Here is a 57,671-nt window from a genome sequence, read left to right on the forward strand (position 1 = left end):
AACTCTATGGGTGATTTATGCTCTATGGTCTCATTTTTGTTTGGATTTTTAGCACTAATGTCAAACTCTTTTATGTCATTGACATGTAGAATCCAAGAGTTACATGTAAGCGTTCTGTCTTGCCATACATCTAAGAACTCTTTGAAGTGTTCGTACTGGATTGGTTTGTTTTTTGTGAGCTTGTAGGGCGGATTTACTTCGTAGTAAAAGATGTCCGAGGTGCTTCCCTTTCTCTCAAAAAAGATGACATTTGTTTTTACGCCGCTGTATGGCAAAAATATGCCTGCGGGAAGACTAAGCACGGTATGAACATTGAAACGCTCCAAAAGCTCTTGTTTAACCGACTTAAAAGCGTTGTTTGTTTGAAACAAAACACCCTCGGGGATAACCACACCGCATTTGCCGCCAAGTTTGAGATGGTTCATCATGTGCTGTAAAAAGAGCAGTTCGGTAGCGTTTGACTTGATGGGGAAGTTCTGCTGGATGCTGTCGTTCTCTTTTCCGCCAAAAGGAGGGTTTGCCAAGATGCAGTCAAATCTGTCCTTTTCTTCCAAGCCTCGTATGTCTTTTGTGAGAGTATTTGCTTTTGCGATGTTTGGCGATTCTACTCCGTGAAGTATCATATTCATAACACCCATTACATAGCTAAGCGGAGTTTTTTCATTGCCGAAAAATGTCTCTTCGTTCAAAAACTTCAACTGCTCTGTTGAGAGTTCTCGCTGTTTGTTCGCTTTGATATCGGTGTAGCGTATGTGGTTGTACGCTTCGATGAGAAATCCACAGCTTCCCACGGCAGGGTCGTAAATACTCTGCCCAACTTTTGGGTCTAGCACATCGACAATGACTTTGATAAGTGGGCGAGGAGTGTAAAACTCCCCACTGTTACCGCCGTCACTCCCCATGTCTTTGAGAAGTTTTTCATAGATAAGCGAGAGTTGAAACAGATCAGCTTGATTGTGAAAGTCCATAGCATCTATGATGTCTAACACCTCTCTAAGCGTATGACCATTAGCGATACGGTTGTCTAAGTATTCAAATATAGCACCGATTTTATACTTAATAGATTTAGGATCCCCAGTGATAGACTTGAACCCTTTGAGATAAGGAAACAGTTCTTTATTTGTAAACTCCAAAAGGTCTTCACCACTCTTAGCATTGATAAGGTCACTCTTCCCATCTTTTTTAGGAACTGCCCAAGAACTCCACTTAAATTTATCATCTAAAATGTAAGTATATTCCTGCCCATTTAAAAGTGCTTCATCAGCTTTAGAGTCTTCTAAATCACTAAGAAATTTTAAGAAAAGTATCCACGATATTTGCTCAGTGTACATCATAGCACCACTGATACCGTCATCTCTTCTTAGGATGTCTGTTATTCTGTTTATTTTACTTTCCAAGTTTTGCCTTTTTTATATGTATAGATTTTACTGTTTTTTAACATAGGTCGGAAACTATGTTAAATATTTTTACTTTTTTTAACATAGCGTACATGTTAGATTTGCTAAAGCACGGTTTGCTGATATGGCTTTTTTTAGAGTAGCTTCAGTTTTTATTTGTTTGGTTAGTGGTAGCTTATCCATATTATCTATAAATCTCCCTCTGTAACTCAAAATACTCATCTCTCATCTGCGGTATTCCGCCAAAGTTCCCTGCCACTTCTCTAACGGTTCCAAGTCCACTTAGGTCAACCAACTTACCCAGCTTGTCTTCATCTAGCTCTTTAACACCGTCTTTTTCATATCGTTTTAAAATAAACTCTATAAATTCTTTAGCTTTTTCGTTATGAAACTTCTCTACAAACTCAGAGTTCTCTACATGTAAGACTCTTTCGCTTCTGGTTTTTATGTCTAGGTTAAATGATATATGAGTGAGCACATCATATATATCACTATTCTCTGCTTCAAATATTACTTTTAGATCATTGAGTTGAGATTCATCTATATTCATCTCACGAAGTTTATTGAGTAGGTCTTTTCTATTTTTTGGGTTGCTCCATATCTCTCTTAACCCATCTTCATCATTATAAAATTTTCCCAATACACCGATGAGTAATTCCAGATAATCTTCAGTTTTGAGCGGGATACCGTCTTCACCGACATAGGTTGTTTCTATGTTGATTACTTTAAGCTTTTTACCTTTGATGTCAATCGTTACTTTTTCATTTTTAGGCTTGTCATCACCTGTTTCTATATCATCACGATCTGTTGTATCAGTCTTTTCTTTTGGCTCTTTTTGTTGTTTTTCTCCGCTTCCATTTAGGGGCAAATCTTCTCCGTCCCAAGCAGGGTCATAGAACAAGTTTGTAGCCCCTACAAAGTCCATAATAGTAAAGAAATCTTTACCCTCAAACACACGAGTTCCACGACCAATAATCTGTTTAAACTCTGTCATTGATCTAATAGGTGCAGTAAGCACGACATTTCTAACATTTTTGGCATCTACACCAGTTGTAAGCATTTTTGAACTTGTAAGTATCGTAGGTATATCTCTATCGTTGTTTTGAAACATCTCCAAGAAACCTCTACCTATTTCGCCCTCATCAGATGTAACCCTTACACAGTAGTTACTGTCTTTGATAGTTTTAAACTTATCAATAGCTGCTTTCATATCCATCGCATGTTTTTGATTTACACAAAACACTATGGTTTTATCCATAGTATTCATATTTTCTAAGATTGTTTTTGCCAATAGTTCTGTTCTTTTGGGGATGACAACTTCTCGCTCAAATCTATCAAGTTCCACTATCTGTTTTTCTAACTCGCCAGTGATAATATCATTTGGGTCAAATCTGTACTCATCTATATTTGTTTGAATTCTTTTGACTTTATAAGGAGTTAAGAAACCATCGTTGATGCCGTCTTTTAGAGAGTATTCATAGATAGGGTCACCAAAATATTTGTAGGTGTCTCCATTATCATCTCTTTTCGGTGTTGCTGTAAGTCCTAAGTGAACAGCACTTCCGAAATGATTTAAAATAGCTCTCCAAGAACTCTCATCATTTGCACTACCACGATGGCACTCATCAATGATAATTAAGTCAAAGAAATTTGATGGATACTGTTTATAGTATGCGGTTACATCATCTTCTTGTTCTTCTTCTGAAGTCTCTAGAACTCTGTTTTTATTTTCAGCTATTGATTGGTAGATGGCAAAAAATATGTTTCCAGCTGTTGGAACTTTACCGCCTCGTTTTTTGATGACTTTTCCATTTATCTCAACACAATCTTTTTCAAGTGGATTGAATGTATTCATGGATTGGTCTTTAAGTACATTTCTATCTGCTAAGAAGAGTATCTTAGGTCTTCTATCACTATTATCTCTATTCCATTTGGATTGAAACAGTCTATATGCGATTTGAAAAGCGATGTAGGTTTTTCCCGTTCCAGTTGCCAGTGTAAGCAACACCCTGTCTTTATTATCCGCAATAGCTTCTATGGTTTTTTGAACTGCTACTTGTTGATAGAAACGAGGCTTCATCGTTCCTTCTATGTGAAAAGGGTAAGTAATTACATCTTTTGCTTTAGGAGTTGATTTAGCGTACTTTCTCTCAAATAGTTCATCAGGAGTTGGATAGTTGTCAATATAACTTCCTTTTCCCTCTTTGAGTGAGTGTTCATAGATTTTATGTCCGTTTGTGCTGTAGACATAATCAATACGGAGTCGTTGGGCATAGTTGATAGATTGTTGTAAACCATCCAGTGGGTCTTTTGATTCAGCTTTGGCTTCAATGATGGCAAGGTTGGTATTTTTATATGTAAGTAAGTAATCAACGAAGTATCTTTTACCTCTTTTACCGCCTATAAGCTTTCGCCCATCAGTAAAATAGTACTCTCTAACAATGTTTGATTCAAGCCAATCACTATCCTTTATTGCAGGATCAATTAGCTTAGAACGAGTATCTGATTCTGAATATGCCATATAACACCAAAGATAACAAAATATATTTTGGTTTATTATAGCTAAATCTTTAAAATTGGGGTCATTCCATACATTTGCCAATCAAGCTTGGGAAGATTATCTCTATTGGCAACAAAATGATAAAAAGATTCTAAAAAAGATCAATGCGCCTATCAAAGAGATAACAAGAGAACCCTTTAAGGGAAGCGGTGAACCTGAACCGCTAAAGTATAACTGGTCGGGCTATTGGTCAAGAAGAATAACCATAGAGCATAGGCTAGTATATAAAGTAACTGAAAATGCTGTATTGATAGCTCAATGCAGATATCATTATTAAAAATAAAAAAGGATACTGTTATGACGGAATTAGATATTACTGCTGCTATTGAGAGTCAAAAAATAAATCAAGAATACAAATGTGTAAAAAAACTGAAACATGTTGCGGTAAATATTGCGGTTTTAGATTTTAACAAGTCTAAAAACCTCATAAAATAGGCACTCTATAGCGTAGCATATTTACCTCGACAAGGTAAAAGTCACTGGTTCGAGTCCAGTTGTGAGCACCATTATTTAACTATCCTCCAGTGCCCTTGCACACATTACCGCGCTGCTAAATGCCCATTGAAAATTGTATCCACCTAACTCTCCAGTGACATCCACTACTTCACCTATAAAATACATATCTTTTACCTTTAACGACTCTAAAGTTGCAAAGTTCAACTCACTACTCAGAACTCCACCTCTACTTACTTCTGCTTTGCTGAAGCCAAAATTTCCAGCTGGAGCAAACTCATAGTTATGGATTTTTTCTAGATTTACTCTTGCCTCTTTTGTTATTTTTTTGCACTCAATATCTTCTACACCCAAAGCATCCAGTATGGCTTTAGAGAGTCTTTTTGGCAAAGGAATCACTGAGCTTAATAATTTTTTGCTATTGGCAATCAACTCAAAAATATTGTTATCTGGTAAAAAATCTATTGAAATATTTCCCTTTTGCCAATAAAGCGAGGCAGACAAAATGGCTGGTCCGCTTATGCCACGATGAGCAAAAAGCATCTCCTCTTTTAGGATTTTACCTCCAACCTTTATAGCGACAAAACAGCTAAGACCGCTTAACTCCTTCATCCAAAACTGCTCTTTTTGTAATGTCAATCCAACAAGTGCTGGGGTAAACTCTTTTACCTCAACGCCAAAACTCTTGGCGATATCAAGCCCTATCTCACTAGCTCCAAGCTCTTTAAAGCTTTTACCCCCAGTTGCAACAATTAGCTTTTTTGTACAAAATGAGCCTTTTGTAGTTTTAACCTCAAAGACATCATCTTTTTTTGTAGCACTCAGAATCTCTCTATCGAAAAACAGCTCCGCGTGTCTGCTCTGCTTCTTTAAAATATCTATAATTTCATCAGATGAGTTTTGGCAAAAATAGTAACGGTTCTTTTTTAAAATAGGCTCCACACCATTTTTATCAAGATAATTTAGCAAATCATCTTTTGAGAAGCAGCTTAAAGAGCAGGATACAAAATCACTGTTGCCATCATAGTTATCTTCGCTAACATACAAATTGGTAATATTGCATTTTCCACCGCCAGAGATTTTTAGTTTCTTTGCGACCTTACTATTTGCATCTATGATGGCAACACTTTTTTTTCTACTCAAATGCGAGGCACACATCAGCCCGCTGGCTCCTGCACCTAAAATCAAAACATCATATATTTTCATAATGGCATTATACGATATAATGCCGCTTATATATTCTGCCTTAAAAAGGCAAACCTTGTAGCATATCAATAAAAAGCAGTAAAAATGGGCAATAAACTTCACATAGTATCTCTAGGATGTACAAAAAATTTAGTTGACACAGAAGTTATGATGGGTAAACTAAAAAATTTTGAATTGACACAAAATCAAGAAGAGGCGGATGTAATCATTGTAAATACTTGTGGTTTTATAGATGCAGCAAAGCAAGAGTCTATAAACACAGTTTTAAACCTTCATGATGCAAGAAAAGAGGACTCTGTTTTAGTAATGGCTGGATGTTTGAGCGAAAGATACAAAGAGGAGTTAGCCAAAGATATGCCAGAGGTTGATATTTTCACAGGAGTTGGCGATTACGACAAAATTGATGAGCTTTTGATTGAGAAAAAGAGCCGTTTTTCTAGTGAAGTTTTTTTGATTGATGGAGCCGAGAGAGTTGTGACGGGCTCAACTTATCATGCTTATATAAAACTCTCAGAGGGGTGCAATCAAGCCTGTAGCTTCTGTGCGATTCCATCCTTTAAAGGCAAACTAAACTCAAGAAGCTTGGACTCAATAGCCAAAGAAGTTGAAGGCTTAGTCAAAAAAGGGTACTATGATTTCTCTTTCGTTTCACAAGACAGCTCATCTTTTCTTCGCGATCAAAACATAAAAGATGGACTAAGTCTGCTGATGCAGAGAATCGAGCTAATTGATGGCGTAAAAAGTGCTAGAATCCTCTACCTTTATCCATCCACAACAACCATAAACCTGCTAAAAAACATTGCAAAAAGTGAGATTTTTCACAACTATTTTGATATGCCTATTCAGCATATAAACGACGATATGCTTCGCATTATGAAGCGAGGATTTGGCAAAAAAGAGACTCTTGAGCTTTTAGAGTTTATGAGAGAGCTTCCTAACTCATTTATACGAACCAGTTTCATTGTCGGGCATCCAAATGAGACGCAAGAGATGTTTGATGAGATGTGTGAATTTGCTGCATCTTTTGGTTTTGACCGTATCAATGTATTTGCCTATTCTGATGAAGAGACAACACCAGCTCACGAGATGAGCGATAAAATTCCAGCAAAAACGATTGAAAAAAGAGCAAAAATTCTTGGAAAAATTGCCTCAGAGTGTACGCAAAAATCTCTAAAAAATGAGATTGGTAAAGAGGTAAAGATTATTATAGATGGCGAGAGCGACGAACATGAGTATATATTAAGTGCGAAAGAGCTTATCTGGGCACCTGAGATAGATGGCGAGCTTTACATAAACGACAGAACTAGTGATAACGAGCTAATCTTTGGCAAGATATATAGTGCCACAATAACTGATATTGCAGGGGATATTTTAACCGCAACAGTTGATAATGCTTAAAGAAAAAACACTTTCACATCTAAAAGACAGAAAAAATCTCTTAGCGTTTTCTGGCGGAGCAGACTCTACGGCTCTATTTTTTCTTCTGATAAAACACAACATCATCTTTGACATTGCAATCGTAAATTATGGTGTGCGAGAGCAGAGCAAACAAGAAGTTGCTTACGCTAAAGAGCTTTGCACTTTACACAATCTCACTTGCCATATACACAATGCCGCAGAAATTAAAACAAATTTTGAGGCAAAAGCCAGAGAAATTAGATATGATTTTTTTGAAGAGCTGATTTTAAAACATGGATATGAAAATCTTCTAAGCGCACATCATCTAGGAGATCGCTTTGAGTGGATGCTTATGCAGTTTTGCAAAGGCTCTGGTTGTGCAGAACTCGCTGGCATGAGGACTTTGGAGCAGAGAAAAAACTACAAACTTATCCGCCCACTTCTGCATTTAGATAAATGCGAGCTTCTCATTTATCTAAAACATAGCTCAATTAAATATTTTGAAGATGAGAGCAATTTTTATGAAAACATAAAAAGAAATAGTTTTAGGCATAACCACTCAAATCCGCTTTTAGCCGAACATCTAAGTGGCATAAAAAAAAGCTTTGAGTATTTAGACGAGGATAGAGACAGTTTAATCAAAGAGATAGATGTTTATTCTGAAGATGAGTTTGTTTATTTTAAAAATTTTGGCGATATAAGAAGCAGCATCTATGCGATAGATAAATATCTAAAATCGAAGCTTTATATGCTTAGCGCAAAAGAGAGAGAGCTTTTAAAGGGTGAAAAAACAGTAGTTGTTGGACGGAAATTTGTAATTAGCCAAAATAGTGATTTTATATTTATGTCACCATTTGTAAGAGAAGTTGTTATGCCAAAGAAGTTTAAAGAGGAGTGTAGGGTTTTAAAAATAGAACCTAAACTTCGCCCATATCTTTTTAAAAATGATATAGTTTTCCAAGAGATAAAAAAAATATTAATTGGAAGTTAAATCTTTTTTTTGAATTTAGTCTGCTTTTTATCGTGTTTACTTTTTTATATCATCTTCTTTAGTTTTACTGCTGTTTAAATCTTTTTTATTACCATAAACTTTCATTTTAAACGATGAGTTAATTATTTCACCATCTCTTTTGAAATCTATTGGAAGGTTTATAGATATTATCCAATCGCTCTTGTTTACGGTATCCAAGAAGTTGTAAAAGCTCTTTGGCGAGCTGATTTTTGAGCTTGTATTTACTTCATAGACACTAAAGTCATCTTCGCTCTCAACTTCAATTTTTTTTGATAACATCAATGAATTAAAAAAACTTTTATGCTGTTTTTCAAATTTTTCAGGAGAGAAGCCACTACTAAATGCACCTATTATATGTGAATTATCCGCTTTTAGTTTTTTATATACAGTTGCTGTTTCATCGTGAAACTCTACTGTACGAGCAAGTTCAACACTCTCTTTTTTTAACTTAGATCGCTTAGACCTATACTCTTTTCCCTCTGGAATCAAAACAGCAAAAGAGAAAACAAAAACAAATATCAACAGCACAGTAGAGAGCGCCAACAAATATATGCTTTGTCTAGTTATGCTACTCTTCACTTACTGTCTCCTCTTCTAGATAGTTCGTAGATACAAATCGAAGCCAACCATTTTCAGCAGGATAAAAACTACTATAAGTTTGATGAAAGATTGATCGAAGAGGCGCTAAAAGCATAAAGTTATAGACATCCTGATTTGGCGTGATACCATATAAAATCAAGCCATTTTCCATTATTTTTGCTTCTGATAAAACTATCCTTCCAGGCACCAAATCAAATAAGTTGCTTATGCTATCTTTAAGAAGGCTATTTTTCGTAAACACTTCCTCAGATAAATCAACTTGTTTTTCTATGTATGCTATCTCATTTTTCATCTTCTCTGTACTTTTTACAAAATCATCTTTTTGCTTGAGTGTCTCTGCCATATCTTGTTCAAAATTATGATTTTTTAGTAACAAAAGGTTGTGCGTAGCAAAAAGCATAAAAATGGTGACACTAAAAAAGGCAAACAGAAGCTGAAACTCTTTTGTAAAAATTGTTTTGCCGGATGCCTTTGTATAGCTATATTTCATTTTATCTCTATCTTTGCAAGGTTACAAATCTCTTTGGCTAACTCTATCTTTCGCGAGTAGACACTCAAAAACATCTCATCCTCTAGATATCCTTTTAGTTCATGATTCAACCCAATAGCATCAGCAATATAAACAACCTCAACAAATCTGCTGTCGTATTTCTCATCTTTATAAAAACTATTTAATGACTCCTGTATGGATACAAACCTTTGATAGTCTTCACCAAAACCATTTAAAGTCAATTTCTCTTCAGGGACACTTAGAGGTTTTTTTATCTCACTCTCTTCTGAAAATTCATTTATATCATCACTATCATCCAGATTTTCTATGCTTGCGTACTCCTCTGCAAAACCCACATCATCTAAATCTATCTCCCCCATATCTAGAGATAACTCTTCACTATCATCATCCAATAGCTGACTATCATAGGGGTTCTCTTCCTCGTCAAGCAAATGATCTGCATTTATAAACTTTGCAAACAATAATTTAGAGTTCTCAAAAATAGCCAGAGACAGATAGCTCTCCTCTACTAAAATAAACATTGCCATCGTTAATTCTATTTTATCTTTAAAAAACTCTCTCATAATCAAAAAAGGAGAGAAAATAAAATCAACTCCAACTTCCTTATATTCCCGTTTTATAGAATTTATACTGCTTTCTAGTGTATAAAATGCCAAATCTTTCGCATAGCATACGAGCTTTATTTTACTATCTCTATTGAGATTATCTATCTCGTTAATTTTGCATGTTGAAACCGCACACTGAGTTGACGAGTGATCAATAATTGAAATATAGTGAAACGGCGACTCTTTTTTATAAGATTTTATAAAATTATACATTCTAGTTTTATCTTGAGAAACATCAAACTTCTTTTCAATGCTCTCCATTAGAGTGCCTTTTGATGAGTAGATCTCTACATAAACAATGGTCGTTAAGTTTTCAACAACTATATTTATAAAGATTTTTGTATAGATAAAACCTAAAAAGTTAAATGCCATTACTTGTCTGCTCCGCAAAGTGGGTGTGCTTTATCATAATTTTTCTGCTTCAATGCACTACCCAGCTTTGTGTATATTTGTGTTGTTGCCATAGATGAGTGTCCTAAAAGCTCACTCACATCTGCGATTGGCGCATTGTTGTTCAAGAGCTCTGTCGCGTACGAATGACGAAGCTGATGTGGTGAAACTTTTATGTTTACTCTTTTAAATACTTTTATTACGATATATCTTAGACTGTTTTCGCTTAATTTTTCGCCATTTTTTTCAAAAATGAATTTTTTCTGTTTTGATAAGCTAAGATAATCATTTAGCATCTCCTCAAGCATAGGCAAAAGAGGCATATCTCGCTGTTTGCTTCCCTTACCAAAAACTCTAATCCAACCTTGCGATAAGTCTTTGGTTTCAAGGGATGCTAACTCAGATATTCTAACTCCAAGAGCATAAAACATGGTTACGATTAGCCTCTCAAATGGTTCGGCCAACAACAATGCTTCAGTAATGATTTTATGTGAAATTGGTTTCGGAAGAGTTTTTGCAACTTTAATACTATCATCGGCTCTCACAACAACTCTCTCTCCTTTGTCGTTTAAATATTTTGCAAATGAGCGGATTGCACTGAGCTTTTTGCTTATGGTTTTTGAATTAAGTGAGGCGATTTTTATGCGATAGGGCATAAGATTAAAAATTCTGTTTTTATCTTCTTGAAATATCTCTATATTTTTAGCAGCTTCACTCTCTTTATGGTTTAAAAATGCCTCTTTTAGTGTTTCATCATAACTCTTTATGGTCAAGTCAGAATATCCTCTTATCTCTTCAAGGTATTTTAGAAACTCTTTTATCTGATTATTTATCTGTTTTTTCATAGTTGTTGAGTCTGTTTTCAATCATATCTCGTGCTTCTTCAAGCCCTAAGTCTTCCATGGCTATTGGTTGCGTCATATAGTAACTTATGGTTCCAAAAGGCTTAGGAATCATAAACCTATCCCAACTATTAAGCTGCCAATATTTAGAAGCAATTATTCTAACTAGTACTATTTTTTTTGATGTTTTTTGAGCCATGACAATCATGCCGTCTGCGACTTTGTGCCTTGGACCTTTTGGGCCATCAGGAGTGATGCCTATGTCATAGCCATCTTTTAGAGCTTTTATGGCTTGGATTAGAACTTTTGCAGCATTTCTGTTTGTTGAACCAGCTATCGTTCCCAATCCAAAATAAGTGATAGTTTTTGAGATTAAAAGACCATCAAAATGGCTTGAGATTAAAACTTTTGCATGAGGAGTTTTTCTGTACTTCTGATATGCATACGGCAACATAAGAAGCTCTCCATGCCAACAAGCAAATATAGTTGATTCATCTGGGATTGTCTCTGGAGAGTAGAACTTTTTTTTATTTGTGGCGTAGATGATTCTTATAAAAATTGAAGCAAGAAAAGGAACAGCTAATAGCGCAAAAGCGCGTAAAAACTTTTTAATCAATAATCTTTCCAGTTAAAATTGTTCGTCCAATTGCAGTAATCTCAACATCTCTAAACTGACCTAAAAGCTCATCTGAGCCTTTAGCTTTGATTAGCATATTGCCATCACTCCGTCCGCTTACAAAATAGTCACTATTTAGATCTTCAAAGTAAACTCTATATATTTTTCCAAGTTGTACGCTATTTTTCTCATCTAATATTTTGGTGTTCAAATCTTGGATGGTCGTCAATCTAAGAGATGCAACATCTTCATCAACCACATTCGTGAAGTGTTCAGCTTCTGTCTCAGGACGAGGAGAGTATTTAAAAGAGAATATTTGATCAAACTTTACTCTGTTCATTACATCTAGCGTATCTAGAAAATCTTCATTACTCTCCCCCGGAAAGGCAACGATTATATCGGTGGATATGCTTACCTCAGGACAAAGAGCCCTAAGTTTTTCAACCCTTTCTAGAAACCACTCTTTTGTATAACCTCGTTTCATATCTTTTAAAACTTTAGTGGAACCACTTTGAAGTGGCATATGCATTGACTTGCAGATTTTAGGATTTTTTGCAAACTCATCTATAAACTCATCATCCATATGAAATGGGTGTGGAGAGGTAAAACGAATGCGCTCTAAGCCATCAATCGCACTTAAGCGACGAAGAAGCTCTGTAAAGTTCACTTTTTCATGTTCGCCTGAAAAACGGCGACCATAGTTATTTACATTTTGTCCCAAAAGAAAAATCTCTTTTGCTCCATTCTCAACCGATCTTTTTGCTTCTCGCAATATAAGCTCATCAGGAATAGATATCTCTTCACCGCGAGTTTTTGGAACAATACAATATGTACAGGATTTATCACAACCAATGGATATATTTATAAAAGCCTTATATGGAGATGTTCTAAAATCATCAAAGGCGAACTCACTCTCATCATAATTTATATCAACCTCAACAGCTCTTTCTCTATGTATAACATCTGTAATTTTAGATACATTTCTAGCACCTAAAACAAAATTAACATAAGGAGCTCTCTTGATTATCTCTGCACCCAGATGTGAAGCAGTACAACCACAAACACCTATTTTTGCGCCATCTTTTTTCTTTTTATTAAAAATTCCAAGTTCTGAAAAAAGTTTAGCTACTGGCTTTTCTCTAACTGAACATGTATTTATTAAAATCAAGTCAGCTTCTGAAATATCAGTTGTCGTTTTATAATTCTCTTTTTCACTAAGCTCCGCAATAATATGCTCACTATCGCGAGAGTTCATGGCACAACCTAGAGTTTCAATATATAATTTTTTGCTCATTAATAGTGCTATGTTTAAATTAGTTTATAATATGAACTTGATACACATACTCTTCATCAGAGAGTCCGTATTTAACTTCGCTCATATAAAAACTTTTACCTTTTGACTCAAAGTGGTCTTGAAGTTCTAGCAGGTCTTTGTGAGAATTGTCTCTATCAAAATAAAAAATAACACTACTCTCTTTCTCAACGCTATCTTCCAGTTTAGATAATTCAACTTTTTTAGGCTTCATCCCTATATCAGTTCTTGCAAATTTTAAATCCATGGTTTTTTCCTATTTGTAAATATAGGGGATTATAGTAAAACTCTACTAAAAAGTTAATTAAAGCTGTTTTTATACATTTTGGATATAATTTCATACTTCATAAAGAATCCCCAATTTTTTAACACTGTTTTTTATGAGATTACCCTATAGAAGGATTTTCAATGGAAAAAATATTAGACATAATCAACGCAATTGCGCATGAGAAAAATCTTAACCCAGAGAGCGTTACTGAGGCACTTAAAACTGCATTTATTCAAACTGCAAAAAGAGTAATAGACTCAAAATTTAATTTTGAAGCAGTAATAAACAAAGAGACAAAATCAATAGATGTTATACAAATAATTACTGTCGTAGCAGATAATGATGAGAGACTGCAAGATGAGCATATTGCGCCAGCATATATCTCAATAACAGATGCCAGAGAGTATGATGACCAAGTTGAACTTGACGACCAACTTCAAATCCCTCATGACCTAGAAGAGCATGGACGAACTGCCGCAGCTTCTCTTCACCGTGAAATAGAGTATCACATCCAAAAACTTGTAGAGAGTGAGGTTTTTAACAAGTACAAATCAAAAATTGGCACGCTAGCTTCTGGACGAGTTACAAGAGTTGACCCAAACAACACAACTTATGTTGAAATAGATGAAATCAAAGCAACACTTCCGATGAAAAGCCGTATAAAAGGTGAAGTTTTTAAAGTTGGTGACCACATAAAAGCTGTTGTCCGCTTAGTAAATATGGATAGAGAAAATGGCATCGCGATAGAACTCTCAAGAACTTCTCCAAAGTTTTTAGAAGAACTTTTAGCGCTAGAGGTTCCTGAGATTTCTGATGGAACCGTAATTATTGAGAGATGTGCGCGAATCCCTGGCGAGAGAGCAAAAGTAGCACTCTTTAGTACTCATCCGCAAGTTGATGCAGTTGGAGCAACTGTTGGTGTAAAAGGCGTTCGTATCAATGCTGTTAGTCAAGAGTTGATTGGGGAAAATATAGATTGTATCGAGTACACTTCTGTCCCTGAGCTTTTTATCTCAAGAATAATGAGCCCTGCTATCATCTCAAATGTTGTAATAATAAAAAATGAAAATGGTGAAGCAGAAAAAGCTATTGTCTCACTGGCATCTGATCAAAAATCAAAAGCGATAGGAAAAAGTGGTATTAATATTCGCCTTGCCTCTATGCTTAGTGGTTTAAACATTGAACTTGTTGAAAATGATAATAGCAGTAGTGCACAAAGCGGTAATCATCCAGCCAAAGACGGAGTTGATGCGCTAGAGGCATTGTTTAACTAAAACATCTATAGCTTACCTTTTAAAAGAGGTAGGCGACCAAAAGAAGATTTACCCTCTTTGTATATATGGATTTAACCTCAATAGTGCAAGATCTGCCACTATATTTCCCAGAAGCGTTAAAAATGCCGTCATCATCAGTGTTCCCATAATTATTGGATAATCACGACTAATTGCACTCATATAAAAAAGTTGTCCCATCCCATCAATACCAAAAATAGATTCTAAAATAACGCTACCACCTATTAAGCCAGGCAGAGACAATCCTAACAGTGTAATTATTGGGGGCAGAAGGTTTGGATATATGTAGTGATTTAACAACTGTTTTTCACTAAGTCCACGAGAGAGTGCATAGTAGTAGTAATCACTCTTTAATATCTCTAGCGTTAGGGAGCGAATATAGATTATCATACTTCCAAGACCTACAAATATCATGACGCTTATCGGCAAAGTTAGATGCCAAGCCATATCAAAATAATTCATAACTCCCTCTTTTGGCTCAATTGAGTGAAGTCCTGAGATTGGAAAAATAGGTACTGCTAGAGCAAAAAATATTATAAAAATTAAAGAGAGATAAAATGATGGCATAGCAAAAGATACAAGAGAGATTTGGCGGATAATATAATCGGGCTTTTTTTCGTAACTGAGCGCTGATTTTATTCCGAGCTTCAGAGATAAAATAAACACTACGACCAGTGAGACACTATTCATAACAAGAGTAACTGGTATCCGCTTAAGTATTTCAGAGCTAACATCCTCTCCGCTTACAAACGAGATGCCAAAATTCAGATGAACTATATTGATAACCCAATCAAAATATTGCTCTAGCAGTGGCTTATCGAGCCCATAAACGGCCTTTAGTGTGGCTATTGCTTCTTTTGTCATATTTGGGTTAAGCTCCCCTGCTCCAAAGAAACTATTGGGTGCAGCGTGGATAGCTAAAAATGAGATAATAGAGATAATTAGCAACATAAAAGAGATATAAGTGATTTTATTTATGAGTGTAAACATAGTGGAAATTATAGCTAAAATATAAGATGTCTGATTCTCCAAAAAAGAAAGAGAATCAGATTTTTTATTAGTTAAAAATTATATTTTAGGTAAAGCTGGATATCTGTTGACTTAACATCACTTGCATTATTTACATAATTTTTATCTGCAAATATAAGAGCTGCTGAAGTCTCAAGAGGTCCGAAAGCTTTAGATGCAACAATTGTCGCTTCTGTAACTTTTCTATCAGTAGTAGTAGGGGCATTGTTATCTATATCAGAGTAGTAAATCCCTCCAAGAAGTTGTATTTTTGGTCCAACTTCCCCCTCAGCCGTTAAGCTGTATGAAGTAGCACCTTGAGCGGATACATTTCCATAGTTCCACCACATTTCAGTATAGAGCTTAGATTGGCCGCCTTTAGTCCAAGATGTTCCAGTTGCCGTATTTGCAACACCCAAAGCACCGCCACTATCAACCGATGAGAATGCAGCTTTAATAGTTGCCACATCTTTTATAACATACCCAGCCATCAAAGAGTAAGCAGTTGTGTCTGCACTTGGAGCAGCTTCTGCTTTTGTGTTTGCAAACTGAACACCCAAAAGAACATTATCAATCAGGGAACATTTAACATCTGCTTGTAGCCAGTAAGCTTTTGCTAGGAAAACCATATCATAGTACCAAGCTTGAACTGTAACTGGTTTAAAAGAGTTATTGATTGCACCAATAGCGTAAACACCATTTGTTCCAAATGTGTTAAATCTTCCATTGCCAGCAACATAACTTCCAACTCCGTAAGTACCTATATAGGTTGGGGTAGGAGAAGCATTTCCTAGCGTACCCGCTTCCTCATCAGCGGAACCATTTGACTTACCGATGAATGTAGCTACTAAGGTAGTATCTTTAATGCTCTGGTTAACCAAAACAACTGCTTCAAATGTATTTTTATCTAAACCCCATGTTTCAGTAAAAGCTAATGGAGTATCTAATGTTTGACGACCAACTTTTAAAGTTGTATCAAACGCACTTCCTGCCAACCAAACTTCATCCATCCACATTGCACTATCAACTTGTTTTCCACCAGCAAAGTGTGAACCAGCAGAATCGCTCACGCCATGTGCACCAGACCAAACATTGCTAACCAGGTTGTTCTCAACGCCAAGTGTTGTTACAACCTGCATTCCAACACCAGCTGAGATACCTTTTGTTAAATCTGTTGTTAGCCCTAAATGTAATGAAATATCAGTATACGAAGCGTCTTTGCTAAAAAAACCACCATTTCCTGCTGCATTTGAATCTGTTGTGCCATAATATAATCTTGCGTCTCCAGAAACCTTAGTATTCTCGATTGCAAAAACAGTCGATGTTGTAAGTAGTGCTACTGCTACTAAACTTAATTTTGTTAATTTCATCTTTTTCTCCTACCTTAAATATTGTCACTATTGTGTCATATACATCTTTAATATAAGTTTAATTTAAATTTACAATCTTAAAAAGTTTATGTATAATCTCAAATGAAAAAAATATTACTCTTAGCAACAGCGCTTATTTTTAGTGGTTGTTCAAAAATAAATAATCAAAATCCGTCTCAAAATAGTGCTCTCAGCAAAATTGCTGGAAAGACACAAGAGAATGATAGTGGATTTTTACAAAAATCACTTGATGGCTGGATAGAGAAAGAGTGGACTCCTGCGGTTGAAAAAAATGATAAGATTAAAGACATAAATACTAATGAAAATAGAAGTTTCACTATACAAGAGTATATAAACAAGATAAGAATTTATAACAGGGATAAAAATCAAACTCTAGAGGATTCCAATATAAAAAAAATCGACTCGATGCCCGTTATAGGCAAGAGTAGATAATTATTTTTATTTTCTAACATCCCAGCAAAAAACAGTTTTTCCATCCTCTGTTTGCTCAGCTGCAGCCATTCCCATAATACTATAACCACTATCAACATAGTGAATTTCTCCAGTTACGCCAGAAGATAGATCACTCAAGAGGTACATGGCTGAATTTCCAACTTGCTCTGTTGTAACATTTTTCTTTAGTGGTGCGTTTACTTCATTCCAGTTAAGAATCTGTTTAAAATCACCTATTCCAGCGGCAGCTAGAGTTCTTATTGGGCCAGCAGAGATTGCATTTACTCTTTGACCTTTTCTACCTAGTTCAACAGCCATATATCTTACAGTTGACTCAAGTGCGGCTTTTGCAACACCCATAACATTATAATTTACTATATATTTTGGTCCACCTAAATATGAGAGAGTTAGTATCGAGGCATCATCTGAGAGAACACTCTCAAGACGGTTCGTTAGGTCTATTAATGAATAAACCGAAACATCCATGGCAATTGCAAATGCACTTTTTGTAGTTTTCATAAAAGGCTCACTAAGTGCTTCTTTTGGAGCAAAGGCGACCGAATGAACTAGAAAATCAATCTTTCCAAAATCTTTCTCAATCAGAGCAGCAATTCCTTGCATATGCTCCTCGTTGGACACATCAAGCTCATAAACTTTATCACTTCCAAATGATTCAGCAAGTGGCTCAACTCTTTTTTTTAGAGCATCATTTAGATATGTAAAAGCGAGTTCTGCGCCCTGCTCATGACACGCTTTTGCGATTCCGTATGCTATTGATTTATCGTTTGCCAATCCTACAATTAGACCTTTTTTGCCCTTCATTACCATCTTTAACTCTCCTTTTTATTGTTTATTTTTTTTCTAAAAGTTGTGCACTCTCGCACATAGAACAAAAATGTTCTGCATAAAGCGCTGCACTTCCAACTAAAACACCATCAACACCATCAAGAGATAAAACCTCTTGAACATTAGTAACTTTTACACTACCACCATAGAGAAGAGGCGCAGTTGACTTAGTTTTTAGTTCTTTATGTATCGTTACTATATCTTCAGGTGTTGGAGTGAGTCCACTACCTATTGCCCAAACTGGTTCATATGCGATAATCAAGTTTTTATACATGACATCTATGCCCTCATATTGTCTAGATATATACTCCATCATCTTATCATGTCCAGACTCTCGCACACTTAAAGGCTCGCCAACACAATAGACTATTCTAAACCCAAGTTCTTTATAAAAATTGAATTTTTTTACCAGCTCTTCTTGAGTCTCGCCCATCACATGTCTTCGTTCGCTATGGCCAATCAAAATAGTTTTTATCTCAAACTCTTCTAGTTGCTCATATCCTATCTCACCAGTAAAAGCGCCATTTATAGCTGGATAAGCATTTTGCGCACCAACTTTAATACCTGCTTGATGTTTCACTAAGCTACTTGTTGCAGGAAAAACTAAAACTTCTTGAGTGATGCTGTTTTTCTCTATAAATCTCTCTACTTCATTTAAGTAGCTTATAGTTTTTGCCCGTGTTAAATTTGTTTTTAGATTTGCTGCAATTATCATAAGCTAAATCTTTTTTATAATTAACGGAGCGACACCTGGCAAGATTTTACCCTCTAGTAGTTCCAAAGAAGCACCACCACCAGTAGAGATAAAAGTCATCTGCTCGTCTAAATCTATTCTTTGAACCAAGTCGGCCGTATCTCCACCACCAACAACAGTTGTAGCATAGCTATTTGCCAGATAGTGTGCTATTTTATTTGAGCCTCCAGCAAATTTATCCATCTCATAAACGCCCATCGGTCCATTCCATAAAACTGTTTGAACATCACTTAAAACCTCTTCATAAAGCTTTACTGTTGCTGGCCCAATATCGAGTCCCATCCAACCTTTTGGTATCTCTTGAACTGTTGTTATTTTACTAATTGAGTCTTCTGAAAACTTTTCTGCTGCTATCACATCTATTGGCAAGTAAAATTTAACTCCGAGTTTTTTTGCTTCTTGCATAATATGCTCAGCCTCTTCAAGTAGATCACTTTCAACAAGTGAAGCGCCGACATCATACCCCATCTGCTTAAGAAATGTGAATGCCATTCCTCCGCCAATAATGACCTTGTCTACTCTAGGGAGAAGATTTATAAGGGCCTCAAGTTTTCCAGAAACTTTGCTTCCTCCAACAATAGCCGCAAATGGACGAACAGGTTTTTCAACAAGTTTTCCTAAAAACTGAATCTCTTTTTGAAGTAAAAATCCGGCAGCTTTATGTTTGTTATCAAAAAACTTAGTGATTCCCTCAACAGAAGAGTGTGCACGATGACTAACACCGAACGCATCATTAACATAAAAATCAACCATAGAGGCTAGCTTCTTAGAGAGTTCAATACTATTGTCGGTCTCTCCTTTTTCATAACGAAGATTCTCCAAAAGCAAAACTTCACCAGACTTCAAAGTAGAAGCCTTTGCAAGGGCATCTTCTCCGACCACATCCTTGGCAAGAATAACTTCTCTTTTTAGAAGATGCTGTATTCTTTTAGCAACTGGAGCAAGTGAGTATTTTGACACAACTTCACCATCTGGACGACCCAAATGTGAACCCAAAACAACCGCGCAATCTTGATCTAGGCAATAGTTTATAGTAGAGAGCGCCGAACGAATACGACGATCATCGGAAATATTACCAAACTCGTCCATAGGGACATTAAAGTCGCATCTTATAAAAACTTTTTTACCAACGAAATCTAGATTTTTAATATTTAATAGTTCCATTTTTTTCCTATTTGCTAATGTGAAGTGCCATATCTATAAGTCTTGAAGAGTATCCCCACTCATTATCGTACCAAGCCATTATTTTAACCATATCACCATCTATAACTTGTGTTAAATCTTCCGCAACAATAGCGCTATATGTAGATCCAACAAAATCTTGAGATACTCTCATCTCTTTGTCCATCAACAAAATCCCGCCAAGAGTTGTATCTGCCATTTTGTTAAATACAGCCGTTACTTCCTCTTTTGATGTCTCTCTTCTCACAACAACATTTAAGTCAACCATTGAGACATCAGGAGTTGGAACACGAACACTTTGACCATGAAGCTTACCGACGAGCTGGGGAAGAACTAACCCAATAGCTTTTGCTGCACCCGTAGTTGTTGGAATCATATTAATCGCCCCTGCTCTTGCACGGCGTTTGTCTGATGAGTGTTTAACATCTAAAATATTTTGATCATTTGTATATGAGTGAATAGTTGTCATTAAGCCTTTTTTTATACCAAAAGCATCATCTAAAGTTTTTGCAACAGGCCCAAGGCAGTTTGTTGTACAAGAGGCATTTGAAACAATTTTTTGCCCATCATAAAGATGTTCATTTACACCTATAACAAAAGTAGCTGTCTCTTTGTCTTTTGAAGGAGCCGAAAAAAGAACCTTTTTTATACCGTTATTGATATGAATCTGTGCAGACTCTTGAGTTAGAAAAACACCAGTACACTCCAAAACCATATCAGCACCAAAATCAGCAAATTTAAGATTTTTTGGATCACGGTCATTAAAAATTTTAATATTTCTACCATCTATGCTGATAGTATGCTCATCAATCTTATGTACTTCACTTTTAAAAATTCCGTGAACAGAATCATTTTTTAGCAGATAAAGCATCATATCCATACTAGCCATATCATTTATGGCTACAATTTCTATATCACTCCTAGCTGCAGCAATTCTAGCCACACAGCGACCAATTCTACCAAATCCGTTAATTGCTATTTTTAGCGCCATCATATTTCCTAAGTCAAAATAAAAGTTCAGCGATTTTATCTAAAATAAGCTATAATTCGCTTTAAATATGGATACAATCGCACTTTTTGGTGGCTCTTTTGACCCGCCGCATATCGGTCACGAGGCTATTGTTAAGGCTTTGATACAACTCAAAGAGATAGACAAAATTATCATTATGCCAACATTTTTAAACCCGTTTAAATCTACTTTTTTTGCTCCCTCATCTCAAAGAGTGAAGTGGTTAAGAGATATTTTTAGCGAATATAAAAATGTTGAAGTCTCAACTTATGAATCCAAGCAAAGCGCTGCAGTTCCTACGATTAAAACCGTAAAACACCTTCTAAAGAGTTATAAAAAAATATTTCTCGTTATAGGTGCAGATAACTTTAAAACCCTTGATTCATGGGATAATTATGATGAACTTAAAGAGTTGGTTACCATAGTAGTAGCCAAAAGAGATGGTGTTGAGATTCCATCAGCAATCACAACCATTGATATTAATGAGAATATTTCATCAACATCAATAAGAGAAAAAATGGAAATTTCAAAATTACCAAAAAAATGCGCCAAAGAGATATATAACTTTTACAAGGATAAAAAATGGAAGACAGAATAGAAAAAATAGTACAAACACTAGATAATAACAAGGCAGATGAGATTGAGGTTTTTGATCTTCGTGAAAAAAACTACTTTGTAGATTATGCAATAATAGCTTCATCGCTCGGCTCAAAACATACATTTGCTCTACTTGATCATTTAAGAGATGATCTTAAGCCGCAAGAAAAATTTATCAATGTTGAAGAGAGCGGAGATTGGATTGTCGTTGATTTAGGCGATATACTTATCCATATTATGACTCCAGAATATAGAACAAAGTATGATATGGAAACATTCTTAAGTAGTCTTGCAAACGGCAGAGAAGGCGATACTATCTAATTCTCTTCTAGCTCCTAAGGCTACAAAATAAGTATTTTGCATAACAAAAGAAAGATAAACTAAAGTTTATTTCTTTTTATCTTTCTTATCCGCATTTAGAGCTTCCTCGTTCTTCTCTAAAATATCTTTATAATCGTATATTTGATCAACATACTTAACTGGCTCACTTCCTCTTGCATATCCATGCTTAAGATCTTTATGATACTTTTCTTGTGAGAGAAGAGGTAGAGCTTTCTTTAAATCACTCCATACATTTTGGTTTAATCCCATTTTTTTGGCAAGCAGTTGCGCATCCAAGATATGTGACATCCCAATATTATAAGCAGCTAGTGCGAACTTAAGTCTATCCTCTCCTTCAACTTCGACTGGAACATCTTTTATCATCTGCTTAAGGTGTCTTGCTCCACCATATATACTCTCTTTTGGACTAGACCTATCCTTTACCCCAAGCAATGTTGCTGTGTCTTGGGTTAGCATCATCAACCCTCTAACGCCAGTATAACTTCGTGCATCTATGTTCCAATGTGACTCTTGATATGACAAAGCGGCCAAAACGGAGTATGGTATATCATAGCGTTTGCTAGAATCTTTAAAGTATTTTTGATACTTGGGTAGTTCACTTTCTATTCGTTTATAAAACATACTCGTATTGTAATAATCAAAAAACATTACATAACTATAATAGTGATCTTTCAGCTGCGACAGCTCTCCACTTTGGCTAATAGTGTTTAGCCATACAAACATACTCGCTTTTAGTTTTTTAGAATCAGGTGCCAATACCCATGCTATCTGCTCTCTTGGGCTTATTGTAAAAGCCAATGCTATATTTGGAAAGTATCTTTGATTTAATGAGTATATGTTTGAATCTGCAACAGTACAATCTATTTCATGTGTCGCAACTTTCTCTAACAACTCTTCAGTTGAGAACTCGGATGTATATGTTGCGTTTATATCAAAACCATCTTCTTGTAGTCTATGAATAGTCTCTCTATAGCTCGTTGCTTCTCCAACCATTATATTTAATCCAGCCAAATCCTCTACGCTCTTTGGAAATTTATCACCCCATAACATTTCACGATTACAAACCATCTGCTCTTGAACCTCAAAATAAGATGGTCCAAAATTTAGATTTTTTTCTCGTTCTTTAGTCTTTGTTAATGAAGCGGAAGTTATATGGATATTTGGATTTTTACTAAGAACAATCGCTTCTTGTGTTGTCTTTGCTGTAGTTATGTTTAACTTTACTCCCAAATATTTTGCATATGAACTCAAAAGGTCATATTCAAAGCCTTGGGGACCATCTGGTCCAATATAGTAAGTTGATTGTGAGTTTAGGAGAACGACATTTAGCGTTTTTGAATTTATAATTTTTTCAATCTCTAGTCGTGCCCCATTTTTATCTACGGGCGAATAGACTGTACGGCTCAACCATCCAAAAACAAAAAAAAATACGGCAAAGAAGATACCAACCGTCATTCTGATTCTATTATTCATTACATTAGTTTACAATTAAAAGCTTACGCAAATATAAAACGATTTACTCCATTTTCATACTCGTGTGCCAACACTTGGTTATGTGCTTTTAAGATTGAATCAACCAGATACAGCCCCAAGCCAAAACTATTTTTTGAAGGATTCTCTTTTGTAAATGGTTCTATATAGTAGCTAAGAGGATGGGATATACACTCTCCCGCACTCTCAAAAGAGAGCTCACCATTTTTAACTAAAATCTTAACATGAGCATCTGATGAGTATTTTATGCCATTGTCTATCATGTTTTTTATGGCTGTTACATAGAGTCTATAATTAGCATGTATTTTTATTTTTGCATCCACATCAATAGTTACACTTTTTATATCAACCATAGCCATATCAATAGCACTATCAACAATATCAATTAGCCTATACTCCTTAAACTCTTTTTTGTTGTTAATGCTTGTAACCTCTTCTATTAGAGCAAATTCATTAACTAATGACTCCAATCTCCCAAAAATAGAGCTAAATCTATCTATCTGTTTTTGTGAATCAAGCATTTGAGTTGCAATGGTTCCTTTTGCAATTGGTGTTTTAAGTTCATGCATAATATTTCGCAAAAAAAGAGTTCTTGATTCTAGAATCTTGTTTATATTCTCTTTTGTAGCTTCAAGCTCATTTGAAATCAGTGCTATCTCATCATATCCGCTTGTCTTAAAAGATATATTCATATTACCATTGCCATAAAGTGCTATTTTCTTTCTCAGCCTTATGAGTGGTTTTAACCTCTGAAGTATCAGCACAAAGGACAAGAAAATCACAAAAATAACAGTTAAATAAACATAGGCTAAAGGCCAATATGTATATGGTTTTAGCTCAGTATCTAAAATCAAGGCTGATAAAAACGGAGTCATAACAAGAAAATATATATTTTTGTCATGCTGCAACATTTTTATCTCCAGATTTGTTGCAGTGCTTTGAGAGTAGATATCACCATTAGTAAATCTTAAAGATGTATCAATATTTTTTATCTCTTTTGATTTTAGAAGTTTGGAGGTCTTAATTATATGCTCTACTTTGTCATCTTTTTCAATAACAAAATTATAGATAGCTAGATTTGCCTCAAGCGCAACAAAAGAGACAAATCCTTGTTGATGCTGACGAAATATTTGTATTATTGTTGTGTGTTTAGTAAAGATTTGTTCTATATGGTGTTGTTTGTTTGATTTAAAAAATTCCCAAAAAACGGCGCTTATACTAACAATTGTTACCGCAAAAGCAAATAAAACAGTTATTAAGACAGCATTTTTTCGTATCAAAGAAACTCCCTTGTTTATGATTTTAGAAGTTTGTATCCGACACCTCTAACTGACTCTATTAGAGATTTATCCCCTAGTTTATTTCTGATTCTACCAACCATAACATCTATACTTTTATTTGAAGAGTCTTCATTTATAGCGTTTACATTGTGTATGAGATCTTCTCTTGAGACCACAAGTCCCTGCTTTGCAATCATATATGACAAAATCCCAAACTCTGCATTTGTAAGATCTATATTTCTGTTTTTATACAGAATCGTCATAGATGATGTATCGCACTTAAAGTCACTCTTTGAGTCAACTTTTTCCTGCGATTTTGCTTCATAGCGTCTAAGAACAGAGTGGATTCTAGCCTCTAATTCTCTTGGGTCATACGGTTTTGGTATATAATCATCGGCTCCTAATTCAAGGGCTTTTACTTTATCGCCAAGATCGCTTCTTGCAGAGGAGATTATAATAGGTATATCTTGTCTCTCTCGAATTGCTTCACAAACCTCTAATCCATCCATTCCAGGAAGAGTTAAATCCAAAATAACCAAATCAAAAGGTTCTAATTTTAATATACTTACCGCTTTAAACGGGTCATCTTCTGTGACAACCTCAAATTTAAACTGCTCAAGATACTCAGTCAATATCTCAGCTAACTCTAAATCATCTTCAATCATTAATATTTTTTTCATAAATGAATCTTAACAGATATGAACTAATAACAGGTTAATAATTCATAAATATCTACTATCCTCCTACAGGTAAATAGCCGAAGCAATATTAAACGCAATAAAAGCGAGCGAATAAGCTGCTATGGAAGTAAATATCAAAAGATAAAAAAAGTATTTTATTCCACCTGCCTCGCGTGTAAAAACAACCGATGCCGCCAAACAAGGAAGATATATCATAACAACAACTATAAATGCAACCGCAGATGGAAAAGATATATTTTTAGAGATTAAATTTTTTAATGAGACACTATTTTCATCTACTTCGGCGCCTTGTGAATAAAGAACTCCAAGCGTAGATACAACTATCTCTTTTGCTGCAAGACCTGTTTGAAGTGCAACGCTCATTTTCCAGTCGAAGCCAAGTGGTGCAAAAATAGACTCAGTAGATTTACCAATACGCCCTAAATAACTCTGCTCAAGCTGGGCTTCTAAAAACATATTTTGCAGAGCTATCTTATCACTCTTTTTTACTGCCACTTCAATTTTAGAGTTGTACTCTTTTTTTAGATCAATATTTTTAGGGTAGTTACTTGAAAACCAAATCAACATTGATGCAGCCGCTATAAAAGTACCAGCTTTTCTAATATACATCCATGTTTTTGTGGTAACAGTATGCCAAATCAGCTTGAGCGATGGTAGTCTATACTTAGGCATCTCCATAACAAAAGGCTCATCTAAACCCCTAAATGCTGTAAGTTTTAATATTTTTGCAGCAAAAAGTCCTAACAAAGCACCCGTTATGTAAATTGCAAAAAGAATATTTCCTGCCATTGCTGTAGAAAAGAATGCACCGGCAAAAAGAACATATACTGGAAGTCTTGCTCCACAACTCATAAAACCTATGATAAAAAGTGTTAAAAGCCTATCTCTGTCATTCTTTAAAATTCTCGCCGACATGTAAGCAGGAATAGAACATCCAAAACCTGTCACAAGGGGAATAAACGACTGTCCATGCAGTCCAAACTTATGAAAAAATCCATCGAGCAAAAATGCTACTCTTGACATATAACCAGTGCTCTCAAGAAGAGCTATTCCTATAAAAAGAATTACAATATTTGGAACAAACAATACAACCGCTCCAACACCAGAGATAATCCCATCCACCACCAATGAGCGAACATCGTCGTTCGCTATTGTCGCACCTACGGTATCTCCAAACCATCCAAATAAGCTATCTATCCACTCCATTGGAATTGAACCTATCTCAAATGTCAGCTGAAACAGAGCCCACATAAAAAATAAAAATATAGGTATTCCAAAAATTTGATGTATCAATATGGAGTCTATTTTATCGGTTATACTCTTTTTTTCACTCTCCTTGCTTTGCTTTAACACCTCGGCAACAACACCTCTATTAAATGAGGCATATTCTGATGCAAAAGCTTCTTTTATATCATCACTATCATGGTGTAGCTCCACATGTCTTGATGCTTCTATTAGAATTGGCTGAAGCTCCGTCCATACAGGGTCGTCATGAAGTTTTGCATAAGTTTTTTTATTATTTTTTAAAAGGTTTATTGCTATGTTTCTATACGAATTAAAATCTTCATATTTATGCTTTACTAGATACTCAACTATCAGTGTTATCTCTTCTTCAATAGGTTCACTAAAGATAAGCTTATGCTCCATCTTGTGTGATTCATACTCTTTTATAAGAGATTCTATAAGCTCGCCTATTCCTGTTTTTTTTGCAGCAGACACCTTTACACATGCAAATCCCAAGAGCTGTGACATATATTTATCATCTATCTCTATTCCCTCTTTTTGCGCTTCATCACTCATATTGAGCGCAACAACCATCTTCTTACCAACGCTCATAAGCTCTGATGTGAGCTGAAGATTTTTTTCCAGATTTGTAGAATCCACCACATTTATAATAATATCATAGTCATTTTCAGATAGATACTCACTAGTAACTCTCTCCTCAATGCTATAATCATTTAGTGCATATGTACCTGGTAGGTCCACAACTGTAAAATGATAATCCTTGTAGTCAAAAAGAACTTCACTCTTCTCGACAGTAACACCTGTAAAGTTTCCAACATGTAGATGTGCATTTGAAATTGAGTTTATCAACATGCTTTTTCCAACATTTGGCTGACCAACTAGAGCTACTTTGATATGCTTTGCTGTTATCGGGCATGATTTTTTAATCTTGCTCATACTCTTTTTACCTCAATCATCTCTGCTTCATGGGCACGAAGAGCAATCCTCATCTTGCCTACTTTTATCTCAATAGTGCTTTTTGCAGGAGCGTGTTCCAAAACCTCTATTATTGCTTCTTTCATTATTCCAAAAGAGATTAGCCTCTGCTTTAATTCAGAATCAGCATTTAGCTTCACTACTTTTACAACCCAAGTTTTATCACACTCACTTAATTTTTTTATACTCATATGCCAAACTTTTATAATTTTCAAATAATGAAAACAATATCACATTAATAGTTAATTAATCCAACTAATTGTTTATCCGTATCAATTTTTTTGTTATAATTTCCCAAAAAAGGCAATTAGTGAAATTTCTATACAGAAGCAACTCCCATTTTAATCTTGCAAATCTTTTCACATTCGTAAACATTACCGCTGGACTTATGGCAACTTATTTTATTACTCAAAACAACTTTTTTGCAGCAATTATCCTAGCTTGGATTGGTGGTGCTTTTGATATATTTGATGGCAAGATTGCGAGAAAATATAAACTCTCAAATGAATTCGGAGTGCAATTAGATAGTTTTGCGGACTTTTTAAGCTTTGTGCTTGTTCCTGTATTTTTAATTTTTCAAGCAGTTTATGCCACATCGTTGTCTGGTGTTTGGATGATTCTTGCTTCTGTTATTAGCATCTACTATGTAATCTCTGGACTAAGAAGGCTTATACAGTTTAACATAAACGCGGATGCTGGAGAAGTTGATAAATTCTTTACAGGTATTCCGACGCCTCTTGGAGCAATCTTACTATGGTTTGTATATTTAGCAAACAGCTATACTCTTCTGCCGGCTTATTTGGTTATTTTTCTAATGGTCATAATCGGATGGAGCTTAAACTCAAAGATAAAAATTCCTCATCTTTGAGCCGTGCATATATCCTTTTTAGATGGATATATTATTTGTTGTTGACTCCATATTTTCCACTTCCAAGCATTACAACAAGCAAAGACATAATAAAGTACAAAAATGGTAGCTCCATAAGCGGTGCTCCATGCTCCCCCAAAAGAAGCCAAGAACTTCCTTGGGCTAGAAAGATTGCAACTAACATATTGAATGCTAAAATAGATGATGCAATCCTTGAATAAACGCCAAGCAGAATTAATATCGGCATAACTACTTCACCAACATAAACACCATAAGCCATAAATTCTGAAAGTCCTGCGCTTTTAATTAAATATTTTACACCACCTATTCCATGAATAACTTTGTCGAAGCCGTGAAAAAGAATCATAATTGCAAGAGTTGCTCTTAAAATTAGTTTTGCTATCTCATTTCTCATATTTCACTCCCTATCTATTGTAGCGCTCTAAATCTACAAGCACCAACTGTTATTATTTTACCATTTTTTATGGCCTCTTTAACATACTCTAGTGTGCCTTTTGGATCAGCATCGCCTATCTCTTCTTCAACCATCCTTAATAAGTCTTTCTCCTGCGTTGTGGTCCATATTTTTTCATATATATACTGAGTTTGTATCTGCATAAATCTATTTTCCTTTTTATTCTTTTGTTACTAAAATTTTCATCGTAGTATAATCTTAAAAATATATTTTAGAGGTAAAAAAAGAGCTACAAGTACCCATTTTTACATAATATAAGCTTAAACAATCCTAAATACACAAATATTAAATTAATTATGTGTATATTTAGATATAATTCGCGAAATACTTTAGGGGAAGGTGCTCTCTCGTTCAGAGAAGCTTGTATCATCTCCTAATATTAAAGGAAAATGATGCAGGAAAATGCACAAACAAATAAAATTCAACACGAAGATGCACCAACAATCACATTTGCTGATTTAGGCTTAAAAAAAGAGATACTTGAGAGTATCAAACAAGCTGGTTTTACAACTCCAAGCCCTATCCAAACTGCAGCAATACCATTTGTTTTAGCTGGTCGTGATATAGTTGGTCAAGCGCACACAGGAACTGGTAAAACAGCAGCGTTTGGACTTCCAGCGCTTAACAATATCAACCCAAACAATGGAGTTGGTATCTTAGTTATTACTCCAACTCGCGAACTTGCAACTCAAGTAAGCGATGAATTATACAAATATGGCAGAAATATCGGAGCAAGAACGGCAACTGTTTATGGTGGTAGCTCTTATAGTCGACAAATTGACCTTATTCAAAGAGGAGCAAGTGTAGTTGTTGCAACTCCAGGAAGACTTCTTGATATTCTTAAGAAAAATTTATTAAAGAACTTCGTTCCACAAATCGTTGTACTTGATGAAGCTGATGAGATGCTAGATATGGGCTTTTTGGATGATATTAATGAGATTTTCTCGTATCTTCCAAAAGAGAGACAAACGCTTCTTTTCTCTGCAACAATGCCAAAACCAATCAAGCTTCTTGCTGAGAGAATTTTAAATAATCCAGAATTTATCAGCATCACAAAAGGTGAAACTACAAATTCTGACATTGCTCAAGAGTATTATGTAATTGAAGAGAGCGAAAGAGATGACGCTATTATCCGTCTAATGGACTCTGAAGAGAGCAAAAAATCTATAGTTTTTTGTAGAACAAAAAGCGAAGTAGATAGACTCTCAAATGTTCTCTCAAACGCTGGATACTTAGCAAATGGTCTTCATGGTGATATGGAGCAACGCCAACGCGAAACTGTCATTAAGGGTTTCAAAAGTGATAACATCAAAGTTTTAGTTGCAACAGATGTTGCAGCGCGTGGTATCCATGTTGATGATATCTCTCATGTATTTAACTACCATATCCCTTTTGACTCTGAGTCTTATGTTCACCGTATCGGAAGAACCGGTCGTGCTGGAACTAAAGGAAAAGCTATCACTCTTTTAACTCCATTAGAGTTTAAAGAGCTTCAACGCATCAAAGCAAAAGTTGGAACAACAATGACCCACGCATTTGTTCCAAGCAAAAACGATTTAAAAGCAAGTAACTTAAAATCTATCGTTACAAAAATAGAAGATCAACATATCTATGATGAAGCACACAAAATCCTTGATCTGCTAAAAGAGGATATTGATGAAGAGACAATCATCTTTAAATTGATCTCTATGATTTTAGACAGACAAACTATCGCTGGCCCAAATGCAATCGGGATTCCTGCTGACAAATTGGCTGCAATTTTAGACCGTGCTGACAAAAGAAGAGACTCAAGAGGCGGAGCTGGTGGCGGTCGTGGCGGCTACAGAGGAAACAGAAGTCGTCCTAATGGTAGCGGAGATAGAAATAGATCAAGCGAAGGCAGTGGTTCTGGAGACAGAAACAGAAGTCGTGATGGCGGCAACAGTGGTGGTGGCTATCGTGGTGACAAACCTCGCGAAGCTGGAAGCACTGGCGGCGGATACCGTGGCAACAACTCAGGCGGTGGTGATAGAAATCGTAGCAGAAACAGAGACTAAAATTACTCTTTAAACCCCTATTTATTGGGGTTTAAAGACTCAGCTTATTCAAAAAATTGGAGCTTTTGTAATCTTCGATAGAGCCTCATTTACTTCAAAAGTCTTAGATCTAATATTTGTAACACCAAAACCCTCAAGTCTTTTCGTATGCATCTCAAGATAAGCATCTAGCGATGATAAATCTTCAAACATATATATTCCACCAGCCTCTTTTGTCTCTCTGTTTTCTGTCCATATTTTAAACATCAATCCTTTTTCTTTTGCAATAGAGTTTGCCAAATCATCAAACGCCTCAGCCATCTCTTTACCAACTGGTCCACTATATGGAAAATCTATTTGTAAAAGTATCACTATTTATCCTTTAAATTTAGTACCGAAATAATAGCTTCTTTCAGTAAAGCAATCCAACTGAAGCTGGATAAATTTGATATAATTTATAAAAAAAGAGAGAGAAGATATGATTATTTATGAAGATGATGAACTTTATATAGAAAATGAGAAGAGTGAAATTCCATGGTTAAAAATCTTCACAAAAAAGCCATACAAAGAGCTAGGGGATATTCCAAAAAAACTAAGAGTTAGACTTTGGGAAGTTTACGATATTGTAGAAGATGAAATGAAAAATTACTACACTCCCAAAAAGATAAATATGGCATCTTTTGCAAATATGCTACCAAGAGTTCACATCCATGTAATGGCCAGATTTGAGGAAGATAGCTACTTTCCAAATCCAATGTGGGGAGAAAAACTAAGAGAGGCGTGCTTAAATCTTCCAAATAAAGAGAAGTTCTACAGAACAGTTAAAAATGCTTTAGAAAATAGATAAATTCAAGACTTTTTTCACAATTAAAACTTTAGATTTTGTTATAGTCTGGGGCAAAATTTAGTTTTTCTGAAAAAAAGATAGCAAAAACAGCCTTTTTCACAATTAAAATTCTAAATTTTGTCATAGTTTGAGGCGAAGTTTGTTTTTATTGAGGAGCATACTGTAAGTATATGACGAAAGAAAACCAAACTTCAACGAAGAAATCTGGCAAAAGTGTTATTTAATTTTGAAAAATTATTTTAGTGGCGAGAATGGAACTAAAGCACTTCCCCATGTCAAGCCTCCACCAAAAGCATCAAGCAACATAAGCTCCCCAGCTTTAAGATTACCACTCTCGTAAACATCATTAATCGCCATTGGAATTGATGCGCTTGATGTATTTCCATACTTCTCAACCGTAAGAACAACCTGTTCATCTTTTAACTTTAATGCATCACCAACCGCTTTTATAATCCTAAGATTAGCTTGATGAGGAACAAAATGCTTTATCTCTGAACTATCTATATTATTTGTCTCTAAAATTTCTTCAACATCTTTTGTTAGGGTTCGTACTGCAACTTTGAAAGTCTCATTTCCCTTCATTTGCATAAAACAGCTGCTAGCTTCTTGTGCCAACGAATCATGAGCTGAACCGCTACCGCCGTTTGGCGTCATTAGCAGATCTGCATACTCTCCATCTGAACCAGTATGAATATCAATAATTGCTTCGCTTTTGTCTTTTGTTGCACTTATTACCGCAGCACCAGCGCCATCACCAAAAAGTATGCATGTTCCTCTATCTGTATAGTCAGTTATCGCAGATAGTTTTTCTGCTCCAACTATAAGCACATTCTTTTTCATACCAGACTCTATAAATGCTTTTGCTATTGAAAGAGCATAAACAAAACCAGTACAAGCTGCTGAGATATCAAATGCAGTTACATTTTTTAAATCGAGTTTATGAGATATGATAGTTGCAGTTGAAGGCATACAAAAATAATCAGGTGAGATTGTAGCACAGACAATCATATCTATCTCGTCTCTATTTATTCCGCTTCTATCCAGTGCGATATTTGCTGCACTTACGCCCATATCACTAGTAAATTCATCTTTAGCTGCAATATGTCGCTCTTTAATCCCTGTTCGCTTAATAATCCATTCATCTGAAGTATCAACCATTACTGAGAGTTCTTCATTTGTTAATATTTTACTAGGAGCATATGCACCTATTGAACGAAGTGCTGCATACATCATTAATCTTCCTTGCTCTTTAGCATCTCTAGTCTCTCAACAATATGCTCATTCACATTAGTATCTACATAATTTATTGCTTGAAAAATTGCATTTTTTATAGCTTTTGGATTACTTTTTCCATGTCCTACTATTGCACAACCATGAATTCCAATAAGTGGTGCACCACCAATCTCGGCATAGTCCATCTGCTCTTTCAATAGCTTAAACACTTTTCTCATTAAAAGTGCTCCAGTTATAGCAATAGGAGACTTTCTAATATACTCTTTAATAAGTCCTGTTATCGTTGAGGCTACTCCTTCGGATGCTTTTAACACCAAATTACCAACAAAACCATCGCAGACTATAACATCACAACTTGCATTAAAAATATCACTACCTTCAACATTTCCTTTAAAGCCTTTATAGCCTTGAAGCATTTTAAAAGTTGTTTTTGTTAGCTCATTACCCTTAGAATCCTCTTCACCATTCGCGAGTAAGCCAATAGATGGGGTTGATATTTTGAACATATCTTCAGCATAGCATCCACCCATTATAGCGAATTGTAACAGATGTTCTGGTTTTGAATCAACATTTGCTCCAACATCAAGAACAACTGATTTACGAGAATTTTTTGTTGGCATAAGAGTTACTAATGCTGGTCTTAAAACACCTTTTAAGCGTCCAAGTCTAAGAGTAGCTAGAGTCATTGTCGCTCCGCTATGTCCAGCAGATACGACACCATCAGCTTCACCGTTTTTTACAAGATCAACTGCCTTATAAATGCTACTCTCTTTTCTTTTAACTGCGTCAGTTGCTGAGTCATGCATAGATATTACATCATCGGCTTCAACTATTAAAATCTTATCTCTATAACGCTTCGGTAACAGAGGTAAAATTTCTGATTTTTTTCCAACTAAAATAGGAATGAAAAGCTTCTGTTTTAAAGCCTGAATAGTGCCTTCTATGATTGGAGCAGGACCAAAGTCCCCGCCCATTGCGTCAATAGCAATTTTTACCATTGACTATTTATACTCACCAGTCGTTGGATTGATATGGTGTGGAAGCTTATATGTTCCATCTTTGTCTTTAATTGGACGAGCTAAAGAAATCTTATAGTGAGTTCTTCTTTTTGCTGCGCGAGAATGAGACACTCTTCGTTTTGGTACTGCCATGATATTTTCCTTTCATTTGATTAGCTTACAAAAGAGACAAAGTAACTTTTGCTTCACTGAAGCCGTTTTGGCTACTAAAGCTTGTCTAAAAAACAAACACTATTTAGTTTTACAACCCTCACAAGATAGATAATCACTCTTAATGAGCGCTATCTCTGAGTTCATAATTTCTTCTAAATCAACAACGGAATTTAGTACTTCTATAATATCCTCAGGATACTCTTCACTACTTTTATAAAGACCATCTGAGATAAAAAGCTCTAAATCTTCATCAATATCTAACTTAAACTCATCAGCACAGATATTACAATCTGTAGTGATTTTCCCACTTAATTTCGCTTTTAGTAAAATTAATTTGCCGGAATCATACTGCAAATAACCTTTAAAAGTTATTTCATCAGATTTTACTTCGAAATCTAGCGGGATTTTAGTTATTTTTCTTAGAGCTATCTGCATGAAAAATTATGAAATTTCTCTCTCTGAGAAAAAGAATGCAATTTCTACAGCTGCATTTTCAACAGAATCACTTCCATGAACTGCATTTGCATCTATATTTTCAGCAAAATCAGCACGAATAGTTCCTGCTGCTGCTTCTTTTGGGTTAGTTGCTCCCATAAGATCGCGGTTTTTTTGCATTGCATTTTCACCTTTTAAAACCGAAACAACAACTGGACCGCTAATCATGAAATCAACTAAGTCTCCAAAGAAAGGTCTCTCTGCATGAACTGCATAAAAAGCTTCAGCATCTGCACGAGAAAGTTGAATCTTTCTTGTTGCTGCTATTTTTAAACCATTACTCTCGAAACGGTCTAAGATTTTTCCAACAACACCCTTTGCTACAGCATCTGGCTTTATGATTGATAGAGTACGCTCCATAAAATCTCCTATTGATTATATAAAATTAGAGTGGAATTATATCGGAAAAAGAGTGTGTTTTAAATTAAATTGGAAAATTTATCGATTGAAAAGATTTAGATGGGGGATTACAAAGTGAAAAACACTTTGTAATTGGAATTATTTTACTACAGGTTCTCTGTTTGAACGCTGAGCATCAGTAATATCTTCGCGGTGAGATGGACTTTCGCCAATTTCACTCCAAGTTATACATCCTTCAGTAGGACAAGCAGTAGCACATGCCGGCTCATCATGATGTCCAACACACTCTACACATTTGTCACTATATACATAATAAATTTCTTCTCCAGTTGGATTATCATCCTCATCAACAATCGCTTCTACTGGGCACTCGTCAATACAAGCACCACAGTTAATACAAGTATCACCAATAATTACTGCCATAATAGTCTCCTAATTTTATTTTCGTGATAAGTTTAGCTAAAGATTTTTAAAGATAGCTAAAAAAGCTTTTTTCGAACAAGTAACAATAGGAATCTGTTACTCTTTTGTAAGCAACAAATTTCATACTGCTAAACTTGATAATTGTTATTAAATGTTTAGATATTTTTTGATATCTTCTGCTCTATCTGTTTTTTCCCATGAGAACCCATCTTCTTCTCTTCCAAAATGCCCGTATGCGGCAGTTTTTCTATATATTGGGCGAAGAAGGTCAAGTGAAGTGATTATTCCTTTTGGAGATAGGTCAAAAAGTGCTTTCACACACTCTTCTATTTTTTCCTCTTCAACTTTACCCGTACCGTGCGTATCAACCATGATTGAAACTGGTTTCGCTACACCAATAGCATAAGCAACTTGGATTGTAGCTTTATCACAAGCACCTGACGCAACAAGGTTTTTTGCTACATGTCTAGCCGCATAAGCCGCACTTCTATCTACTTTGGTTGGGTCTTTTCCAGAGAAAGCACCGCCGCCGTGTGGACAACTTCCGCCGTAAGTATCTACGATGATTTTTCGTCCAGTTAGTCCAGCATCACCCTGTGGTCCACCGATTACAAAGTTACCTGTTGGATTAATGTGAAAAACAACATCTTTACTCATAAGCTCCGCCGGAATAACTTTACTTATAACCTCTTTGATAACATCTTCATGAATCTTCTCTTGAGGTATATCTGGAGCGTGTTGTGTTGAAATAACTACAGTCTCAACTGAAACCGGCATACCGTCTATGTATTTAACACTTATTTGTGCTTTTCCATCAGGACGAAGATATGGAATAATTCCCTCTTTACGAACTTGTGCCAATCTTTGAGTTAGTCTATGAGCCAAATGAATTGGAAGTGGCATTAAAACATCTGTTTCACGACAAGCATAACCAAACATAAGACCTTGATCTCCTGCTCCTATCTCACCACCAGCTTGATCAACACCTTGATTTATGTCTGCTGATTGCTCACCAATTCCATTTAGCACTGCCGCTGAGCGATAATCAAAACCATAAGTTGCATCAGTGTAACCAATCTCTTGGATAACTTTTCTTGCAATCTCTTGCATCGGGGCATAAGCCGTTGTTTTTAATTCGCCTGCAATTACACAAAAACCATTAGATACTAGTGTCTCACACGCAACGCGTGCATTAGCATCTCGTTCAATAATATAATCCAGAATTGCATCACTAATCTGATCTGCCATCTTATCAGGATGCCCTTCTGTTACAGACTCTGAAGTAAATATATACTCTTTTGTCATCGATTTTCCTTATTGAGATACAGAGTCCAGCTCCGTAAATCGTCGCAAGTATATCATATATTTATTATTTCTTAAACCGTATAAAATGGCTAAATTAATTATAAATCTATTACTATAGTTTCGTTAAAATTGCACAAACAACTTAAAAGGATTATATATGTTAGTAACAAATAAAGCTCCAGATTTTACGGCTACGGCGGTTTTGGCAGATGGCTCGATTGATGAAAAATTTAACTTAATGAAAAACTTAGGTGCAAAAGGTGCCGTGCTATTTTTCTACCCACTTGACTTTACTTTTGTATGTCCATCTGAAATCATTGCGTTTTCTCATAGAGTTGAAGATTTTAAAAGTCGTGGCATAAATGTTATTGGTGTTTCAGTTGATAGCCAGTTTTCACACTTTGCATGGAGAGAAACTCCTATTGAAAAAGGTGGTATCGGAAGAGTTAAATATCCACTTGTTGCAGATTTAACTAAACAGATCTCAAAAGATTATGATGTTTTGTTTGGAGAATCAGTTGCTCTTCGTGGAAGTTTTTTAATTGATGGCAAAGGTGTGATTCGTCATGCTGTGATAAATGACTTGCCCCTTGGAAGAAATATTGACGAAATGATTCGTATGGTAGATGCAATGCAGTTTACCGATGAGCATGGTGAAGTTTGTGCCGCTGGTTGGGTAAAAGGTGATGAGGGCATGAAAGCAACAACTGCTGGCGTTGCTGAATATTTGGCGAAAAATAGCGAAAAATTATAAAAAAAGAAAAGAGGAATTTGTTCCTTTTTTCACCCCATCAAACTCTCTCCAAGATTAGATATAATTCCACTTCGCGTTATTAGCTCAGCTGGATAGAGCAACGGCTTCCTAAGCTGTAGGCCGCAGGTTCAAATCCTGCATAGCGCACCATTTTCATTCACAATGCTCGCTCGTATAGATAAATAAACATTAATTATAGCTATAAAAGCAGAACTCTCTAACACATATACTTTATTACCTTTTCACAGTAGATAAAGCTATTTTTACATTAAAAATTTTGAGATGAGTCAATGATTGATTCATATAAATTTTGTATAATATATATGTATATATCTAAATTAAAATTGGGAAAAATGAATAAATATAGATTAAACTTACACTTTCCGTTAATTGGCTCAGTTCTTGCAATGTTTATTATCACTATATTTAGTTTTATGTATTTTCAAGAAACTGCAATTCATGGAAATAAAAAAAATATAGTTGATAAATTTTTTAATAATTTAGAGCTAGAATCCGAATACGATACAAAGGTTTTTTCAAACTTCATCGATATGGTTGGCTCAGATAGCTCAATCATCAAATCATTTGAATCAAAAAATAAAAAAGAGTTATTTGATTTAACTAAACCACTATTTGACAAGCTAAACAAAGATATTGACTTAACGCACTTCTATTTTATTTTAAATGATGGCACAGTCTTTTTAAGAGTTCATAACTTTAACAAAGATGGCGATACAATAAAACGAGCTACATTCCTAGATGCTCAAAAAACAAACTCACTCTCAAGCGGACTTGAGTTTGGCCTTATGAAGAGCTATACACTTCGCGCCGTAAAACCATGGATTGTAGATGGCAAGAAAATTGGGTATATTGAGTTTGGCAAAGATATAGGCAAGACGATAGAGAGTCTCTCAAAACTTTTGGACACGCAGATATTTATAGCCGTAAAAAAAGAGATATTTACAGATGCACCAAAAGAGGTAAAAAACAGGCTTAGCGATAAGATATCTACAAAAAATGACTATATCAAATACAATACCACTATCATCCCAAAAGAGATAAATGATATCGTAAATGGAAAGTTAAACAATACGGATATAAATCTTGGTGATGGCACATATTTTGTTTCACTAGCGCCAATGAAGGATATATCAAAAAAGAAGCTTGGTTCTTTTATCTTTTTAAGTAATGTATCATCTGAACATTCACTTATGTATAGCTCAATCAAAATATTGACTCTGTTTTTAACTGCTCTCACTTTAATATTACTTACAATAGGGTTTGGTTTAATAAAAAGAAGAGAGGACACAATATCTACTCTTACCGAACAGCTAGACAAAAAAAATAGAAAACTTCAAAAACTTTTTGATATCCAAAAAAACATAATTATTATTTCTGATGGCAAAAAGACTTTGTTGGTAAACGAAGCTACATTAAACTTCTTTGCCGTAGAAAGCATAGAAGAATTTAGAAAAATCAGCGAAGATATTAGCGGAAGATTTATTGCTTCGAATGGCTATTTTAGTTTAGAAAAAGTTCCGAATAATAAAAATTGGATAACAACAATTGAACCATTATCGGGCGATGCAAGAATTATTACTATGAAAGATGCGGATGGTGCATCTCACACATTTAATATTTCGATAAGTCAATTTGAAGAGGAACAATACCTAATATCATTTACAGATATAAGTGCAACTATGGTTGAGAAAATTAACTTATCTAAAAAAATAGAAAAAGATGAATTAACTGACGCTTTTAATAGAAAATTTTTCAATAAAAATATTGCTTCAATCATAAAGAGTTTAGATAGTCACACCTATCTCGGGGTTGCAATGATTGATATTGACTTTTTCAAAAAGGTTAATGATACACATGGACACAATGCTGGAGATATTGTCTTGCAGCAGTTTTCACAATACATTAAATCCTCTATCAGGTTAGATGATTTTTTAATCAGATGGGGCGGTGAAGAGTTTATAATTTTAATCAAAACTAAATCTAAAGAAGCACTTCTAAGAGCAGCCGAACACATAAGACAGAAAATTGAAAAAAGCAAGTTTGATATAGTAGGAAATATTACTTGCAGCATAGGAATCACCATATATATTCCCGGCGAAGACATAATAAGGACAATAGAGAGAGCCGATATTGCTATGTATAAATCTAAAGAGAGTGGAAGAAACATGGTTAGTCAATTGGAAAACAGTGACACCAATGAACTTGAAGTGCCTACAAACGAAGAGTGCTTAAGAGCCGTTTTAGATGAAAATGCAATCATAGTTAATTTCGAGTCTAATTTACTAGATAATCATAGATATCTACCTGAAGAGGTAATTGGTAAAAACTGGTTTGATATATTTATAGATACATCTGACACAAAAGAAACAATGAATTATTTTAAAGAAATACTTTCTGCCAAAGATGGAAAAATAGATAAACATACAAACGATATTATTCTTAAAGATAAAACTCATATGCTTTTAGATTTTGAAAATACAGTTTTTACAAAAGAGGCAAAGAGATTTGTATTGTTTGTAGCAAAAGAGCATAGTGAAACTTATCTGTAGAAGTTCTTGCTACACGAAAAATAGACTCGCTTTTTTAGTTTTACAAGGAATCCAAAAAATCATATCCGCCTAAGAGTCTAGTAGGATATATTTTTTAGTATTTAGCATAAGTTAAGTTTTGAAGCTTACTGTTAAGTTCAGCCGTATTTTCACCAATTCCATTTGCCACATTTGGTCATAGAGCTAATGCTAGTGGTATTTGAACAGTTACATAACTCAACTGCCCCTTACAAATCTCAAAGCTTTTTGGTTTACAAAAACTATATCTCTCCACTGTTTTCTTGGTGCAATAAGTGTTAATCTTTTTGGATTTGAACTTCTTGAGATTGCTACATAGAACTGTGATGGAGCAAAAATTTCATTTGTCTCTACAATCAAATCCTCAATGCTCATGCCTTGTGACTTGTGTATTGTTATGGCAAATGCTAGTTTTATAGGGAACTGATAGACGCTAAATAGCGATTCCTCTACAATCTCTTTTTTTGAGCCAATTGATTTTTCTATCCATGACTTCTTACTTTGGGCAATTGCTTCAAGTTTTACAACTGTACCATCACTTTTCCTAACATATACAAACTCGCTCTCTATTTTTACAACCAAACCTCTCTCACCATTAAAGTAGTTCCATGCGTTTCTTGTAAAAAGTACGGGGGCGCCTAGTTTTAACTCTAGGTTTTTATCAACTCTTGCATCACTCATAAACCTCTCAATCTCAGCATCTTTGACACTTTTTTGATGTTTTACAACCTCGGCTATTTTTATGAAAAGCTCACTCTCAATGAACTCCAACTGATTTTTATTGTGCCTTGAAGCCGACTCATTTTTCCCAAAAAGAAATGTAAACTGACTCAAATCTTGCGGCAGAGGTTTTATGAACTCATTCAAAATATTATGAACATTCTCATCAACATATCCACTTCTAATATCCTTTAAAAGCTCTATAAAATCCTTATCGTCGGTTCTATAAATATGAGTTAGTTCCACCACTTCAAACGCAAATTTACTCCATGATGATGACTCAAATGCAAACCTAACTTCAGATGAACCACGAACAACTGGTGGAAGCTGTAAAAAATCGCCAACTATCAAAAGTGAACCTTTAAAGTCCGCTTGAAGCAGTCTTAGATGCACCATCTCTAAAAGTGCATCACTCACCATTGAAACCTCATCTATAACAAGAAGACTCATACTAGAGAGTACTTTTTTAACTTTTTTGCTGATGTCAAGCTTACCGTTTAGTTCTAACTCTTTTAAATTTCCGGCAATTCCAAAATCCAAAAAACTATGAAGCGTTTGTCCATCTATAAGGGTTGCCGCCATTGCAGTTGAGGCTAGTTTTGCAACTTTTTTTGCATCATCTTCATAGTGCTTTATGATATTTTTTGTAATTGTTGTCTTTCCAACTCCAGCACCACCTGTTAAAAAAACACTCTTTTTATCTTTTAATTTTTCTAAAATATTGTTTGTTAAATCCATAAACAACACTCTATCAACAGTAATTAAAAATAGAGATAAAAAATGGTAAAATTTTTGACCAATACAATTTAGGAATCAAAAAAAATGGAAAGAATTTTAATAATCGAAGACAACAAAACGCTAGCAAAATTAATGGCAAAAAAAATTAGTTCCGAACTTAGTCTAGAAGTTGATATCGCACACTCTCTTTCTGAAGCAAAACTCTTTACAAAAAAATATAGTTATTTTTTAATACTTACTGATTTAAATCTACCTGATGCTCCAAATGGCGAAGTTGTTGATTATATTTTAGAAAAAAACAATCGTGTTATAGTTTTAAGTGGCAATATAGACAAAGAGTTTAGAAAAAAGATGCTTCAAAAAAATATTATAGATTATGTAAATAAGGGTGGAGTGGATGATGTTAACTATATTATTCAGTCTATAAAAAGGCTAAAGAAAAATAAAAATCATAAAATATTGGTTGTTGATGACTCTCTCGTATTTAGAAAACAGATACAAGGTATGCTTGAAAATATGTTTTACAAAGTAATAACCGTAGCCCATGGAGAGGAAGCCCTTGGAATGATTCACTCAAATCAAGATATAAGTCTAGTTTTAACAGACTACAATATGCCAGTTATGAACGGATTAGAGCTAACAAGAGAAATCAGAAAGGAGCATAACAAAAACGATGTTGGCATTATTGCCATCTCCTCTGACTCTGACGATGAAACAACTGCTATATTCTTAAAAAGTGGTGCGAACGACTACATCAAAAAGCCTTTCTCCAAAGAGGAGTTTTCATGTCGCATAAACAACTCTATAGAAGCTCTTGAGAATATTCAAATCATAACAAATCATACAAATAGAGATTTTTTAACAGGTCTTTATAATAGAAGATACTTTTATGAAAATATTGATGGGTACTTTAAAAAAGCAGTGGATGAGAATGAGAAGTTTGCCATTGCTATAATAAACATAGATAACTTCAAAAAGATTAGTGACACATTTGGTCATGATGCCGCAGATAGCGCTATAGTTAGCCTAGCTGATGTCCTAAGAGCAACCATAAATCCGGATGATATGGTCGCTAGATTCAATAGCGAAGAGTTCTGTGTCGTACTAAAGAACACAACCGAAGATGAAATCCTTGAAAAGCTTGAAGAGCTAAAAACAAATGTGCAAAATCACACAACAACCACAAGTAAAAATGAAAAAATAAACTTCACAATATCTATCGGCGCTGTCTTAAACCGCGAAGATACACTAGATGAGACGATTGGCAAAGCGGATATGCTACTATACAATGCAATGCAAAACAGCACGAACCAAGTTGTACACGACTAATCAATCACCAAAACAGTCCCAAATGGCGCGGTCGTATCTTTTGGAGATATCCATTTAACTTGGTATAACGGCTCTTTATCTGGAAAAATCCCATCTAAATCACTAAAATATAGTAGCAGATTTACATCATCGAGCTCTTTTTCCACAAACTCAAAAACTGCCCTAAAATCCGTTGCTCCACCACCAATTAAGTTTACTTCCAAAGTATCCCCGCTATAAAAAGTTGTATGGGAACGGATTTTATCATCGCAGACTAGAAGCTCTATCTGGTAGTTTTGAACTAAACTCATCATAAAATCTACTTCATTTAAAAAAGTGTTTAAAAGTTTCTCATCAACCGAGCCTGAACTGTCTACCGCAATCACAAGTTTAACTCTTTGACTAGTGGAAGATGGCAGGTAAACTCCCATATGCAAAAACTTTTTGCTCGGTGGCAAAAGAGTAAAATCATCTTTATGAAACCGCTCTAGCGCGACTTTTAGCTCATCTCGCCAATCTATCTTGCTGTTGTAAGAGAGATTGAAAAACCTGTTTATGCCCTTTGGAGCATCTCCTTTTTTTATCTCTGCGTCAAGTAACGCTAGGGCTTCCTCCATAAAAAGTTGCTCTTTTAGTCCGCCATTTTCACTCTCTTGAGGAGTTTTGTTTTTTTGTTCATCTTCATTTTGATTTTGCTCATCACTCTTTATGTCATCCTTATCATCAGCTTCATATTCGAGCTCATCTCTTAAAATATCCTCTTTGAGTTGCTCGTAAATCTCTTCTGCATAAAGTCCGACAAATCTTTTAGAGTAGTGCGCCTCATCTGGGCGAGAGAATCCATTTTCCACTAACATATCATTGATAGCGTAGTCGGTAGAGAGTTGCCAGAGCCAAGAACTTCTTTGACCTCGTCTGTTTTCATGAGAGAGTGAAGCGTGCATAGCGCCATTTGCAAAGATAAATTCCATCTCATCGAGGGTTAAACGGGCAAAAAAATCTTCGTTATACTCAAGCGTTTTTCCATTGCTTTTGGAAGCTTGAATATCGTTGTTTAAAATCAACTCAAGCTTAGATGCTATCACACCAAAAAATGGGTAATTTACTAGGAGTTTTGCTTTAGCTTGAGATATTTTTTGCTCTAAATGTATCACTTCCATCTATAAAAAACTAAACTGCTAAACTCTTTTTCAAATCCTGCACAAACTCAGTTATATCATCATGAAGTGTTTGCAAATCCTCTTCATGTCCCACTTCATCGCCCAAAATCTGGGAAACTATATCGTAGGTTACTATGTCTTTATTTTTTGTGAATTCAACTATGTTTGAGTAGGTTTTGATGGCGCACTGTTCACCATTTATAGCATCTTGAAGTATTGCCACAACATCAAAATTCTTAGGCTTATCATAACCGCAATTTGTCTGTTTCATCCACTCTTTTGGATGCAAAAGCGGCGTTCCGCCAAGCTGAATAATCCTATCCGCTATCATTGTAGCATGTCTTAGCTCATCCGCCGCATGCTGGTTCAACTCAACAATAGCAGCATCCTTCATAATGCCTTTAACAACTTTACTCTCAATAAAATATTGATAATAAGCCAACCATTCATCTGCATAAGCCCTATTAAGCAGCTCAACAAGTTCTTTGATATCTATGCCCTTAATAATCGAATTACCAACTCTAGCCATAACAAACTCCTGATGAAAATTTATATCATTATCGTACAACGAAATTGGTTAATCTACATTATTCCATCGTTTATTTCAGCTAATTCAGTCCTTGCCACAATAGCATCGTATCCGCCAACATATTCACTTAGTTTATCTCCACCAGCATAAGTCAAACTCCCCTCTTCAAATCTTTTAAAAGCGAAAATTGCAGAGTTCATAACTTGTGAATTAAAAACACCAATCTCAGCAAGAAGCTCAAAATCTTTAACTTTCAAACCTGTTACCTTTGTAAAAAGCTCAGGCTCAAGCTCCGTAATAACATCTTGAAGTGTCTCTTCGCGATTATCGGTCAAGTACATAAAAATAGGCACTCTAGTGGCAAATTTGATAAGCTTTTCTCTAAGAATTTTTTTAAATCCTTGATTCTCTTTTTTCTCTTTTTCTTCTTTTTGCGTAAGCTCACTTTTTTCTTTTTTGGCTTTGTTTAGTGCTTTTTCAGATGAGATAACTTTTTTTATATCCTTAGACAAACCTCTAAACGCTTCTATATTTTCTAAGGCATCCATAGCTATATCATTGTTTAAAAGTTTTTCAAGCGTCATATTGTCTACATTTACCAGTTGAGCACTTTGCCATCTTTTTGCAAGCATGGTTGAAGCTGTTCCTGAAGCTACTATGTCAAGCAATTCTCCTGCATTAAGTTCTGTCATTGAGTAGCCGTCATAACAAAGTACTGGTAAAAATTTTATAAACTCTTCTACTCTTTTTTCAGGACTACTCGTATCTTTTAAATCAAGTCTTGCACTATATTCAGAGATGAGCTGTAAAGCACGGTTTGGTGCAAAATCAAAAACATAACATATTGTTTTTAATATTTCAGATTTATTTGGTGATTTTTTATCTATATTTTTCACACTCCACGGTGTTTGTACACGAAATGCGGCTTGAAAATAGGTTTCTGGACTTGATGTATTGCGAAGCATAAAAATTCCACTCCATGGAGGCACGGAGACACCTGTTGTAAGTTTTCCACATGAAAGCGTTATTGTTTTTGTTTTCAGTGGATTTTTCATCGCTTTTTTTACAGGAGGTAAAGCTTTTTCTCCTATTCCTGCCCCCGCTCCAGCGGCAATTATTATATGATAATCATGATAAAATGTATTTACCTTGGCTTTAAGTAACTTGTCCATTGCAAAACATGAAGCCACAGAGGGCAAAAACCAAAAAGTATGCAATAGCGTATTCAAAAGTCTCGTATCCTCAAAGGGTATCGGCGGTTTTATTGCGTCACTTCCTGCTATCGGGTTAGCAGACATGTGTTGTCCTCTAATAAGATTAAGCCACTTTTGCACCTCATTTTCATACTTAAAAATTTCATTTTCTGCTTTGAAAAATTCACTCAAATCAAACTCGTTATTCTCTCCCTTGAGTGCTACCTCTCGTATATCTTCAGGCATTTGATAAGTCATGAGCGTCATTTGAGGTAAAGAAGCATAAGGGTTTTCACCTTGAAGCTTCTCATTCCAAAGAGTTTTTTCTCTTTGTTCATCTGAATAAGTCCAGTTAAATATCTGATCTTCCAAAAACTCCCCCGAAGAAACTGCACGAAACGGCGTGCCAGAAAGGTACAAAAAAGCATTTACACTTAGTGGAAAAACCTCTTCATTGAGCTCTTCATCTAAAAGTTTATCTTCATTTTTAAACTCTTTTTGCTCGCTCGGATCGCCATCATACAAGTCTCTTGCACTATCTCGCCATGACCCAAAATGATACTCATCTAAAATACAGCAATCCCAATCAGTCAAGTGTGCAGCTTCAAGTCTCTCTTTTATTTTTCCATCTTTTGTTTTGCCTAAAATGTCCTGAAATGAAGCGAACCAAACAAATGGTTTACTCTCATCTATGCCATCAAAACTCTCTCCACTTCCGATAAACTGCCAACCATCAAAATCTACATGTGAAGCCAAATCTTCTCTCCATGCATTTTGTACAGCTGGCTTATAAGTAAGTACCAAAATCTTTGTCCATCCCATGTTGAGAGCTAATTGATAGCTTGCAAATGTTTTTCCAAATCGCATTTTTGCATTCCACAAAAAGTGTGGAGCTTTTTTCTCTTTTGATTTTGAATATCTGTCAAAATATTCACTTGTTACTCTTACTGCTTCGGCTTGTTCTGGTCTCATGGGAAAGTTTGATGCTCTTGTTTGTTGCACTGTTGTGTTGGATTTTATCTCATTGATAACACTTTTTATATCTTTGACATTGCATTTAAACCACTCGCCATTAACCCTCTCAAAACCTTTTTGTTCCAATCTTCTATGCACTTCATGGTCGTCAAAAAATAGATCATTATCATCTACGGCAACTTCATCTAAGAGTATCTCATAAGGATTTTTATGTGGAGATTTTGTAGGAAACTGTTCAGAGATTCGCACATCAACATCTCTGGTGGTATAGCCAATTTTCAGAAATCCTTTGTGTTTAAATTCTGGTGTTGTATAGGCATAGATTTTTGGCTTTACAGGAGCGGCGATGTTCTCTTTTGCCATTACAACATCTCCTTAATCATGCTCTCTATAAAAGCTATCTCATCTTTTGTAAGTGCATATCTTTCATAAAGTTTTTTATCGCTCCACTCTATTTTCATATCTAGTTTTGGAACAAATATAAGAGTCTTTGATGGCATATCTTGAGTAGATTTGATCAAAGAGATTAAAAACCTTACAAATTTTGTTTTTAGATATTTTTCTAGATTTAAGGCTTTTTCAATATTATCATAATAGCCTGCCACTAAATATGTTTCAGTACATACTGAATTTGGTTCAACAAAAAAAGGTTTTCCTATGATTTGATGAGGATAACCTTCACCTGCACCGTATGCTTTTGATATTAAAACTTTATACATATCTATCCACTCATTATTTTTTACAATGTGTACTGGATTAACATAACCAATAAATTTATTGCCATATATCTTATAATGTCCATCAATTTTTTTAGTTGTTATAGTTTTAAAATTTGTTGGTAAACCAAATGGTTTTCGTGAAGAAACTTGTGTATCTAAAGTTACTTCATTTTTACTCTTTACTTTATTTAGAATTGAAATTGCTTCATTAAATCTTACAAAAACATCATTTTCATTGAGTGCCCTTTGCATAGGCAATAGTGCGGTACCATTGGATATTGTCCTCACATTACAATCGCCATTATGATTTTTATCCCAGAGAAAATAACAAACACCGCCTTTAATTTCTACTCCTGGAAAACACTCACTTGCATTTGGATAATCTACAAGTTCTTTGATGCGTTTGTCATTGAGCATTGACTCTCTAAAACTATCAAGCCCTTTTCCACCAGCAAACCAACGGCTTGGGATAATCATTGTGAGATATTTTGGATTCATAGCTTTTGCCTGTTCCACAAACCTATGATAAAGCGGTGAAGCACTTGCTCCATGTCCTCCATCTGAGAGTTGATACGGCGGATTCCCTACGATTACATCAAATTTCATATCTCTAAACTCCTCTTTCATCTCTTTATGTATAAATCTATAAGCGTGATTTTCCAAACTATTATCATCAAACACGCCTTTTACAGCTCCACAATAAACACATTTAGCATCTTTGTACTCATGTTGCGTATGCTTATAGATGATATTTCCATCTTTCTTATCCATTTTTACAACTGAAAACTCTGCATTGTCTGCATTTTTTGTGTAGTACAAACTTCGTCTTGAAATCAGCGATGTTATTTCAGTAATTGCCATCCCAAAAACCATATTTTTGTAAATATGCTCTTTTCTTTCTAGCTCATTTGGTATTTTTTCTTTTAATCCTTCTAAGAGTCTTTTTGCAATCTCTCGCAAAAATACGCCCGATTTTACACTTGGATCTAAAAACTTTATTTCAGGATTCAACCACAATTCTTGTGGTAACAAATCCAACATTTCAGCTACAATCTTTGGCGGAGTAAAAACCTCGTCACTGCTTAGGTTGGAGAGACAATCAAGTATATCTGGAGTGTGTGAACCTGTAATATTGCTAACCAACATAATCTAGCTCCAAATACTTTGTAATCATATGTTCTTGAATAGGTCGCAGTTTGAAAAGATAGCTGTTTTGCATACTCAAATCACGAAACAAAAACTCTCTTCTTTTGAAAAAGTAGAGTTTAGGGGATGTAAATTCTGTAAAGATTATGTTGTTTTGAGGGTTAAGCGTGTCGCCTACTTGAATATTTTTGTTTAACACAAAATCTACACTTTTATAAAATCCGCTATATGGCTTTTTTGTGTTTTGTGAAAAGGAGTAGTGTTCTATGACAAGAGCATGAAGTCTGGCTTTTGCTTCATTTATATTCTCTTGGCAAATATCAATTCCATAAATGTTTGCAAGTGATTTTATAGTGTAAAATTCAAAATCTTGCTGTTTTTTATATTTACTAGTTACTGTGTGGAGCTTGCGTTTGAGTATCTCTACTAAAAAATTCCCATTTCCACATGCAGGTTCCAAATATCTGGTCTCAATCTTTTCAGAGAAATTTTTTGTAAGGTCAAGCATAGCATGTACTTCTCGCTCACTCGTATAAACCTCCGCTAAATCCCTAACACGCTCTTTTGATTTTGTTTGTGGAGTCATTATTCCCTCTTTTTTAATAATTACAAGTAATTATTGCAGAGCAAATTATACATACATAGAATTATTACTTGTTTAAATATATTTAAATGGAATAATTCTAATGTTGTTTTATCATCAAGAGACTTGTAAGTTGCTTCTTAAAAAGGTAATTTATGACAAAAAGAGATATTGCAGGATTTTTAAATGTGGATATTAAAACGCTCTATAATTGGGAAAAATTCAAGCCAAACCTCTACGAAACAGTTATGAAAGGTTTAGCTTTTGACGAAATAGTAGAAGCTCAGAAAGAGAGTTATGAGAAGGCGAAAGAGTTGCAAAATAGATATAAAAAACTTTAAGATTTGACAACAACTTAAAATGAATATTTAAGCTCTAAGTTTATACAGATATCTGTTATTTTTATTCAAAGAATTTGGTGTAGGTCATGTTTTGTATTGATTAAATATACTCAATTTATAAGTTGGAATTTTTTCTAATCTAAAATTATCTAGACTTTGTAGTACAATTGTGCATGAACGAAAATAAACTACCTCATGGTCTTAGCGCTGTCGAAGCACTTCAAAGACGCAATAAAGAAGGTTTTAATGAGCTAGAGATAAAACATAACCGCTCTACTTTTAAGATAATTCTTGAAGTTGTGCGTGAGCCGATGTTTCTGCTTCTGTTGTCTGCCGGAGGGATTTATCTCATCATGGGGGATGCTCATGAAGCCGTTATCTTGCTGGGATTTGTCTTTGTCATTATGGGAATTACTATTATTCAAGAGAGACGAACAGAAAAAGTCCTTGAGGCACTTCGTGATCTCTCTAGCCCTCGCGCTCTGGTTATTCGTGATGGAGTACAAATTCGAATATCAGGCAGAGAGGTTGTTCGTGGCGACACTCTTATCTTAAACGAGGGAGACCGCATCCCTGCAGATGGTTTCATTCTCTCCTCGCATGACCTTGCCGCTGATGAGTCTATGCTTAGTGGCGAATCAGTTGCTATTGCCAAATATGCCGATGATCCCTCAAACAACAAACTCTACGCTGGAACACTCACTATCAGAGGTCAAGCTATCATTGAAGTAACTGCCATCGGTGCACTTACTGAACTTGGAAAAATCGGTAAATCTCTGCAGAGTATCGAAAATGAAGCATCTCCTCTACAAAAAGAGACCGCTCTGCTAACCAAGCATCTTGCAATTGTTGGCATAGCTCTATGTTTTGTCGTAATTATTCTATTTGTTCTGTTTCGTGGAGGATGGCTAGAGGGAATATTGGCAGGTATTACACTTGCCATGGGAATACTTCCTCAAGAATTTCCCGTTATTATGATTATCTTCATGGCACTTGGTGCTAGGCGTATTGCACAGCATAATGTTCTCACTCGTCGTCTTAGCGCTATTGAAACGCTAGGTAAAACGACTGTTTTATGTGTTGATAAGACAGGAACTCTAACCAAAAATCAGATGGCGGTCGCCGCACTGGCGCTTAGGGATAAATTTTTAAGTATTGCTAATCTAGATGAGCTCCCTGAAGATTTTCATGAGATTGTTGAATATTGCATCCTAGCCAGCCAAACTGACCCTCATGATCCTATGGAAAAAGCTTTTTATACACTAGCAAATAGATATTTACTCCACACCGAGCATCTTCACTTTGATTGGAATCTAACTAAAGAGTATGAACTGGCTCCAGACCTCTTGGCTATGTCACATTTATGGCAGATTCAAAAGCAGCATCACCATCCGGTAGCAACTAAAGGAGCTCCTGAAGCAATTATTGACCTTTGTCATCTTGATGCTCAAAAAAGAGATGAAATTATGCAGCAAGTGGCAGCAATGGCGGATCAAGGGTTGCGTGTTCTGGGAGTAGCTAAAGCAGTTCATATTGGGGAAGAGTGGCCAGCCATCCAACATGACTTTGAATTTGAATTTTTAGGTCTTGTCGGGCTTGCAGATCCGTTGCGTGATGAAGTTCCACAAGCTGCAGTTGAGTGTCGCAGTGCAGGCATTCGCATCGTCATGATTACTGGTGACCATCCAAGAACCGCAAAAGCAATAGCTAAACAGGCAGGGATTGACTCAACAACCGTCATAACAGGGGCAGAACTAGAAACTCTCCATGGAGATGAATTGGCAGCTTGTATACAAAAAGCCTCTGTTTTTGCCCGTGTATCACCTCAGCAGAAATTACAAATAGTGGAAGCACTAAAAAGTAATGGCGAAATCGTTGCTATGACCGGCGATGGAGTCAATGATGCTCCAGCCCTTAAATCTGCTCATATTGGCATAGCTATGGGAAAAAGAGGAACAGATGTTGCCCGCGAGGCCGCCTCCCTTGTTTTACTAGAAGATAATTTTGGCGCCATAGTTGAGGCAATCAAACTTGGCAGACGCATCTTTAACAACCTGCGCCACGCTATGATTTATACAATCGCCGTGCATATTCCCATCATTGGGCTATCAATTCTCCCCATTATCTTTGGCTTGCCACTAGTTCTCGCACCGATTCATATTGTCTTTTTAGAACTGATTATTGACCCTGCATGTTCTGTTGTGTTTGAGGCAGAAGAAGCCTCAGCAGATATTATGGCACACCCTCCAAGACTCTCTCATGAGCATCTGATTTCATCAAAACATCTTATACTTAGTCTGCTGCAAGGTGGTCTTGCTGCCATCGCCGTTGCCCTGCTCTACTCGACATCACTGAGCGTCGGTGTCGATGTGGCAGAGGCTCGCGCCATGGCTTTTATAGCTCTCGCTAGTGCAAATACGGTTCTAATCTTTAACAGTCGATCACATGAGCACTCTTTTCGTCAATCATTTACCGCTGTTTCCACTATCGGCCTCTGGGTTATCTCCACTACACTCTTAAGCCTAATGGCCATCACCATAATGCCATCTATCGCTATCTACTTCTCATTTGCTCCACCGTCTCTGTCTAATTGGCTCATCGCCTTTGGTACAGGTATCAGCATGTTTGTTTTATTTGAAATAGTGAAAAAGGGTGTTTTATCTTATTCAAGTAGATAAGCAAACTTTTTAACCCATGCCCTAAAGAGTTCTGAGTGCTCCATATTTACGCCACTTCTTTGCAAGTCTTGAACTATCATGACGGCAAATTCACTTTTCATCTCCAGAGTGTATTTCAGCAGATTATCCAACTTCTCGTCACTTGCATCTCGCAAATATGCACTCACGAGTCCAACACAAAGAGCATAAAGCACATCAACCTCATCACTATATCTGCCGTTTCCATTTTCTAGAATATTTTGGATGTCAGGGAGCTTTGCACTAACTCTTCTAAATGCTAAAAAAGAGACTGCAACATCTTTGCCAACTGCTCCGCCTAATGTTTCCAAAAGTAGCTCTTTTGATATTTTACTTTTTAGTATACTATCTACAAACTCCCAGCTTCTCGGAGTTGCAAAACTTTTTGCATCACTCTTAGCGTCGAATGTGAACAGATGTTCATTTTTGTATGATATGTATGAGATAATGCTCTCATCAATCCCATTTTTAAATGCCCAAAACCGCCAATCTTGAACATCAACACTCATCTCAAAGTGAACAAATCTATTTGCTAGTGGACTTGGCATCCTGTAAGTTAACCCTCTGTCTCCCTCGCGGTTTCCAGCGGCAACTATTGCCCAACCATCAGGAAGAGAGTATTCGCCAATTTTTCTATCTAAGATAAGCTGATATGCTGAGGCTTGAACCGATGGTGCGGCGGAGTTTAACTCATCTAAAAACAAAATCCCCTCACCCTCTTTTGGCAAAAAAGCAGGAGGTGCCCAGAGTGCTGTATGTGACTCTTTATCATAAAATGGGATTCCTTTTAAGTCGGTTGGGTCCATAAGTGAGAGTCTTAAATCTATAAAACCAATTTTGCTATCTTTTGCTATCTGCTTAATGATGGAAGATTTTCCAATCCCTGGTGCACCCCATAAAAATGTTGGAACCCTCTGCTCTACCAAAGAGCCTATTATGCTTATTAACTCAGTCGCCTTCATACTTCCCATCCTATATTTTCTGTTTGGATATGTCTACCAAATCCAGCATTTGTTTTTACCGCTCTCTCATATCTGCTATCGAGCTGTAATTGGTATAAAATCTCTATCGGTGTATTTTCATTTTTTGCCAACTCTTCAAGATACTCACCATTTTTATATGCCGCTTGAAGTATCTCTGTAGGAGCTGCCTTGTTTGCATATATGCTCGATAGAATACTTTTATCTCTACTTTTTAAGAGCATATTTAAAATCTTTTGATGAAGATTATCATTAAGAGCCAAGGCACAATTTACTTTTTTATCGCCAAGAGCAAATAGCTCCTCTTGCATTTTTAAAGTTAGAGTTTCATTTAACGCCAAATCTATTTTTTGATTTTTGCAAAGAATAAAAAGTTCATCTGTTAATCTTATACTTTTTGCTACATTTTTTCCAAGTTCAACATCTCTTAAAAATTCCTCTACAAGAGACGGTTTCAAGTTTTCATTTAGTGAGAGAGCTTCTAGTACTCTAGGATTTTTTGCTTTCTTGAAAAAATACTCTTGCATCTCCTCGTCACACTCTGGGCTCATGGCAATTGCACACTCTATCTTAGGATGAAACTTTATAGGCTCAAGTAGTGAGATAGCCCTTAAAAGCACCGCACTTTTAGTCTGTCCGACAAGATGGAAAATACCCGTAGTTGCATACTGAACATTATGATTTCTCTCAATATTTTCATAAAAGCGTGATATTAGCGCGGCACTAACATCGCGGTTATCATCATTTTCAAAAAAATCTTCATTACTCCATGAGTACATCTTTAAAAGTCTAAAAAAAAGCTCATCGTTAAGGATTGGATTTTGTATAAAACTCTTTAGTCTCTCTCTGTTTTTGCTAAGTTTCAAGCTCATCAAAAGCGTATCCGCATCTATATGTTTTGCCAGCTCATTTTCCAAAACATCAATAGATATAAACTCTAAAGTAGCCGTCTTTCGCTCATAAAGTGCATCACTTTCATTTTGCTCATACGGCGTCATCATTCTGCCATCAACCACGAGTGCAACACTATCATCAACCTTGCTAACAAGCTTGATCTTATGAAACTTTAGTTGTGATTCAAACTCGTCACTACTAAAAGCACGACTTTTACCAAAAAGTAAAATTGATTTCTCTTTTAATTCTTTTAAATTCATGTTCAGATTGTATCATCAGCGCTCTTTTATAACACTAAACTTACTAAGTATTAAAAAAAATAAGTGTTATACTTTCAGATTAATACAACCAAAGGAAATTTATGAAAATTTTATCTCTACTTTTCACTCTAGCTTTTGCCCTTTTCGCAAATGACGGGGCACATGAATTTGCCCCAAGTAAGGATTGTCAAACTTGTCACACACAGATTTATGATGAGTATTATGGCTCCATGCACGCAAACTCTACACCAGACAAAGACGCCATACATAAAGTCATATGGGATAAACATCCACACAATACAAAACTTGAACAGTACTCTTGTGGGAAGTGTCATACTCCAGCGGCTAACAATCTAGACAAAATGTTAACAAAGGGTGAAAAGGCTATGCCAGATGTTAACAACAAAACACATCAAGAAGCCATCAGTTGTGCTTATTGTCACCGCATACAAGACATCGAGAAACATAAACAGAGCAATACAAATATTATGAGCAAAACTATGAAGAGTTATTTTAGTTCAAAAAGTAGCTCAGATATCTCAAAAGAGAATCTTAAAGAGTCCTCGTATCACAAGATTATAACAACACAAAACGAGCATTTTAAAAATGGAAATGTGTGCATCGGATGTCACTCACACAATGTAAATCAATTTGAGTTAAACATCTGCTCTACAAATGAAAACGAGGTAATGAACTATGCAAATTGCGTAAGTTGTCATATGCCAAAAGTAAAAGGGAGTGCTTCAACTGTAAATGATACAAAAACTCACTCATTCCATGGCTTTGCCGGAGCTCACTTTAACCACGAAATGCTAGAGAAGCATATTGTTATCTCTATACAAAAAAACAGTGATGACTTTAATATCTTTGTTGACAACCAAACATCACATGCTCTTTTAATGCACCCCCTTAGATTGGCTGTTTTAAAAATTAGCGTAGTAAGAGCAAATAAAACCATAGAGCTCGAAAAAGAGGTTTTCGTCAGAGTGATAGGCAAGGATGGAAAACCTGCGATGCCATGGGTTGCAAATGAAGTTATCAAAGACACAATGTTAAAAGCTAATGAAAAAAGAACTATTAACAGAGCTTTTAGAATCGAATCAGACGATAGGGTAGATGTTGTTCTTGGATACTTTCTAGTAAATCCAGTCGCGCTAGATTCTCTTGGCTTAAAAGAGAACAAAGCAGCAACAGAGTTTCATCTGCTTAAAAAAGAGAGTTTCAAGTTTTAGTTATATTTGGCTACAATGAACCAGTTTACATAAAGGAAAACTTATATGAAAAAAATTAATTTAATTCTTGCGTTAGTCACAACAGTGACTCTCTCTTTCGGTGGGGACATAGATGGGAATGCCGTACTAGGAAGTATGGTTGGAGCTGGTGTTGGTTCAGCTGTTGGTTCAGCTGTTGGCGGTAAAAATGGTGCTATCATCGGAGGTGGTGCAGGTGGTGCGTTAGGTGCGGCAGCTGGCTCTACTAAAAAAACTAACACATCCGAGAGAGTTGTCTATGAGGATGACGATCGTAGAGATAATAAACATCGCAAACACCACGACAATGGAAGACATAAAGGCTGGGATAAAAACGGTCACAACGACTAAACTTGCAACTATACAAAAATATCCTACTTGCTCCCTATGTGGGAGTGTTTACTTAAGTTTTATCTCACACCCATCAAACTCAAAATCTAACTCTTTTGGCATCTCTTTGTAAAGCAGAGGACTATCTAAATCTACATATTTTATAACATCTCTATAAGCTAAAGCTAAATGCAGTGCCACATTTATGGAGTATGGTCCCTCTAGCATCGAACCTAACATACAAGTGATGTTCTTCTCTCTTGCATATTCCAGAATCTCTATCGCTTTTGTGACTCCGCCACACTTCATGAGCTTAATGTTTATCATATCAGCACTATCAGACTCTATAACTTTTTTTACATCTTCAAGTGTGAAAACCGCCTCATCTGCTAGAATCGGGATGTACGAAGAAGCTGTTATGATTTTTAAACCCTCCAAATCATAGGCAACAACAGGCTGCTCTATAAACTCAACTTCAACATCACTCATAGACTCTATAAACCTCAGCGTATCTGCCCTGCTCCACGCCTGATTTGCATCTACTAAAATCTCTGCTTGAGGAAGCTCATGTGATATACTTCTTACAACTTCTATGGCATGTTCTATGTCGCTACCGACCTTTACTTTTAGCATCTCCATACCTGCTTTATAAGCATTTTTTGCATCTTGAAGCATAATGCTTGCCTCATTTAGGCTGATAGTAATATCTGTTTTTAGACTACTTAAATCTTTTGCACCAAAGTAGTCATAAAGAATTTTATGATTCTCTTTTGACAACAACTGCACAAACGACATATCAAGCGCAGCTTTAGCACTTGAGCCGATTTTTAGTTCTTTATGAAGAAGAGTAAGGGCATCTTTTAGGGAGAGATTTAGCAGAGAATCTTTTGCGCTATTTATTGAGTTTAAAATATCCTCAATCCCCTCTCCTGTTATAGCTTTTGTAGCAGGTGCCTCGCCAAACGCGCTAAAACCATTCTCGCACTCAACCAAAACTCTAACAAACTCAACTGTTGAAGTCTCTCGCAGAGCCGTTTTGAAAGGTGTTTTTAGCTCTATCTGCTTTATCTCTGTTGTTATTTTTACTATTTTCATTCTGCTATCCTAACTAAAATATTTCCTAAAATTATCCCACCGAAAGTTCCTATGACATAGCCCATTATTGCCATCAAAACACCGATCCCGACGAGTGCTCTGCTGTATGCTGCTGCCAAAATAGAAGCTGATGCAACTCCGCCTATACTTGCTAAACTTGCAACTGCAATACTAAAGAGGTTTAGTTTGAAGATTTTTGCTCCAATAACCATTATTGTGGCATGAATCACTAAGATACAAAATCCTGCGAAGATATATACTCCAACACCATTAAAATTTTGAAAAACTGCTTTTGAGCCAATTAAAGCCAGAAGAAGATAGAGCATTATTGTAGATGCTTCTCCAGAGCCATTCACAAACTTTAGTTTTGAAAATGAGCCAAAAATACCCAAAAGGGTTGCCAAAACAACTGTTGTGGTTGTGTAGTTTAGCAAGATAAAACCACTCTCTGCTATGAGGTTTACGGTATAAGCAACCATGAGAGAAAGCGAAATCAAAAGCCAA

59 protein-coding genes and 1 tRNA gene (2 of these 60 only partly in view) are annotated in these 57,671 nt (G+C 35.6%); 19 read left to right on the plus strand and 41 right to left on the minus strand.

Features of this window, described 5'->3' with window-relative positions:
- Both PHV22_RS04440 and hsdR read right to left on the minus strand, forming a co-directional pair.
- Positions 1–1,397 carry the 5' portion of a class I SAM-dependent DNA methyltransferase gene (locus tag PHV22_RS04440; RefSeq protein WP_299946021.1) on the minus strand. Its footprint begins 91 nt before the window's first position, so the window shows 1,397 of its 1,488 coding nt (coding positions 1–1,397); the start codon lies at positions 1,395–1,397; its stop codon lies off the left edge, out of view.
- A gap of 184 nt (positions 1,398–1,581) precedes the next feature.
- Positions 1,582–3,918 carry an EcoAI/FtnUII family type I restriction enzme subunit R gene (hsdR, locus tag PHV22_RS04445; protein WP_295022218.1) on the minus strand — a complete coding sequence of 779 codons (2,337 nt, stop codon included), beginning with the start codon at positions 3,916–3,918 and terminating at the stop codon, positions 1,582–1,584.
- A gap of 55 nt (positions 3,919–3,973) precedes the next feature.
- On the opposite strand from hsdR, the gene PHV22_RS04450 reads away from it, so the two are divergent.
- A complete protein-coding gene (locus tag PHV22_RS04450) occupies positions 3,974–4,234 on the plus strand; it encodes a Txe/YoeB family addiction module toxin (RefSeq protein WP_295022216.1) in 261 nt (86 codons plus the stop codon).
- 20 nt (positions 4,235–4,254) lie between these two features.
- Positions 4,255–4,392, plus strand: a complete 138-nt coding sequence (locus PHV22_RS04455) for a hypothetical protein (protein ID WP_295022214.1) — start codon at positions 4,255–4,257, stop codon at positions 4,390–4,392.
- A gap of 75 nt (positions 4,393–4,467) precedes the next feature.
- On the opposite strand, the gene PHV22_RS04460 is transcribed toward PHV22_RS04455, so the two are convergent.
- Positions 4,468–5,616 (minus strand): aminoacetone oxidase family FAD-binding enzyme, encoded by a 1,149-nt coding sequence (locus PHV22_RS04460; RefSeq protein ID WP_295022213.1) that lies wholly within the window; start codon positions 5,614–5,616, stop codon positions 4,468–4,470.
- 84 nt (positions 5,617–5,700) lie between these two features.
- Between PHV22_RS04460 and rimO the strand changes: the two genes are divergently transcribed.
- Both rimO and tilS read left to right on the plus strand, forming a co-directional pair.
- Positions 5,701–7,014 (plus strand): 30S ribosomal protein S12 methylthiotransferase RimO, encoded by a 1,314-nt coding sequence (rimO, locus tag PHV22_RS04465; RefSeq protein WP_295022211.1) that lies wholly within the window; start codon positions 5,701–5,703, stop codon positions 7,012–7,014.
- Positions 7,007–8,005: a tRNA lysidine(34) synthetase TilS gene (tilS, locus tag PHV22_RS04470; protein ID WP_295022209.1), complete on the plus strand. Its 999-nt coding sequence runs from the start codon at positions 7,007–7,009 to the stop codon at positions 8,003–8,005. The genes rimO and tilS overlap by 8 nt, the downstream gene beginning before the upstream one ends.
- A 36-nt stretch (positions 8,006–8,041) precedes the next feature.
- Here tilS and PHV22_RS04475 read toward each other — a convergent pair whose 3' ends face one another.
- Genes PHV22_RS04475 through PHV22_RS04505 form a run of 7 tightly spaced genes read right to left on the minus strand, consistent with a single transcriptional unit; the run spans position 8,042 to position 13,149 of the window.
- The gene (locus PHV22_RS04475) at positions 8,042–8,605 is read right to left on the minus strand and encodes a hypothetical protein (RefSeq protein ID WP_299946028.1); all 564 of its coding nucleotides are present in this window, start codon (positions 8,603–8,605) and stop codon (positions 8,042–8,044) included.
- On the minus strand, positions 8,595–9,116 hold the full coding sequence (locus PHV22_RS04480) for a hypothetical protein (RefSeq protein ID WP_299946031.1): 522 nt from the start codon (positions 9,114–9,116) through the stop codon (positions 8,595–8,597). The genes PHV22_RS04475 and PHV22_RS04480 overlap by 11 nt, the downstream gene beginning before the upstream one ends.
- A complete protein-coding gene (locus tag PHV22_RS04485) occupies positions 9,113–10,114 on the minus strand; it encodes a hypothetical protein (protein WP_299946034.1) in 1,002 nt (333 codons plus the stop codon). The genes PHV22_RS04480 and PHV22_RS04485 overlap by 4 nt, the downstream gene beginning before the upstream one ends.
- Entirely contained in the window at positions 10,114–10,998 is an 885-nt protein-coding gene (locus PHV22_RS04490) for a tyrosine-type recombinase/integrase (RefSeq protein WP_299946037.1), read from the minus strand. The genes PHV22_RS04485 and PHV22_RS04490 overlap by 1 nt, the downstream gene beginning before the upstream one ends.
- A complete protein-coding gene (locus PHV22_RS04495) occupies positions 10,958–11,590 on the minus strand; it encodes a lysophospholipid acyltransferase family protein (RefSeq protein ID WP_299946040.1) in 633 nt (210 codons plus the stop codon). Before PHV22_RS04495 ends, PHV22_RS04490 begins: the two co-directional genes overlap by 41 nt.
- Positions 11,583–12,884, minus strand: coding sequence for a tRNA (N6-isopentenyl adenosine(37)-C2)-methylthiotransferase MiaB (miaB, locus tag PHV22_RS04500; RefSeq protein ID WP_299946043.1), 1,302 nt, complete (start codon positions 12,882–12,884; stop codon positions 11,583–11,585). The genes PHV22_RS04495 and miaB overlap by 8 nt, the downstream gene beginning before the upstream one ends.
- 19 nt (positions 12,885–12,903) lie before the next feature.
- Positions 12,904–13,149, minus strand: a complete 246-nt coding sequence (locus PHV22_RS04505; RefSeq protein WP_295022200.1) for an HP0268 family nuclease — start codon at positions 13,147–13,149, stop codon at positions 12,904–12,906.
- A 161-nt stretch (positions 13,150–13,310) separates the two neighbouring features.
- Here PHV22_RS04505 and nusA point away from each other — a divergent pair, with 161 nt between their 5' ends.
- The gene (gene nusA / locus PHV22_RS04510) at positions 13,311–14,444 is read left to right on the plus strand and encodes a transcription termination factor NusA (RefSeq protein WP_295022198.1); all 1,134 of its coding nucleotides are present in this window, start codon (positions 13,311–13,313) and stop codon (positions 14,442–14,444) included.
- Between the two features lie 48 nt (positions 14,445–14,492).
- Here nusA and PHV22_RS04515 read toward each other — a convergent pair whose 3' ends face one another.
- Together PHV22_RS04515 and PHV22_RS04520 are read right to left on the minus strand one after the other, a co-directional pair.
- Entirely contained in the window at positions 14,493–15,452 is a 960-nt protein-coding gene (locus tag PHV22_RS04515) for an ABC transporter permease (protein ID WP_295022196.1), read from the minus strand.
- A gap of 71 nt (positions 15,453–15,523) precedes the next feature.
- Positions 15,524–16,840 carry a hypothetical protein gene (locus PHV22_RS04520; RefSeq protein WP_295022194.1) on the minus strand — a complete coding sequence of 439 codons (1,317 nt, stop codon included), beginning with the start codon at positions 16,838–16,840 and terminating at the stop codon, positions 15,524–15,526.
- Positions 16,841–16,942: 102 nt separating this feature from the next.
- Here PHV22_RS04520 and PHV22_RS04525 point away from each other — a divergent pair, with 102 nt between their 5' ends.
- Positions 16,943–17,293, plus strand: coding sequence for a hypothetical protein (locus tag PHV22_RS04525; RefSeq protein WP_299946053.1), 351 nt, complete (start codon positions 16,943–16,945; stop codon positions 17,291–17,293).
- Between the two features lie 6 nt (positions 17,294–17,299).
- Here PHV22_RS04525 and fabI read toward each other — a convergent pair whose 3' ends face one another.
- The 4 genes from fabI to gap are packed head-to-tail and all read right to left on the minus strand — an operon-like array spanning position 17,300 to position 21,066.
- Entirely contained in the window at positions 17,300–18,121 is an 822-nt protein-coding gene (gene fabI, locus PHV22_RS04530; protein ID WP_295022190.1) for an enoyl-ACP reductase FabI, read from the minus strand.
- Between the two features lie 22 nt (positions 18,122–18,143).
- Positions 18,144–18,854, minus strand: a complete 711-nt coding sequence (locus PHV22_RS04535) for a triose-phosphate isomerase (protein ID WP_299946057.1) — start codon at positions 18,852–18,854, stop codon at positions 18,144–18,146.
- 3 nt (positions 18,855–18,857) lie between these two features.
- Positions 18,858–20,057 (minus strand): phosphoglycerate kinase, encoded by a 1,200-nt coding sequence (gene pgk / locus PHV22_RS04540; RefSeq protein WP_299946061.1) that lies wholly within the window; start codon positions 20,055–20,057, stop codon positions 18,858–18,860.
- Between the two features lie 7 nt (positions 20,058–20,064).
- On the minus strand, positions 20,065–21,066 hold the full coding sequence (gap, locus tag PHV22_RS04545; RefSeq protein WP_295022184.1) for a type I glyceraldehyde-3-phosphate dehydrogenase: 1,002 nt from the start codon (positions 21,064–21,066) through the stop codon (positions 20,065–20,067).
- A gap of 67 nt (positions 21,067–21,133) precedes the next feature.
- Here gap and nadD point away from each other — a divergent pair, with 67 nt between their 5' ends.
- Positions 21,134–21,682 (plus strand): nicotinate (nicotinamide) nucleotide adenylyltransferase, encoded by a 549-nt coding sequence (gene nadD / locus PHV22_RS04550; protein WP_295022183.1) that lies wholly within the window; start codon positions 21,134–21,136, stop codon positions 21,680–21,682.
- The gene (gene rsfS, locus PHV22_RS04555) at positions 21,667–22,002 is read left to right on the plus strand and encodes a ribosome silencing factor (RefSeq protein ID WP_295022182.1); all 336 of its coding nucleotides are present in this window, start codon (positions 21,667–21,669) and stop codon (positions 22,000–22,002) included. Before nadD ends, rsfS begins: the two co-directional genes overlap by 16 nt.
- Before the next feature lie 66 nt (positions 22,003–22,068).
- Here the strand turns inward: rsfS and mltF are convergent, their stop codons facing one another.
- The 5 genes from mltF to PHV22_RS04580 all read right to left on the minus strand — a co-directional run bounded on the left by mltF (position 22,069) and on the right by PHV22_RS04580 (position 27,906).
- Positions 22,069–23,496 carry a membrane-bound lytic murein transglycosylase MltF gene (mltF, locus tag PHV22_RS04560; RefSeq protein ID WP_295022180.1) on the minus strand — a complete coding sequence of 476 codons (1,428 nt, stop codon included), beginning with the start codon at positions 23,494–23,496 and terminating at the stop codon, positions 22,069–22,071.
- A gap of 23 nt (positions 23,497–23,519) precedes the next feature.
- Positions 23,520–24,794 carry an ArsS family sensor histidine kinase gene (locus tag PHV22_RS04565; protein ID WP_295022178.1) on the minus strand — a complete coding sequence of 425 codons (1,275 nt, stop codon included), beginning with the start codon at positions 24,792–24,794 and terminating at the stop codon, positions 23,520–23,522.
- Positions 24,795–24,808: 14 nt separating this feature from the next.
- Entirely contained in the window at positions 24,809–25,474 is a 666-nt protein-coding gene (locus PHV22_RS04570; RefSeq protein WP_295022176.1) for a response regulator transcription factor, read from the minus strand.
- A 63-nt stretch (positions 25,475–25,537) separates the two neighbouring features.
- Positions 25,538–27,676 (minus strand): ferrous iron transport protein B, encoded by a 2,139-nt coding sequence (feoB, locus tag PHV22_RS04575; protein ID WP_299946070.1) that lies wholly within the window; start codon positions 27,674–27,676, stop codon positions 25,538–25,540.
- Positions 27,673–27,906 carry a FeoA family protein gene (locus tag PHV22_RS04580; RefSeq protein WP_295022172.1) on the minus strand — a complete coding sequence of 78 codons (234 nt, stop codon included), beginning with the start codon at positions 27,904–27,906 and terminating at the stop codon, positions 27,673–27,675. The genes feoB and PHV22_RS04580 overlap by 4 nt, the downstream gene beginning before the upstream one ends.
- A 119-nt stretch (positions 27,907–28,025) precedes the next feature.
- Between PHV22_RS04580 and PHV22_RS04585 the strand changes: the two genes are divergently transcribed.
- The gene (locus PHV22_RS04585; protein WP_295022170.1) at positions 28,026–28,583 is read left to right on the plus strand and encodes a CDP-alcohol phosphatidyltransferase family protein; all 558 of its coding nucleotides are present in this window, start codon (positions 28,026–28,028) and stop codon (positions 28,581–28,583) included.
- A gap of 31 nt (positions 28,584–28,614) precedes the next feature.
- On the opposite strand, the gene PHV22_RS04590 is transcribed toward PHV22_RS04585, so the two are convergent.
- Positions 28,615–28,998 (minus strand): DoxX family protein, encoded by a 384-nt coding sequence (locus PHV22_RS04590; RefSeq protein ID WP_299946074.1) that lies wholly within the window; start codon positions 28,996–28,998, stop codon positions 28,615–28,617.
- Between the two features lie 14 nt (positions 28,999–29,012).
- Entirely contained in the window at positions 29,013–29,201 is a 189-nt protein-coding gene (locus tag PHV22_RS04595; RefSeq protein WP_299946077.1) for a hypothetical protein, read from the minus strand.
- A gap of 249 nt (positions 29,202–29,450) precedes the next feature.
- Here PHV22_RS04595 and PHV22_RS04600 point away from each other — a divergent pair, with 249 nt between their 5' ends.
- Complete coding sequence (locus tag PHV22_RS04600) at positions 29,451–31,094, plus strand: DEAD/DEAH box helicase (RefSeq protein ID WP_299946080.1); 1,644 nt, start codon at positions 29,451–29,453, stop codon at positions 31,092–31,094.
- Between the two features lie 48 nt (positions 31,095–31,142).
- Here the strand turns inward: PHV22_RS04600 and PHV22_RS04605 are convergent, their stop codons facing one another.
- Positions 31,143–31,445, minus strand: a complete 303-nt coding sequence (locus PHV22_RS04605) for a monooxygenase (protein ID WP_367187073.1) — start codon at positions 31,443–31,445, stop codon at positions 31,143–31,145.
- 85 nt (positions 31,446–31,530) lie between these two features.
- Between PHV22_RS04605 and PHV22_RS04610 the strand changes: the two genes are divergently transcribed.
- Complete coding sequence (locus tag PHV22_RS04610) at positions 31,531–31,920, plus strand: HIT family protein (RefSeq protein WP_299946474.1); 390 nt, start codon at positions 31,531–31,533, stop codon at positions 31,918–31,920.
- 234 nt (positions 31,921–32,154) lie between these two features.
- Here PHV22_RS04610 and PHV22_RS04615 read toward each other — a convergent pair whose 3' ends face one another.
- The 7 genes from PHV22_RS04615 to metK form a co-directional block, all read right to left on the minus strand.
- Positions 32,155–33,153 (minus strand): beta-ketoacyl-ACP synthase III, encoded by a 999-nt coding sequence (locus PHV22_RS04615; RefSeq protein WP_295022164.1) that lies wholly within the window; start codon positions 33,151–33,153, stop codon positions 32,155–32,157.
- Entirely contained in the window at positions 33,153–34,151 is a 999-nt protein-coding gene (gene plsX, locus PHV22_RS04620) for a phosphate acyltransferase PlsX (protein WP_295022162.1), read from the minus strand. Before plsX ends, PHV22_RS04615 begins: the two co-directional genes overlap by 1 nt.
- 3 nt (positions 34,152–34,154) lie before the next feature.
- A complete protein-coding gene (gene rpmF, locus PHV22_RS04625) occupies positions 34,155–34,304 on the minus strand; it encodes a 50S ribosomal protein L32 (protein WP_295022160.1) in 150 nt (49 codons plus the stop codon).
- A 99-nt stretch (positions 34,305–34,403) separates the two neighbouring features.
- Positions 34,404–34,760, minus strand: coding sequence for a hypothetical protein (locus tag PHV22_RS04630; RefSeq protein ID WP_295022158.1), 357 nt, complete (start codon positions 34,758–34,760; stop codon positions 34,404–34,406).
- A gap of 6 nt (positions 34,761–34,766) precedes the next feature.
- Positions 34,767–35,180 carry a nucleoside-diphosphate kinase gene (ndk, locus tag PHV22_RS04635; protein WP_295022156.1) on the minus strand — a complete coding sequence of 138 codons (414 nt, stop codon included), beginning with the start codon at positions 35,178–35,180 and terminating at the stop codon, positions 34,767–34,769.
- A 138-nt stretch (positions 35,181–35,318) separates the two neighbouring features.
- Positions 35,319–35,603 (minus strand): 4Fe-4S dicluster domain-containing protein, encoded by a 285-nt coding sequence (locus PHV22_RS04640; protein ID WP_295022154.1) that lies wholly within the window; start codon positions 35,601–35,603, stop codon positions 35,319–35,321.
- A gap of 147 nt (positions 35,604–35,750) precedes the next feature.
- Positions 35,751–36,908, minus strand: a complete 1,158-nt coding sequence (gene metK / locus PHV22_RS04645) for a methionine adenosyltransferase (protein ID WP_295022153.1) — start codon at positions 36,906–36,908, stop codon at positions 35,751–35,753.
- A gap of 157 nt (positions 36,909–37,065) precedes the next feature.
- On the opposite strand from metK, the gene PHV22_RS04650 reads away from it, so the two are divergent.
- The 3 genes from PHV22_RS04650 (at position 37,066) to PHV22_RS04660 (ending at position 40,232) form a co-directional block, all read left to right on the plus strand.
- Positions 37,066–37,662: a peroxiredoxin gene (locus tag PHV22_RS04650; protein ID WP_295022151.1), complete on the plus strand. Its 597-nt coding sequence runs from the start codon at positions 37,066–37,068 to the stop codon at positions 37,660–37,662.
- Positions 37,663–37,735: 73 nt separating this feature from the next.
- A tRNA-Arg gene (locus tag PHV22_RS04655) sits at positions 37,736–37,812 on the plus strand.
- A gap of 203 nt (positions 37,813–38,015) precedes the next feature.
- On the plus strand, positions 38,016–40,232 hold the full coding sequence (locus tag PHV22_RS04660) for a diguanylate cyclase (RefSeq protein ID WP_295022148.1): 2,217 nt from the start codon (positions 38,016–38,018) through the stop codon (positions 40,230–40,232).
- A 216-nt stretch (positions 40,233–40,448) separates the two neighbouring features.
- On the opposite strand, the gene PHV22_RS04665 is transcribed toward PHV22_RS04660, so the two are convergent.
- Positions 40,449–41,708 (minus strand): AAA family ATPase, encoded by a 1,260-nt coding sequence (locus PHV22_RS04665; protein WP_295022146.1) that lies wholly within the window; start codon positions 41,706–41,708, stop codon positions 40,449–40,451.
- Positions 41,709–41,792: 84 nt separating this feature from the next.
- On the opposite strand from PHV22_RS04665, the gene PHV22_RS04670 reads away from it, so the two are divergent.
- Positions 41,793–43,037 carry a diguanylate cyclase gene (locus PHV22_RS04670; protein ID WP_295022144.1) on the plus strand — a complete coding sequence of 415 codons (1,245 nt, stop codon included), beginning with the start codon at positions 41,793–41,795 and terminating at the stop codon, positions 43,035–43,037.
- On the opposite strand, the gene PHV22_RS04675 is transcribed toward PHV22_RS04670, so the two are convergent.
- The 5 genes from PHV22_RS04675 to PHV22_RS04695 are packed head-to-tail and all read right to left on the minus strand — an operon-like array spanning position 43,034 to position 49,324.
- Positions 43,034–44,170, minus strand: coding sequence for a VWA-like domain-containing protein (locus tag PHV22_RS04675; protein WP_299946091.1), 1,137 nt, complete (start codon positions 44,168–44,170; stop codon positions 43,034–43,036). The two genes, PHV22_RS04670 and PHV22_RS04675, sit on opposite strands and share 4 nt — an antisense overlap.
- 16 nt (positions 44,171–44,186) lie before the next feature.
- A complete protein-coding gene (locus tag PHV22_RS04680) occupies positions 44,187–44,705 on the minus strand; it encodes a ferritin-like domain-containing protein (protein WP_295022140.1) in 519 nt (172 codons plus the stop codon).
- Between the two features lie 53 nt (positions 44,706–44,758).
- Positions 44,759–47,236: a GIY-YIG nuclease family protein gene (locus PHV22_RS04685; RefSeq protein WP_295022138.1), complete on the minus strand. Its 2,478-nt coding sequence runs from the start codon at positions 47,234–47,236 to the stop codon at positions 44,759–44,761.
- Entirely contained in the window at positions 47,236–48,738 is a 1,503-nt protein-coding gene (locus tag PHV22_RS04690; protein WP_295022136.1) for an Eco57I restriction-modification methylase domain-containing protein, read from the minus strand. The genes PHV22_RS04685 and PHV22_RS04690 overlap by 1 nt, the downstream gene beginning before the upstream one ends.
- Positions 48,728–49,324, minus strand: a complete 597-nt coding sequence (locus tag PHV22_RS04695) for a DNA methyltransferase (protein ID WP_295022134.1) — start codon at positions 49,322–49,324, stop codon at positions 48,728–48,730. The genes PHV22_RS04690 and PHV22_RS04695 overlap by 11 nt, the downstream gene beginning before the upstream one ends.
- A 152-nt stretch (positions 49,325–49,476) precedes the next feature.
- On the opposite strand from PHV22_RS04695, the gene PHV22_RS04700 reads away from it, so the two are divergent.
- Both PHV22_RS04700 and PHV22_RS04705 read left to right on the plus strand, forming a co-directional pair.
- Positions 49,477–49,662: a hypothetical protein gene (locus PHV22_RS04700; RefSeq protein WP_295022132.1), complete on the plus strand. Its 186-nt coding sequence runs from the start codon at positions 49,477–49,479 to the stop codon at positions 49,660–49,662.
- A gap of 173 nt (positions 49,663–49,835) precedes the next feature.
- Positions 49,836–52,340, plus strand: coding sequence for a cation-translocating P-type ATPase (locus PHV22_RS04705; RefSeq protein ID WP_295022130.1), 2,505 nt, complete (start codon positions 49,836–49,838; stop codon positions 52,338–52,340).
- Here PHV22_RS04705 and PHV22_RS04710 read toward each other — a convergent pair.
- Both PHV22_RS04710 and PHV22_RS04715 read right to left on the minus strand, forming a co-directional pair.
- Positions 52,325–53,320, minus strand: coding sequence for a MoxR family ATPase (locus PHV22_RS04710; RefSeq protein WP_295022129.1), 996 nt, complete (start codon positions 53,318–53,320; stop codon positions 52,325–52,327). The genes PHV22_RS04705 and PHV22_RS04710 overlap by 16 nt on opposite strands.
- Entirely contained in the window at positions 53,317–54,492 is a 1,176-nt protein-coding gene (locus PHV22_RS04715; RefSeq protein WP_295022128.1) for a hypothetical protein, read from the minus strand. Before PHV22_RS04715 ends, PHV22_RS04710 begins: the two co-directional genes overlap by 4 nt.
- Positions 54,493–54,593: 101 nt before the next feature.
- Between PHV22_RS04715 and PHV22_RS04720 the strand changes: the two genes are divergently transcribed.
- The gene (locus PHV22_RS04720) at positions 54,594–55,724 is read left to right on the plus strand and encodes a multiheme c-type cytochrome (RefSeq protein ID WP_295022127.1); all 1,131 of its coding nucleotides are present in this window, start codon (positions 54,594–54,596) and stop codon (positions 55,722–55,724) included.
- A gap of 45 nt (positions 55,725–55,769) precedes the next feature.
- On the plus strand, positions 55,770–56,093 hold the full coding sequence (locus tag PHV22_RS04725) for a hypothetical protein (RefSeq protein ID WP_295022125.1): 324 nt from the start codon (positions 55,770–55,772) through the stop codon (positions 56,091–56,093).
- Between the two features lie 48 nt (positions 56,094–56,141).
- On the opposite strand, the gene PHV22_RS04730 is transcribed toward PHV22_RS04725, so the two are convergent.
- Positions 56,142–57,167, minus strand: a complete 1,026-nt coding sequence (locus tag PHV22_RS04730) for a dipeptide epimerase (protein ID WP_295022123.1) — start codon at positions 57,165–57,167, stop codon at positions 56,142–56,144.
- Positions 57,164–57,671: the 3' end of a DUF819 family protein gene (locus PHV22_RS04735; RefSeq protein WP_295022121.1), read on the minus strand. Its footprint extends 626 nt past the window's final position; only the last 508 of its 1,134 coding nucleotides appear in the window; the start codon falls outside the window, past its right edge; its stop codon occupies positions 57,164–57,166. Before PHV22_RS04735 ends, PHV22_RS04730 begins: the two co-directional genes overlap by 4 nt.

Origin of the sequence: Sulfurimonas sp. (assembly GCF_028713515.1) — a bacterium.
In the GTDB taxonomy this organism is placed as follows: domain Bacteria; phylum Campylobacterota; class Campylobacteria; order Campylobacterales; family Sulfurimonadaceae; genus Sulfurimonas.

Excerpts from the sequence above, each read along its gene's own strand:
- nadD (WP_295022183.1), top strand. The coding sequence starts at position 21,134 with ATGGATACAATCGCACTTTTTGGTGGCTCTTTTGACCCGCCGCATATC.
- fabI (WP_295022190.1), bottom strand. The coding sequence starts at position 18,121 with ATGGTAATGAAGGGCAAAAAAGGTCTAATTGTAGGATTGGCAAACGAT.
- PHV22_RS04480 (WP_299946031.1), bottom strand. The coding sequence starts at position 9,116 with ATGAAATATAGCTATACAAAGGCATCCGGCAAAACAATTTTTACAAAA.
- PHV22_RS04660 (WP_295022148.1), top strand. The coding sequence starts at position 38,016 with ATGAATAAATATAGATTAAACTTACACTTTCCGTTAATTGGCTCAGTT.
- PHV22_RS04485 (WP_299946034.1), bottom strand. The coding sequence starts at position 10,114 with ATGGCATTTAACTTTTTAGGTTTTATCTATACAAAAATCTTTATAAAT.
- PHV22_RS04700 (WP_295022132.1), top strand. The coding sequence starts at position 49,477 with ATGACAAAAAGAGATATTGCAGGATTTTTAAATGTGGATATTAAAACG.
- miaB (WP_299946043.1), bottom strand. The coding sequence starts at position 12,884 with ATGAGCAAAAAATTATATATTGAAACTCTAGGTTGTGCCATGAACTCT.
- PHV22_RS04705 (WP_295022130.1), top strand. The coding sequence starts at position 49,836 with ATGAACGAAAATAAACTACCTCATGGTCTTAGCGCTGTCGAAGCACTT.
- PHV22_RS04525 (WP_299946053.1), top strand. The coding sequence starts at position 16,943 with ATGAAAAAAATATTACTCTTAGCAACAGCGCTTATTTTTAGTGGTTGT.
- PHV22_RS04600 (WP_299946080.1), top strand. The coding sequence starts at position 29,451 with ATGCAGGAAAATGCACAAACAAATAAAATTCAACACGAAGATGCACCA.
- PHV22_RS04695 (WP_295022134.1), bottom strand. The coding sequence starts at position 49,324 with ATGACTCCACAAACAAAATCAAAAGAGCGTGTTAGGGATTTAGCGGAG.
- PHV22_RS04730 (WP_295022123.1), bottom strand. The coding sequence starts at position 57,167 with ATGAAAATAGTAAAAATAACAACAGAGATAAAGCAGATAGAGCTAAAA.
- PHV22_RS04630 (WP_295022158.1), bottom strand. The coding sequence starts at position 34,760 with ATGCAGATAGCTCTAAGAAAAATAACTAAAATCCCGCTAGATTTCGAA.
- PHV22_RS04670 (WP_295022144.1), top strand. The coding sequence starts at position 41,793 with ATGGAAAGAATTTTAATAATCGAAGACAACAAAACGCTAGCAAAATTA.
- PHV22_RS04715 (WP_295022128.1), bottom strand. The coding sequence starts at position 54,492 with ATGAATTTAAAAGAATTAAAAGAGAAATCAATTTTACTTTTTGGTAAA.
- ndk (WP_295022156.1), bottom strand. The coding sequence starts at position 35,180 with ATGGAGCGTACTCTATCAATCATAAAGCCAGATGCTGTAGCAAAGGGT.
- PHV22_RS04515 (WP_295022196.1), bottom strand. The coding sequence starts at position 15,452 with ATGTTTACACTCATAAATAAAATCACTTATATCTCTTTTATGTTGCTA.
- PHV22_RS04460 (WP_295022213.1), bottom strand. The coding sequence starts at position 5,616 with ATGAAAATATATGATGTTTTGATTTTAGGTGCAGGAGCCAGCGGGCTG.
- hsdR (WP_295022218.1), bottom strand. The coding sequence starts at position 3,918 with ATGGCATATTCAGAATCAGATACTCGTTCTAAGCTAATTGATCCTGCA.
- PHV22_RS04720 (WP_295022127.1), top strand. The coding sequence starts at position 54,594 with ATGAAAATTTTATCTCTACTTTTCACTCTAGCTTTTGCCCTTTTCGCA.
- PHV22_RS04455 (WP_295022214.1), top strand. The coding sequence starts at position 4,255 with ATGACGGAATTAGATATTACTGCTGCTATTGAGAGTCAAAAAATAAAT.
- rimO (WP_295022211.1), top strand. The coding sequence starts at position 5,701 with ATGGGCAATAAACTTCACATAGTATCTCTAGGATGTACAAAAAATTTA.
- PHV22_RS04650 (WP_295022151.1), top strand. The coding sequence starts at position 37,066 with ATGTTAGTAACAAATAAAGCTCCAGATTTTACGGCTACGGCGGTTTTG.
- PHV22_RS04685 (WP_295022138.1), bottom strand. The coding sequence starts at position 47,236 with ATGGCAAAAGAGAACATCGCCGCTCCTGTAAAGCCAAAAATCTATGCC.
- mltF (WP_295022180.1), bottom strand. The coding sequence starts at position 23,496 with ATGAATAATAGAATCAGAATGACGGTTGGTATCTTCTTTGCCGTATTT.
- PHV22_RS04680 (WP_295022140.1), bottom strand. The coding sequence starts at position 44,705 with ATGGCTAGAGTTGGTAATTCGATTATTAAGGGCATAGATATCAAAGAA.
- pgk (WP_299946061.1), bottom strand. The coding sequence starts at position 20,057 with ATGGAACTATTAAATATTAAAAATCTAGATTTCGTTGGTAAAAAAGTT.
- PHV22_RS04665 (WP_295022146.1), bottom strand. The coding sequence starts at position 41,708 with ATGGATTTAACAAACAATATTTTAGAAAAATTAAAAGATAAAAAGAGT.
- gap (WP_295022184.1), bottom strand. The coding sequence starts at position 21,066 with ATGGCGCTAAAAATAGCAATTAACGGATTTGGTAGAATTGGTCGCTGT.
- tilS (WP_295022209.1), top strand. The coding sequence starts at position 7,007 with ATGCTTAAAGAAAAAACACTTTCACATCTAAAAGACAGAAAAAATCTC.
- PHV22_RS04640 (WP_295022154.1), bottom strand. The coding sequence starts at position 35,603 with ATGGCAGTAATTATTGGTGATACTTGTATTAACTGTGGTGCTTGTATT.
- PHV22_RS04570 (WP_295022176.1), bottom strand. The coding sequence starts at position 25,474 with ATGAAAAAAATATTAATGATTGAAGATGATTTAGAGTTAGCTGAGATA.
- rsfS (WP_295022182.1), top strand. The coding sequence starts at position 21,667 with ATGGAAGACAGAATAGAAAAAATAGTACAAACACTAGATAATAACAAG.
- metK (WP_295022153.1), bottom strand. The coding sequence starts at position 36,908 with ATGACAAAAGAGTATATATTTACTTCAGAGTCTGTAACAGAAGGGCAT.
- PHV22_RS04535 (WP_299946057.1), bottom strand. The coding sequence starts at position 18,854 with ATGATAATTGCAGCAAATCTAAAAACAAATTTAACACGGGCAAAAACT.
- PHV22_RS04710 (WP_295022129.1), bottom strand. The coding sequence starts at position 53,320 with ATGAAGGCGACTGAGTTAATAAGCATAATAGGCTCTTTGGTAGAGCAG.
- feoB (WP_299946070.1), bottom strand. The coding sequence starts at position 27,676 with ATGAGCAAGATTAAAAAATCATGCCCGATAACAGCAAAGCATATCAAA.
- PHV22_RS04615 (WP_295022164.1), bottom strand. The coding sequence starts at position 33,153 with ATGATGTATGCAGCACTTCGTTCAATAGGTGCATATGCTCCTAGTAAA.
- PHV22_RS04590 (WP_299946074.1), bottom strand. The coding sequence starts at position 28,998 with ATGAGAAATGAGATAGCAAAACTAATTTTAAGAGCAACTCTTGCAATT.
- PHV22_RS04520 (WP_295022194.1), bottom strand. The coding sequence starts at position 16,840 with ATGAAATTAACAAAATTAAGTTTAGTAGCAGTAGCACTACTTACAACA.
- nusA (WP_295022198.1), top strand. The coding sequence starts at position 13,311 with ATGGAAAAAATATTAGACATAATCAACGCAATTGCGCATGAGAAAAAT.
- PHV22_RS04690 (WP_295022136.1), bottom strand. The coding sequence starts at position 48,738 with ATGTTGGTTAGCAATATTACAGGTTCACACACTCCAGATATACTTGAT.
- PHV22_RS04725 (WP_295022125.1), top strand. The coding sequence starts at position 55,770 with ATGAAAAAAATTAATTTAATTCTTGCGTTAGTCACAACAGTGACTCTC.
- rpmF (WP_295022160.1), bottom strand. The coding sequence starts at position 34,304 with ATGGCAGTACCAAAACGAAGAGTGTCTCATTCTCGCGCAGCAAAAAGA.
- PHV22_RS04580 (WP_295022172.1), bottom strand. The coding sequence starts at position 27,906 with ATGAGTATAAAAAAATTAAGTGAGTGTGATAAAACTTGGGTTGTAAAA.
- PHV22_RS04595 (WP_299946077.1), bottom strand. The coding sequence starts at position 29,201 with ATGCAGATACAAACTCAGTATATATATGAAAAAATATGGACCACAACG.
- PHV22_RS04505 (WP_295022200.1), bottom strand. The coding sequence starts at position 13,149 with ATGGATTTAAAATTTGCAAGAACTGATATAGGGATGAAGCCTAAAAAA.
- plsX (WP_295022162.1), bottom strand. The coding sequence starts at position 34,151 with ATGGTAAAAATTGCTATTGACGCAATGGGCGGGGACTTTGGTCCTGCT.